We start from the raw sequence: 41,513 nt of genomic DNA, 5'->3' as shown, positions 1-41,513 counted from the left end.
ACAGTTTTACCTCTGTGAAAAACCCTCTTAGAAAGCCCTGGCCAAAATTATGGCCAGGGCTTCTCTTTATTTCGTGTATATCTGCTTTACTATGGCTTCGATATCCATGTCCTGGACTGAGAAATCAAGGACGTTGAAGCCGTGGAGCACGAAGTTCATTATGCTCGAGATGCTAATCTCGTTCCTGTTGAAATTGATGATTGCCTGGTTGTCCTGAACGATGAAACGCAGGTTTTTCTGCGTGCTGTTGTCTATGTTCTGATAAATGGAGGAGAGGCTTTCCTTGACCTCATCTTCGCTATCGTACCTGAGGTCGAAGGTTATCTTCCTTTCAAAGCCATAGTCCTTTCTTATCTTGTCTATCCCGCCGTCGTAGAGAAGGGTACCCTTGTCTATTATGATTATCCTGTGGCAGAGCTCTTCGATGTCGCTCATGTCATGGGTCGTAAGTACGATAGTAGTACCGTATTTCTCATTCATGTCCTTGATGGCTTTCCTGATCCTCTCTTTTACAACGACATCGAGGCCTATCGTCGGCTCATCCAGGAACAGGACCTGGGGATTGTGCAGCATGGATGCGGCAAGGTCTGCCCTCATCCTCTGGCCAAGTGACAGTGTCCTTACTGTCTTGTCCATGAAGGTGGAAAGCTCGAAGACCTGGTCGAAGTATTTCATCTGCTCCTCATAGAAGTCATCCGGTACCTCATAGATCTCCTTAAGGATCGAATATGTCTCACCTAGTGGAAGGTCCCACCAAAGCTGGGTCTTCTGTCCGAAGACGACGCCTATGTGCCTGGCATTCTCAGTCCTCTCCTCGTAGGGGATCCTCCCGTCCACATTTACATAGCCTTCCGTAGGGGTGAGGATACCGGTCATCATCTTAATTGTTGTAGACTTTCCTGCGCCATTGGCGCCGATATACCCGATTATCTCTCCTCGTTTTATGTTGAAGGAGACATCCTTCACGGCATCTATGCTGGTGTACTCGCGGCTTACAAGGGACTTGAGGGTTCCCTTTATTCCCTTTTCCTTTTTGAACGACTTGAAGCTTTTCGTTAGTCCTGATACTTCTATCATTGTTCCACTAGTATCCATTATTTGTCTCACCTCCCTAAGTCCGTCTAGTTCCCGACGCTCTCATATCGTTTCATCCCGCGCTTGAATGTGGTATAGCCAAGTGTAAGTGCAAGGAAGCATATCATTGAAACCTTAAGGAGCGTGGGGATAAGGTCTGCCGCACCCAGAAAGTACGAGGCCGGTATATATGCTGTCAGTGCAAATGGCACAATGTAGGTAATGAAGGTCTTTATGAACTTGTGGTATATCTCAAGAGGGTACTTTGCGAAATCGCTCATGGAGTAGAACATGAACAGTATGGACTGGCTTCGCTGTATCCAGAATGCAAGTGCAGCGAAGAACAGTTTTATGCTCGTGTATATGAGTGTCGCAAGAAGCACCAGCAGTATGAAGATCATTACCTTGAACGGTGTGAACCGTATCCCTCCGTTGATTGAAGAATATGAGACCAGGATGATTCCAATTATGACTTCACCTATGCCGTCAGGCTGGAACTTCTGCGCGATAATCTGGAACAGTGGATTAAGCGGCCTCAGGAGATATCTGTCGAATTCTCCGTTGACAACTGAATTGCCTGCGAACAACCACAGGTAGTCGGTGAACATGTGGTCAAGCCCTCTCGGGATGTTTGCGAATCCATAGATGAAGAGGAGCTCGTGGAAGCTCCAGCCTAGAAGGTCAGGTATCTGCAGGAACACAAGGGCGATGAAGGCGATCCCTCCGAACTGCGTAAGGAAGAAGGCCAGAACGCCTACAAAGAAGTCAGTCCTTGACTGCATGAGCGTCTTCATGTACTGGGCGAGGAACATTCCGTATAGCCTGTAGTATCGTCTGAATGTCTTCATGTCATCCTCCCAGAATGGTCAGGCGCCTTATGGCGCTTTTCCAGACAAGCTGAGTCAGTGCGGCAAGGATAAATACCCAGACCGCCTGGACACCCATGTTCCTGAGAAGCTCGAATCCTGTGTATTTTCCAAGGTAAACCATGACCGGTGTGAATATCAGTCCTGCAAAGGGTAAGAATGCGAACACTGACCTGAAAGCCTGCGGAAAGAAGGTCAGGGGTATGATGCTCCCTGACAAAAGCCTTACTACAGCCTCCTTGGCGAACACGAATCCGAAGACGTACTCGACGAAGAAGGCAGCCAGTCCGAAGATGTAGTTGATATAGAAAAGGATGAGTGAGCTTAAAAATGCACTCAGGAAATAGACCGCTATGCGAAACGGCGATGGCAGCATTCCCAGTGCAAAGAAGTTGTATGCGGAATAGGCAGTCCAAAGAGGAAGGAATATGAACAGGAAGTTTGCAGCAAGGCCTCCGATGCTCGCGAAATACTGCCTCAGCTGGTAGCTTACAGGCTTAATGAGGTTCATTGCGATGTTCCCGGTCCTTACGTCCTCTCCGATTGCCCAGTGCACATCATTGTTAATGAGCATGCCTGTGACTGTCGACATAACGACATATCCTGTCATCTCCCTGAAGGTGAAGCCCTGGATCACTGATTGTGTCGAGCTCTGGAATATGGCATACCAGATATACAGCAGCACCATGGTCTGGAACATGTCGCCGAGTATCCAGACATAGAAGTTCATCCTGTAGGCTGCAAAGGCCTGGATTACTCCTCTGGTGAACGGGAGGTAGGTTTTAAGAAGTCTCTTCATATAAAGCCCTCCTTTACAGCAAAATTATATCACTAACATCATTTAGGCGGTATAGCCGAATGACTTCTATGGATATATTTTATGTGGATATGAGTACCGTCATTTTTGCGAGTGCTGCAAGCCGCTCGGTATGACCAGCAGTATTCAGGTTGAGGTAGAGGAAAAGGCATGCCGCGGCCAGGCTGCAAATACGACCCGCACACGACATGCCATAATTCATTTCAGGCTTGCTCCGTTAGTACTGATTACTTCCTTGTACCAATTGAAGCTCTTTTTCTTGTAGCGTTCAAGGGTTCCAGTCCCGTCATTATTCCGGTCGACGTAGATGAAGCCATATCTTTTGCTGAGCTCTGCTGTTGAAGCGCTGACAAGGTCAATGCAGCCCCAGCTGGTATAGCCCAATACCTCCACGCCATCTTCTATAGCTTTACCAAGTTCGATAAGGTGGTCATTAAGATATTTTATCCTGTAATCATCGTTGACAGTAATGGTCCCATTCTCCTCAACCAGAACATCAACTACGCCAAGGCCATTCTCAACTACGAACAGCGGCTTCTGGTATCTGTCGTAGTAATAATTGCATAGATATCTGAGCCCCTGCGGATCTATCTGCCATCCCCATTCGGTTTCAGGGAGATAAGGATTCCGCACACCTGATGTTAGGTTTCCGCGACCCTTCTCATACCTGGTTATGTCACTCGCTGTGCACTTGCTCATGTAGTAGCTGAAGGATATGAAATCGACAGTATTTTCAAGTAGCTCACTGTCACCATCCTCCATGACTATCTTTACTCCAAGGTCCCTGAAAAGCTTCTTTGAATATGTCGGATACTTGCCTCTTACCTGGACATCGGTGAATAACATTAGTTCGCTGTTGCGCTCCATTGAGGCGATCATGTCGTCTGGAGCAGGGGTCATGGGATAGTTCACCACACCAAGAACCATGCAGCCCACCCTGGCATCCGGCATGATTTCATGTGCAAGCTTCACTGCCTTAGCGCTGGCAATGAACTCGTGATGCGCAGCCTGATATATGTCCTGCTTTGAGAGCTCTTCCTTTGGCGTAAGTATTCCACCACCCATGAGAGGAAAATGCACTATCGCGTTGATCTCATTGAAGGTAAGCCAGTAGCGTACCTTGCCCTTATACCTCTCGAAGACAGTCCTGCAGTAGTTTTCGAAGAAGCCTACCATTTTTCTGGATCTCCATCCGTCATATTTTCTAGCAAGATGAAGAGGAGTCTCATAGTGGGAAAGGGTGACAAGGGGTTCGATTCCATGGCTCAGGCACTCGTCTATCACTCTATCGTAGTATTCCAAACCTGCTTCATTTGGTTCGGATTCATCGCCATTTGGAAAAATCCTTGACCAGGCTATTGAGAACCTGAGAGTCTTGAATCCCATCTCAGCGAACAACCTGATATCCTCAGCATATCTGTGATAGAAATCTATACCCACGAGCTTCAGGTTGGAATCAAGCGGCTCGTCAGATATGCTTCCGACTACGCCCTCCGGCATGATGTCCTGTATTGACAGCCCTTTGCCACCCTCAAGGTAGGCTCCTTCGCACTGGTTAGCCGCAATGGCTCCTCCCCACAGGAAGTTATCTGGAAAACTCGTAAGCAACACATACACCTCCCTTTATGGTATGACTCTCATAAGAGTATCGTTCTGCCAGATGAATGATTTTTCTGTTGGCAGAACGTCCAGGTAGCTCCCTGAATTTGTCACGATAACCGGAGTTACGATGTCGTAGCCTTCCTTTCTTATCAAGTCTATGTCGAACTCAAGCAGAAGGTCTCCTTCATTAACTGAACTTCCCTGCTCTACCCTTGCGGTGAAGTGCTTGCCGTCAAGTTCAACGGTATCCATTCCAACATGGATGAGGATCTCAACGCCGTCTGTGCTCTTGATTCCTATGGCATGCTTTGTCTTGAAGAGAGCTTCTATCGTACCCTTGACCGGTGAATAGACCTTTCCAACTGATGGCAGGATCGCAATGCCTTTTCCCATTATCTCCTTGGAGAATACATCATCCTTGACATCGGAAAGGGGGATTACCTCTCCTGGGATAGGGCTCTTTATCGAAAGCTCCCCGACAAGTGAAGTGCCTTTTGTATTCTGTGAGTTGATTTCCTGCAGGGATTCTTCAGCAACAGAATCCCTGAATCCTATTACAATGGAGGCTATCACCGTTGCAACAATTGATATTGCTATCGTTATGACAGCATTCCTCACATTTGACAGGTCATCGGAGATATAGACCGGGATTGCTGCAAGTCCGGCAGTCGCTGAAGCATAGGTCCTTATTCCTGAAAGTCCGGCATAAAGACCTGCGAAGCCTCCGCCGATCATCGCTGCGTATAGGGGCTTTTTTAGCTTAAGGTTTATTCCGTAGAGTGCAGGTTCAGTGATTCCCATGAAGGCTGTCATGCTGCTTGAAAGTCCAAGCTGTCTGAGGTCCTTGTTCTTTGTCCTCAGTGCCACCATTAGGGCAGAGGTCGCCTGAGCGATATTTGATGAAAGCATTCCAGGCCCGAGGATTGTTCCGTAACCAAGAGTCGCATACTGTATCTGCTGAATAGGTGCAAAGGTGTAGTGCATTCCTGTCATTACGAAGAACGGGGTGAAGGTTCCCATGATGACTGGTATGAGCCAGCCGGCCCTATCATTTATGAAGTTCATTCCGACAGCAAGTCCTCTTCCAATAAGGTTACCCATTGGCCCGAGGAGTGAGAAACCAATAAGCGAAGTGAAAAGTATGGTTATAAGGGGTACGAGGAAGACCTTGACAGAGTCAGGCGAGATCTTCTTTGCGAACCTCTCAATGTAGGACTGAGCAAGTATGATGAGTAGAATAGGAACGACGCTTGAAGCGTAGGATATCATTGTTATGGGTATACCGAAGAAGCTAACTGGCGCCCCGCCCTGGTTCAGCGCTGAAAAGCTCGGATGGAGCAGTGCGGCACCAAGGACGGCAGCAAGGTATGGGCTGCACTTGAACCTTTTTGCTGCTGAAAAGGCAATGATCACAGGCAGGAAGTAGAACACTGTATCGCTCACGAAAGTCAGGTATACAAAGGTCTGTGATCCGACGTTAACGAGTCCTGATACCTTCAGCAGTGCAAGCACAGCCTTGATCATACCCGAGCCTGCAAGAGCGGGAATTATTGGTGTGAAAATGGCGGTTATGGCTCCGAGCACCTTGTTGATAAGCCCAGTTTCGTTGTCCGACGTATCAGATGATTCGTTGTCGCCGAAGCTTCCCAGCTTATGAAGTTCATCGCAGACCTTGCTGACATCTGTTCCGATTATGACCTGGAACTGACCATTTTTGTTGACGACCCCCTGGACTCCTTCAAGCTTCCTTATTGCATCAGCATCAACCTTCCTGACATCATTTAGGTTGAACCTGAGTCTTGTCATGCAATTGGTGACGCTGGCTACATTGCCTTCTCCGCCAACAAGTTTCAAGAGATCTTCTGCAAGTTTCTTATAGTTCATGTTTTACTCTCCTCCATAGTTTCAATAAATTGAAAGACCCGGAATCCGACAAAATGATGGCATGGCCTCCATTCGTAGGATTCCAGGTCTTGCCTGCTGGTTCAGTAACAATCCTGGTAATTCATTCATAGTTTCTGGTCGATTGTGATCCGCTTTATGTGTACTGTCAGATAAACAAGTTCATCTGCAGTAAGTATACGTTCATATTTGTTCCGTATGAAATCAGCAATCCTTAAACTGCAGTCATACTCTTCAGGATACCGGATCTTCACGATCTCTTCAAAATCAGTATCGGAATTCCCGGTCTCGCTGCTGCCGCTGAGTATCCTGTAGCCGAAGAACTTCAAGTGCGTTATGAACCTGTTGTAATGGAAGTCCTCTTCGTCAAAGTCGACCTTGTACCGGTACCTAACGATATTCAGGACATTCTGTATGAGTTCGGTGACTTTGACAACATCCCTGTTGGATTCTGATCCAAGCTCTGAGTTCACAATGTGCATGGCGATTGCCGCTGCTTCATCCTCCGGGAGGTCGATTCCAAGCTCGTTCTTGATCATATCAAGACCTGCAAGTGCAACCTTGAACTCCTCAGGGTAGAATCTCTTGACCTCCCAGAGGAATGCATTATTGAATGACAGGCCAGCCTCGTACCTTGAGATGGCAAAACTGATGTGATCCGTAAGGACGATATAGATGTTTTCGTTGAAATCATGATTCAGAGCGTCCCGGGCATGCTTTATTATATTCTCAGTGACGCTCAGATGCTCCATTGGGATCTGTGCAAGCAGAGAATAAAGCTTGCCGGCAACGTTCCTCGATTTCAGGAAGAATTCCTTTTCGATTTTGTTCCTGTCTGCTTCTTCACCTTTTTTCTTCTGGAATCCAATGCCAGCTCCCAGGAGGATCCTTTCCTGGTTTCGTTCATTGATTGCGCAGACGACGTTATTATTTATAATACGCGTGATCCTCATGAATACCTCCGATGAAGCAAGATGAATGTACATAAATAATGTGGATTTGCCTGGAATAAAAAAGACCTAAATACCGGATGATCCCGATATTTAGGTCTTGCCTGCTTTCCAGTAACAATCCTAAACAATACATGTATTGGCCTTTTCATAATTTACCATGCGGACCGGTCGATGTCAATGGCCCGCGAATGGCATATGCGGTTAAATGAGGGGATTTTCAGATTTTGAAAACTATACGCAGCAGAGCTTTTCTAGATGACCCAGTTCCCGTTCCTGAAAATGTCAATTGTATTGCCTTCGTGGTCTGTTGCTGTTATGTCGAGGGAAGGTCCTCCGACCATGAAATCCACATGGATCAGGCTGTAGTTTGCACCCTTTTCAGCAAGCTCATCCAATGTCATGGTGCTTCCGTTCCTTATGGAATAGCCATATGCCCTTCCAAGTGCGAAATGCACTGAGGCGTTTTCGTCAAACAGCGTGTTATTGAAGAGTATTCCGGTATTTGAGATCGGTGAATCATCCTGTACCAGTGCAACCTCGCCGAGATACCTGGCGCCGTCGTCGTTCTTGAGAAGCGCTTCAAGCACCTCGGCTCCCTTGGCGGCGTAGAAGTCAGTGACTGCACCATCCTTGAAGGTGAAGCCGAAGTCTTCAACAATCTTGCCGTTGTAGCTTAGTGGCTTTGTCGACCTTAATGTTCCATTGACCTTAAGCTTGTGCGGTGCGGTGAAGACTTCTTCAGTAGGCATGTTCGCCATGTAGGGGACACCCTTTGAACTGTCGCTTGAGCCTCCGATCCACCAGTGCTCATTTGCCAGGTATACCTCAAGGTCAGTTCCCGGACCCTTGAAGTTTAACTTCTCGAAGTTCCTTGTGTTAAGGTACTCCATCCGCTTCTTGAGATTGGCGTCATGATCCCTCCAGGCAGTGACAGGGTCCTCCACGTCAAGCCTTGAAGCCTTTTCTATCTCATCCCAGAGAGCCTCGACTGCCTCATCTCCCTTCAGTTCAGGGAACACTGATTCAGCCCAGGGAATAGATGGCACTGCAACAATCGCCCACTTTGTCACTCCTGTCATCCTGTATCGCATTACCGGTGCCATGGCAGCAGAGGATACCTTCTGATAGGCGCCTACCTTCACTGGGTCGGCGTCCTTGAGGAGCTCTGGATCCGGGGAGATTATGAACAGGTGATGGTAGTTGTCCTTGTACATGCCCTCGAACATGGCGGTCTTCCATGAAGGGAATTCCTCGAATGCTATCTCCTTTCCGTTAATGTATCTCGAGAGTGTGACCTTGTCGTCATTTATGATAAGCTCCACATTCTTTGCGCCCATTGAATACGCTTCCTCAGCCGCAAGGCGTGCAAGGGGAAGTCCGTCAGGACCTGTTGTTATGACCAGACCTTCCTTCTCTTCAAGGTTGATACCGACCCTTACTGCAAGGGCAGCATATTTTCTCAGCATTTCGCTTCTGTCTTTCATATTGTCCTCCTAAAAACATCTATGCATAAAAGTATAGCATAAAGCTTTGTTTATGCATACAAAAGCCGCCCTTCAAGGCGGCTAGTTTTGTCATTATATTGGATGGTATTATGAGAATTGCCTTATCAGCTTTTGAAAAGCTCCATCTGTGAAATCCTGTCAAAGGCTTCCTCGAGCTTATCGACAGGGACCGTCAGTGCAAGTCTAAGGTAGCCTTCACCAGATTCTCCGAAGGCGTTGCCTGGAACGACCAGAACATGGGCCTCCTCAAGAAGCCTCCTTGTGACTTCGGCAGAGGACAGGCCTGTGCCCTTGATGTTGACGAAAAGGTAAAGGCTTCCTCTTGGAGGAAGTACTGTCATGTTGGTAAGCTTTCCGATCCTTTCGCAGGCATAGTAGGTCCTCTTCCTGTATTCCTCAATGATCGGCGGCTGTACCTCGCTTCTCATCCTGAGTGCGTGTATGGCCGCCCTCTGGGATATGGAAGGTGCGGTGAAGACATTGTTCTCATTTACGTTCTTTACAGTCTTCACTATATATTCAGGTGCAAGGATGTACCCGATCCTCCAGCCTGTCATGCAGAAATCCTTTGAAAAACTTCCGATGGTTATGGTCCTGTCCCTCATCCCTTCTATTGTGGTCATGGGAATGAAGGGCTCAGCGTAGCTGAAGGCAGTATATATGTCGTCAGACACGATGAGTATGTCATGTTCCCTGGCAACATCTGCTATGGCTTCAAGGGTCTCCCTTGAGAAGCATGTGCCTGTGGGGTTGTTGGGAGTGTTGATTATGATTGCCTTTGTCCGTTCAGTAATCGCCTTTTCAAGGTCAGCTACATCAAGCTGGAAGGCGTTCTCTTCCCTGGTCACGACCGGCACGGGAATACCTCCGGCAAGCCTTATCTGCTGGACATATGGGGTGAAGTACGGCTCGTGGATGATGACTTCGTCTCCGTCGTCTAGTATCGTTTCCATGACCAGCCACATGGCATGGCAGGCGCTTGTTGTTACCATGCATTCAGCAAGCTCCACATCATATCCATACTTCTCGGTGTAGAAGTCCATGATCGCCGAACGCAGCTCGAGGTCTCCGAAGCTGTCGGTATAGTGGGTATGGCCATCAATTGCGTCACTGAAGGCCGCTTTGATTATCCTCTCATCAGTAGTCAGGTCAGGATCCCCGATGCTGAGGTTGATGAGGTCAGGATAGCTTCTTGCAAGGCCTACGCTGTCTCCAAGTGGCGTGGAATTGTCCTTCCAGTATCTTTTGGCTAAAAACCTGTGCTTCAATTTCAAGTTCCCCTCTCTTCTCTGTTACATTGAATGATACCATAATTCTTACTTTGAGTTAACACCGGAAGTTATCGATAGAATACAGAAGGTCGGTTGAAGTGTTTAGAGAATGTAAAATGTGCGTTAATTTTGCGGTAATATGGCACAGCTTTTTCGGGGATTGGTGAATACATTCCCGGTATCATGTAACCAAGGGAAGGGGATGACGACCTTAAAGGCGATTGCCCCCTGACGCAAAAGAAAGACTGGAAGGAATGATTTTAATGTTGAATATCAGAAAGAAAGTATATCAGGGTCTCGTAGCTGCTGCTCTGTCAGGGATGATACTAACCGGATGCGGTACAGGCACCACTACACCGTCGAGTGTTACCGCAGGAACAAATGGTACGGCTGCCACTGCAGCTACAGGACAGAACACTTCGGAAGCCACAGTCTCCTATACAGGTAACATAACGGTGGAGTTCGGAACGAACGATTCAGATGACTCATATGATGCAACAGTAGCGACAGCCATAAAGCTTGAGGGTGCGTCAGCCACGGTCACAGGCCAGGGTGCCGCCGCATCATCAGGAAAGGTCACCATAAGCGCAGCAGGCACATACATCCTGTCTGGCTCGTTCGAAGGGCAGGTTCTTGTTGAGGCTGGAGATGAGGATATTGTAAGGCTTGTCCTTGATGGCGCTGACCTGGTCAATGAAACAGGAGCGGTGATCAACGTAGTGAATGCGGACAAGGTGGTCCTGATACTTGCTGATGGAACTGAAAACACCGTCACTGACGGATCGGATTATTCTTTCTCAGGAACAGACACAGAGCCGGATGCTGCAATCTTCAGCAAGGACGACCTGACTATCAACGGTACGGGATCTCTGACAGTGAATGCAAACTACAGCCACGGCATAGTCAGCAAGGATGACCTTAAGATTGCATCGGGAAACATAACCATAACTTCGGTGGGTGACGGGCTCAAGGGCAGCGACTCGGTTGCGGTTAAGAGCGGTACGGTAACCATAAGCGCAGGCGGAGATGGTATACAGGCGACAAACGATAAGGAGACTGACAAGGGCTATGTCTGGATAGAGAGCGGGATAATAGCCATAACTGCGGAGCTTGATGGCATACAGGCAGTTTCAGCTGTAATAGTGAAGAATGGAACAATTGATGTCACAACCGGCGGCGGAAGCAAAAATTCAAGCACGAGCGCATCATGGGGAACATGGGGGAAGAGCGGAACAGCTTCGGCATCTGCCAGCGCGAAGGGTCTGAAGGCCGGAGCTGATGTGACCATCGACGGCGGCACGGTAACAATTGACTCTTCTGATGATTCAATTCATTCAAATGACAGCGTAACCATAAACGGCGGAAAAATCAGTATGTCATCAGGGGACGACGGGATCCATGGTGACAAAACGGTGACACTGAATGGCGGCGACATCAACATCGCAAAGGCCTATGAGGGAATAGAAAGCTCGAAGATAACTATAAATGACGGGAATGTAAGGCTTACCACATCCGATGACGGATTTAACGCTGCAGGAGGAGCCGATGGCTCCTCCCTTAACAACAGGCCTGGACAGAATAGTTTCAGCAGCGCTTCCGGAGTAGCGCTAGTCATCAACGGAGGTAATGTATATGTCAACGCCAGCGGAGACGGCTTAGATTCAAACGGCAACATTGAGATGAACGGCGGGACCGTGATAGTAAGCGGGCCAACAGCAAACAATAACGGTGCTTTGGATTATAACGGAGAATTCACCCTTAACGGCGGGTTTCTCATAGCTGCAGGAAGCTCAGGCATGGCAGAGGCTCCGGGTACTGGGTCTTCCCAGAACAGTGCGGCTGTATTCCTTACGTCGCAGACTGCCGGGACACTTGTCAGGATTGAGGATTCAGAGGGAAACGTCATAGCTGCATTCAAGCCCGCAAAAGCTTATTCTTCAGTAGTCGTATCCTCAGCTGAGCTTGAGAAGGGCGAGGAGTATACTGTGATACTTGGCGGAACCGCTGCAGGTACTGAAGCTGACGGCTACTACGCAGCCGGCACATTCTCAGGAGGAACCGAGGCTTTAAGCTTCACGGTTTCAGGAGCTGTTACCCAGGCTTCACAGTCAGGAGCTCAGACCGGCGGCATGGGCGGCCCTGGTGGCGGAAGGAAATAGAAGTTCAATAATGAAAAAGAAAAGGCCTCCGGCGAGGGATTGAAAATCCTTCACCGGAGGTTTCTCTGATTGGGGGTTATCTTATGTTCATCGCCTGTCTGATAAGTTTCGCGATCTCCGTGTTGTCTAAGTAGCTTCCCCTTACAGGATCCGATTCGTCAGCATAGGACTTGAGGAGCCTTGCAGCATCTCCCTTGGCGTAAAGCGGGATAATGCTGTTTGTGTGGTTTCCGCTGTTCCACTCCATTCCCGGAAGGACGCCAGCGCCGTTGTTGACAATTGAAGTCCACATTGGATAAGATTCTGGTCCTGAGGCAGGTCCTGTAAGGTATCCTGTCTCATGGTCGCCTGTCACTATGAGGAGAGTCTCCCCCCAGTTGCTGTTCTCCCTTACCCATGTGCATACGGCTTCGACCGCCTTGTTGAAATCCATCTGCTCTTCGATGAGTCTTCCGCTCTGGTTTGCGTGTCCTGCCCAGTCGATCGCTCCGCCTTCTACCATGAGGAAGAACCCGTCTTCATCATTATCGAGGACATTGAGTGCAACATTTGTCATGGTCGCAAGGTCAGGGACGTTGTCGTTAAGTGGAACAGCATACGGGTCAGCCTTTCCATCTCCACCTCTTGACTGCTGCAGCGTTGTCGCTACCTGAGGCACACCTACAAGCCTTGAAGGGGCATCTCCTGTCTGAAGTGCTTCAAACTCTGATTTTTCCTGAATGAGAGTCCACTTGTCCAGCTCATTCACAGTTCCATCGCCGTTGGCGTCTGAAACCGCAAGGGTTCCGTCTGCAAGTGCATTCCAGGTATCAGCACCGCCTACATATTTGTAGCTTGGCACAGCCTTCAGATTTCCATTGTCATCATAGAAAGGGTTTCCTGCTCCGATAATGACATCTGTGGCACTGTCCATGAGCATCTCGTTAGCAATATCAGAATAGTTGTTCCTGCTTGCGTTGTGGGCTACAAAGCCAGCTGGGGTAGCGTGGCTGAACTGTACCGAGGAAACAACTCCGGTAGCCTTTCCTGCTGCTTCAAGGTCCTCTGAAATATGTCTCAGGACAGATCCGTCATCATCCACTCCGATTGCTGCATCGTAGGTCTTTTCTCCGGTCGACATCGCTGTGGCAGCGGCTGCGGAATCTGTAGGACTGCCCTTTAAGTAGTCGAAGGAATCCCAGGCAGAAGCGGGGTCATAAGATCCAACGGAGTAAGTGCTCATTCCCATCTTGAAAGGGAAGCTCTCATACACCTGTGTTCCAAGCTTTCCATACTGGTAGTAGTCAGTCGCTGCAATCTGGCTGTAGCCCCAGCCGTCGCTTATCATCACTATGACGTTCTTTGCCATTGGCTTATTGGTCTTGTTCTCAAGCGCTGCTGCGTTCAGCTGTGAACCAGCTGCAAGTACCATGACTGAAGCAAGGGCTGCTGCGGTAGCTTTCTTTGCGATTCTTCTCATTCTTTTCCCTCCGTGTGCTTTTGTTGTTTATGGTCAAGGTCACAAGGAAATGATAACAGGAGGAGGTAAAGTCAGTTTGAAGTCCGGGTTAAGGGACGTTAAGCTTTGGGTCAGATAAATTAACAATATGATCCTTTAATTGACAGGAATATGAATAGGTCTTCGTATGAGGGGCAGTGAAATTTTTCTTAAGTCAGACATGACAACAAGGCATTCGTGTATTATGATGTAGAAAATACAGGATTAAATGAAGGATGTGTATGTGATGATCTATGACAGGCTGGAAAACATAGGGAACTATCCGTTTGAACACCCGAACCTGAAGAAGGCAGTGAAGTACCTTATTGAGGAGGACATACTGAACCACAAGGAGGAGAGGTTCGTTATAGAGGAGGGTGAGCTGTTCGTGAACCTTATCGAGAACATGCAGGGGAGACCTGAGGAGAAGAAGTACGAATGCCACCATGACTTCGTTGATATCCACATCACCCTTGAAGGCCTTGACTACATAAGGTCCACAGATGAGTCAAACCTTGTTGTGACCACTCCCTATGATAGGGAGGGTGATTATCTTCTGGGAGACTGTCCGGGAGATGAATATGCTGAAGCATATATTCCGAGGGGCTGCTTTGCTCTGTACCTCCCGAAGGACGCCCATATGGTGAACGGTACCCCTAAGGAGCCGGGCAGGGTCAGAAAGTTCGTAATGAAGGTGAAAGTGAAGTAAATAGTCTGAATTTGCCTGCGGCTTTATCGATTTCTCAGCTGCAGGCATTCTTTTTCTCACTTTCGGAAGAAAGTTCCAACCAAGAAAAGTTTTTGGAAGAAATTTCGATTTTCATATTGAGTTTCATAAATTCATGTGTTATGGTAAGTGTAATAGTTTACAGGTTGGGCTTGGGAAACGAGAGTGACCTGGAAAACATTTTTAAGGGGGAGAAAAATGAAAAAACGTATCAGTGCGCTTATTGCCACCATGATGCTTGCAGCGGTTCTTGCCGGCTGCTCAGGAAAGGCTGAACCTACAACTCCTGGAACAACTACACCGTCTGAAACATCAGGAAAGGCAAGTGTTCTCTATTCAAACGGAGGACCGGTTGAATTCTTCGAGCATCCATGGCTGAACCCAGCATCGTACATGCACCAGAAGGCAATGTATGACCATCTGCTTGTTGCTGATGAGAACCTTAATCCTGTTGCAGGTGCCCTTGCGAAATCGTACACGATGGCTGCAGACGGAACAAAGCTTGAATTCGAACTTCGAGACGACATATACTGGCACGACGGAGAAAAGATAACTTCAGCTGACGTAAAGTGGTCAATAGAGTACGCTCTTAAGATCACCGGACTCAATGCGGTATTCGCTTCAACTTTCAAGGCTATAAAGGGCGCGCCTGAATTCATTGCAAAGACAGCAACTGAGATTTCAGGAATAAAGGTTGACGGAGCTAAGATAACCATCGAGTTCGCTAAGGTTGCTCCTGATGCGCTCCTTGCGTTCACACAGTTCGCACCGCTTCCTCAGAAGCACTTCAAGGACGCTGACCCTCTCAAGTTCCAGCAGGCTCCATTCTTCCAGGCTCCTGTAGGAAGCGGACCGTTCATGGTTGATGAGGTCAAGCTCAACGAGTACACGACCCTGAAGCCATTCGACAAGTATTACGGCGGAGCTCCAAAGTATTCCATATACCTTTCACCAAGCCCTGGAGATTCAGACCCGAACCTTGTCACAAACGCACAGTCAGGAATGCTTGACTACGCATACACCAAGAGCGTTGATGCGGCAAGCGCACTGAAGGATGTGCCAGGACTTAAGGTCACCCAGGTAAACATCAGGTACACAAGGCTGTTCTACCTCAACAAGTTCGACAAGAAGGACGGGAAAAAGTCACCTCTTGCAGATGCCAGGGTAAGACAGGCAATAAGGTACGCCATAGACATGGATTCAATCGCAAAGAACCTCTTCAAGGGAGCAGCTGTTCCTGCGAACAGCCTTACACCTAATGAGGCTACAAAGGCAACTGGCCTTAACGACTACAAGTACGATCCTGAGAAGGCTAAGGCCCTCCTTGCTGAAGCTGGATGGGATCCAAAGACAGTCCTTGACGTCGTATACTACTACACTGACCAGCAGACAGTTGACTTCATGGCAAGCGTTCAGTCATATCTTAAGGCTGTTGGCATAGAGATGAAGTTCAGACTCCTTGAAGGAGACCTCGGTACCCTTCTCTGGACACCACCTGCTGACCAGAAGAACGGACCAAGCGCAGTTGACTGGGATATAGCATATGCGGCAAACGCGGCGCTTTCACTCCATGAGTACTACGACAGGTACAGGACAGGATCGTCATCCAACTCACACACTCCTGAAGACGCAAAGCTCAACGAGCTCATCGATGCTACCAACTCAACTTTCGACACTACAGAAATGACTAAGGCGTTCAACGAACTCCAGAAGTACGAGAATGAGTCAATGTTCACAATGGCGCTTTACTACCAGCCGGTTTTCGTAATCGAAAGCGACAAGATAACAAAGGGAGCCGCAAAATACGGCAATCCTCAGTTCTCATACAATTGGAACGTACAAAATTGGGAAGTAGCAGCGAAGTAACATATATTTAGTGCTTAAGGTATAGCTGTGGTTTTCTCCACAGCTATATTTCTTAAGAAGGAGGAAAAATGGTTTCATATATTATCAGAAGGCTGTTGTCCATGCTGCCGATGATTCTCGTAATAACATTCCTGATATATCTCGGCCTTGAGCTGACACCTGGCGATGCAGTATCCCATCTCATCCCGCCAGACGCCATGGCCAACATATCTCCGGAGCAGCTGGCTGCGCTGAGGGATGCATACGGACTGAACGATCCGTTCCTGCTCAGATATTTCAGGTGGCTTTTCGAGATGCTGAAGGGCAATTTTGGATTCAGCATAACATCGGGTGTCAAGATCTCCGATATCGTCGCAAGGAACCTTTCTTCAACCGTAGAGCTTTCCGTAGCAGCACTTCTGATATCTACAGTGTTTGGAAGCATCCTTGGACTTGTAAGCGCCCTCAAGAAGGGGACCCTTGCTGACAACGTACTGACAATAGGAGGAATGATCGGTGTATCGATACCGCAGTTCTTCTTCGGGCTTGTCGTCATAATGGTATTCGTTCTCAAGCTCAGGCTGTTCCCGATAAAGCTTCTGCCTAACCAGACCTCTTTCATGGACGAACTGAGGGTCCTTTTCCTTCCAGCCATGGTGCTGGGAGTGTCACTGACCGCAGGCGTCATGAGATATGCCAGGGCATCGATGCTTGACGCAATGAACAAGGAGTACATCAAGACAGCAAGGAGCAAAGGCCTTCCAGAGTGGAGGGTTAACCTTGTCCACGGCTTCAGGGTTGCTCTCACTCCGGTAATGGTCCTCATAGGTTTCAGGCTTCCAATGCTTATAGGCGGATCGGTTGTCATAGAGACCATATTCCAGAGACAGGGGATAGGAAGCACCTTCGTCACAGCCGTCAGGGGACAGAATTATCCTCTTGTCATGATGATTGCGCTGTTCTCAGTGGTTGCGGTGCTTGCATCAAGCTTCCTTGTAGACATACTCACAGCCGTGCTTGACCCGAGAGTCAAGCTGGATTAGGAGGAGACATGGCAGTAAACAAGAGACTAAACAAAAAATTCGATAAGATAAAGGCCATGGAAGAAGCTGGAAAAGGCGGCGGCAAGACCATGAACAGGAGCTTAAGGAAGCTCCTGAAGAACAAGCTTGCGCTCCTCGGTATGGTAATATTCGTCATCATCATACTGGCATCACTCCTTGCTCCTCTCCTCACAAGCTATGACCCGCTTGGAGTCAACATGGAGAGCGTGCTTCAGCCGCCAAGCGCTGAACATATCCTTGGAACTGACAAGATAGGAAGGGACATCTTCTCAAGGGTCCTTTACGGCGGAAGGATATCCATACTGGTAGGCTTAGGAAGTGCTCTCGGAGCGGCAGCCATAGGAGTGATCCTCGGAGCTTACGCAGGCTACAAGGGTGGAGTCATAGACAGGACGATATTAAGGATCTCCGAGATATTCATGTCGTTCCCTCAGATCGTACTTGTGCTCCTTCTCGTTACTATCCTCGGACAGAGCCTTCGTAACCTCCTCATCATATTCATTGCCACCGGATGGGGCAGCGTGTACAGGATGACGAGGGCGAGGATGCTGTCGATAAGGGAGGAAGAGTATGTGCAGGCGCTCAAGGCCTTCGGCCTCAGCGACGTGATAGTATGCTACAAGCACATGCTGCCCAATGCCATAGGACCGATACTTGTAAACATCACGCTAAGCACCGCCATGTTCATACTTGAGGAGGCGTCACTGTCATTCCTCGGACTCGGTGTTCCGCTTGAAATTGCCACATGGGGCAACATTCTAAATGCAGCCCAGGACCAGACAGTCCTTCTTCGGAACTGGTGGATCTGGCTTCCAGTAGGTATCGTAATATCCCTGTTCGTAATGAGCGTCAACTTCATGGGTGACGGTCTCAGGGATTCTGCGGACCCAACGCAGCAGGGTTAAGGAGGCAGCGATGGAACACGACAAGATAATAAGCGTAAATAACCTGAAGACATATTTCTATACAAACGAGAGGTGCAACAGGGCCCTTAACGGGGTGTCGTTCGACATCAGGAAGGGAAGGACACTTTGCGTAGTCGGAGAATCAGGCTGCGGAAAGAGCGTTACTGCAGCATCAATAATGCAGCTCCTTCCTGACCTTTCAAGGATAGAGGAAGGCTCCATAACCTACCATTCCGATGGAGAGGATATAAGGATAGATAAGCTTCCGAAGAACGGAAAGAAGATGAGGTCAATAAGGGGCGGGGATATCGCCATGATATTCCAGGACCCGATGACAGCCCTGAATCCTGTGTATACCGTAGGCTTCCAGATCTCAGAGAACCTTAAGGCCCACACCAAAATGACTACAAAGGAAGCCCATGCAAGGTCGATCGAGCTCCTTACATTGATGGGGATCCCCAATCCTGAGCAGAGGGTGAATGAATATCCCCATCAGTTCTCAGGCGGAATGAGGCAGAGGGCAATGATAGCCATGGCAATGAGCTGCAACCCGAAGGTCCTTATAGCTGATGAGCCGACTACAGCACTTGACGTAACCATACAGGCCCAGATATTCGAGCTCATGATGAAGCTGAAGAAGGAATTCAACACTGCGATCCTCCTCATCACCCACGACATGGGTGTCGTGAATGAGGTTTCTGACGAGGTTGCAGTCATGTACATGGGAAACATCGTGGAAAGCGGGATAACCAAGGAAGTCCTGACGAAGCCTGCCCATCCATATACCAAGGCGCTGCTGCAGTCCATACCAATACTCGGAAAGGGCAGGAACCAGGACCTGAAGCCAATAAGGGGTTCAACACCGGACCCTTACAACAGGCCGGTTGGCTGCCAGTTCAAGGACAGATGCGATTTTGCTACAGACAAGTGCATGGAGATGCCTGGCGAGGAGATCGTCGAAGGCAATCACATGGTTCGATGCTGGCACTACAAGGAGGTGCTTTCAAATGGAAAATAAGGAAGTTCTCCTGAGCCTTAAGAACGTAAAGACCTACTTCCCTGTGAAGAAGGGAGTGCTGAAGAAGACCGTTGGTCATGTCAAGGCTGTTGATGACATATCAATTGACGTATACAAGGGTGAGACTTTAGGGCTTGTCGGAGAATCAGGCTGCGGAAAGACGACGCTCGGCAAATCCATACTGCAGCTCGTGAAGGCTACGGACGGGACAATGGAATACAAGTTCGAGGATGGTATGAAGGACCTGAGGAAGCTGCCTGGAAGCGAGCTTGACAACGCAAGGAAGAAGCTGCAGATAGTTTTCCAGGACCCGCATTCCTCGCTTAATCCGGCATTTACGATCTTCCAGTCACTTGAGGACCCGCTGAAGAAATTCGGGGTGAAGGACAGGGAAGAAAGAAGGAAGATAATCGGGGACCTTCTCGAGGCAGTCAACATGAGAAGGGAATACATGGACAGGTATCCACATGAGTTCTCCGGAGGACAGAGGCAGAGGATAGGAATCGCAAGGGCTCTTTCGGTAAACCCGGAGCTAATAGTATGCGATGAGGCTGTAAGCGCACTGGACGTGTCCATACAGGCTCAGGTGCTTAACCTTCTCAAGAAGCTCAAGGAAGAGAGGCAGCTCACATACATATTCATTACCCACGACCTGAGTGTCGTTGAGTACATAAGCGACAGGATCGCTGTCATGTATCTTGGGAGGATAGTGGAGCTTGCTGACGCAGACGAGCTTTACAGGAACAAGCTCCATCCGTACACACAGGCGCTGCTCTCAGCGATATTCGTCGCTGAACCGGACAGGAAGACAAACAGGATAATTCTCGAGGGAGATGTCCCAAGTCCTTCAAAACCACCTTCAGGCTGTACCTTCCACCCAAGATGCTCATATTGCATGGAGAGGTGCAAGACTGAAAAGCCTGAGCTCAAGGAATACGATATTGACGGAAGCAAACACCATGTCGCCTGCCACTACGTAGATGAACAAATAGAAAGGAATGTGAAGAATGGCTAATTTCAACATATCAGAGATCAAGGGAGTAATACCTGCACTTTTAACACCGTTTACCGCAGAGGAGGAACTGGATGAAAAGGGCCTCAGGGCTCTCATATCCCACCTGATAGGCGAGGGCGTCCACGGACTGTACCTTGTCGGATCAACAGGAGAAGGCTTCCTCATGTCGCAGGACGAGAGGAAGAAGGCAGTTGAGATCGCAATGGACGAGGTTAAGGGAAGGATCCCTGTGATAGTCCATGTAGGAGCGATATCCACAAGGCTTTCAAAGGAGCTTACCGTCCATGCCTACGAGTCAGGTGCGGATGCCGTATCTTCAGTACCTCCTTTCTACTACAAGTTCTCAGAGGAACAGATCATAGGCTACTACAGGGACCTTGCTGAGGCCAGCCCGCTCCCTATGATAATATACAACATTCCTCTTGCGGGGATCATGGGATACGGAACACTTGTAAAGCTTGCGAAGATCCCTGGAGTAAAGGGAATAAAGTACACATCGACAACTCACTTCGAGATAACCCAGCTGAAGTCTGACATCGGAGCCGATTTCATGGTATATTCCGGTGCTGACGAGATGGCACTTTCAGGTCTCCTTGCGGGCTCTGACGGCATAATCGGTTCGACCTACAATGCGATACCTGATACCTTCCTTGCAATATACGATGCATTCGTCAAGGGCGACATCGAGAGGGCAAACAACGTCATGAAGCAGGGTGTCGAGGTTATAATGCAGATGCTGAAGTATGGAAGCCTGATGTCGCTGCTCAAGGCGATAAACAGGTGGGCAGGAGTTCCAGCAGGCTATGCCAGGAAGCCATTCTCGAACTTCACTGAGGCTGAAGAGGCGTCGATCAGGAAGGATTTCGTGGCTCTCAAGAAGAGGCTTTCGCTGACTGATGTAAAGTTCATTGATACCATAGAGAAGAATGAAGCTTAAGAAAAGAATTGAGACCGACATCCTGGTGATAGGTTCTGGAATTGCCGGAGTCTGTGCGGCGGTTTCCGCTGCAAGGGAGGGCAGGAGTGTGCTCCTGACCTCCTCGGCAAATACGTTCTCAGGCTCGACCTTCTATCCAGGCACCTGGGGTTTCGGGCTTGTGGGACCGGATGGAGAGGAAGATACGGAAGAGCTCCTGGAAACCATCCGGACAGTGGGCTCCGGGATGATAAACGAGAAGGTCGCAAGAGCCTTTGCAGAAGGACTCAACAGCTCCGTGGATGAACTTGAGGCATTGGGTGTAGAGCTCATGAAGCCTTCAGGGGATGCAAGCGGCGAGAAGGAATACATACCCTGCTTCGACCACAAGCACAGGAGATGGAGAGGGCTCACCAAGAAGAACCTTCTCAGGAGCCTTCCTTCAATACTTGAGGAATCAGGCGTGAAGGAGCTCCCCTTCTTCCAGATGACTGAGATCGTCATGAATGATGGAAGGGCCAGCGGTGCTGTCGGGGTCCTTAACAGGAAGGATACCCTGTATATCGCAGCAAAGGCTGTGGTGCTTGCCTCAGGAGGACTTGGTGGACTTTACAGGAGAAGGCTCACAACAGATGATGTGGATGCAACTGGAACCGCCGCTGCAATGAGGGCGGGTGCAGAGGCTGTAAACCTTGAGTTCATGCAGATAATGCTGGGATTCGTAAGGCCGGCGTTCAAGACCATATACAATGAGAAGACCTTCTTCGCTTCAAGGTTCACTGACAGGGAGGGAAATCCATTCATAGGAAGATACCTTCCGTTCGGCCTGAAAGAGCAGGAGGTCCTGGATGCAAGGAGCCTGCACGGCCCGTTCTCGTCAGAGACTGTATCAAGGTACCTGGACATAGCCTTTTCAAAGGAGATGGCTAAAGGGAACACAGATGGCATGGTACTTAGGTACGACCTTGAAAGGCTCAATTCAGGAAGCGAGTTCGTTAAGGAATACTTCAGGTGGCTGAAGGATGAGAAGGGCGTATCCGCTGAAGAGGAGATCATACTTGCACCGTTCATGCATGCATCGAATGGCGGGATCGAGATCGATGAGAATGCAAAAACCTCGGTTCCCGGGCTTTTCGCCTGCGGAGAATGCACAGGCGGGATGCATGGAGCTGACAGGATAGGTGGACTATCAACAGCAAACGGCATAGTGTTCGGCATGAAGGCCGGAAGGTCAGCAGCAGGATATGCAGAGGATAAGGAATTGGTTGAAGAGGCTGAGCTTGAAGCATTCAATATTGCGGATTCAAAAGAAAAGCTGGAGGCACTGAGAGAAACCATGTACCGGGATGCATTCATAGCAAGGAGCAGTGAAAGCATTGAAAAGGTCAGGGATTTCATTGGCAGGATGGAACTTGCAAAGGGCAGGGGTACCTCGGATTCTGACTACCTTGATTCGAACAGGCTCCTTTCGTCAGTCGAAATGGCCAGGGCCTGCATTGAAGCAATGGACCTGAGGAAGGAAAGCAGGGGCTCCCATTACAGGGAGGATCATCCATATAAGGATGAAAGCCTGGGAAAGATGATAAGGGTAAGGCTGAAAAAGGTAAGGCTGAAAAAGGGAGAACCGATAGCTGCATTCACGGGAGGAACGAAATGATAAGGATCGGGATAGCAGGGATAGGCCAGGTAGCAGGTGACTACATGTCCATCTTCGCTGATGGCTTGGTAAATGGGGCAAACATAGCCGCCCTGTCCTCGAGAAATACCGCCAGGGCGGAGGACACAGCTGAGAAGTGCGGGCTTGCCGGTGCCAAAATATTCGGCAGCTATACCGACATGCTTGATTCAGGCTTAGTCGATGGGGTGATAATAACCACTCCGCATACCCTGCATGCGGAGATGGCTGAAGAGGCAATATCGAGAGGCATAAGCGTTCTTGTGGACAAGCCCCTTGGAGTAAGCACGATTGAGGTGGAAAGGCTTGTCGCATTGGCTGATGGCAGACCTGAACTTGCTTCCGGGGTAATGGTGAACAGGCGGGCAAACAGCCTCTACAGGAAGGTCAGGGATATCGTACACTCCGGAAGCCTCGGTGAGATGAGGCGCTCATCCTGGCAGATAACCAACCTGTACAGGACCTATGCCTATTACAGGTCAGGCTCCTGGAGAGGAAGCTGGAAGACTGAGGCCGGCGGAGTGCTGATGAATCAGGCGATCCACCAGTTCGACCTCCTGCTGTGGATAGCAGGGATGCCTGAAAGGATCTCCGCATACACAAAAGAAGGGCTGCACAGGCCGGTTAACACTGAAAATGATGCGACGCTGGTGCTATTCTACGGGAGCGGCGCAACAGGGACATTCACCGCGTCAACCCATGAGTGCCCTGGAACGAACAGGCTGGAGCTGTCCTTCGAAAGAGGACAGATAATAGTGGAGGACGATTCAAGGCTAACTGTAAGAACGCTGTCGATGCCTGAGGAGGAGTTCGCAAAGTCAGAAACAGGGTATTTTACAAAGGTGCCCTGGACTGAAACCTTCGAGGAGATAAAGGCAGTGCCCAACAAGGTGGAGCAGGCAGCGACAATACAGAATTTCGTGGACGCTATCGGAGGCAGCAAGGAGATCCAGTGCTCTTTCCATGGAGGAAGGGACACAGTGAGGGCGGTGAACGCCGCATATCTGTCAGCCTGGACTGGAAGGACAGTGGGACTCGACTTTGATCCTCTGGAATATGAGGAGGCGTACAGGAAGAAGGTATCTGAGGAAGAGGGGAAGAAAGCATGGACAGGAAAAGGATAGTATGCTTCGGTGACTCGAACACATGGGGCTATGATGCAGGGACCGGAGGAAGGTTTCCATATGAAGAGAGGTGGACGACCATGCTCCAGGAGAAGCTTGGACAGGAGTGGGAAGTCATATCCGAAGGCCTCTCCGGACGGAACGCGGTCTGCGAAGATCCTCTGTTTGAAGGACTGAAGGGAATAGACTACATACATCCATGCCTGCTCAGCCACAGTCCTGTTGAGCTCGCCATAATAATGCTGGGCACCAACGACACCAAAGAGAGGTTTTCAATGACCTCAAGGAACATAGCAATGGGGATAACAAGGCTTGCAGTCAAGGCGAGGTCCGTCAAGGCAGGTCCTGATGGAACGGGGACAACGGTACTTGTGGTCTGCCCTCCTCCGATTCAGGCAGAATACGCTGAAACAGAGATTGGCGATGCAATGGGCAGGGACTGCGACATCAAGTCAATTGGTCTTGCCGGCAACCTATCTGAACTGCTGAAGATCGAGGGTATACCATTCTTCGACTCCGGAAAGCTGATCGAGATGAGGAGTGTCGACCACATGCATCTGGATGCAGATGGGCACCGGAAGATGGCTCACCTTATGGAGGAGCTCGTAAGGAAGATGGCAGCAGGTAAAAATCTTAACGATAAGGAGGATGGCAGGCAACTGTCAGGAAATATGAGGACAAAACAGGAAGTACATGAGGCAATAAGGAACAAGGTCGTAGTATCATGCCAGGCACTGGCGGATGAACCTCTGCACAGTGCGTTCATAATGGGGAGGATGGCCTATGCAGCCTTTCTTGGCGGGGCCAGCGGAATAAGGGCCAACAGCGTCGTAGACATCAGGGAGATCAAGAAGACAGTGGACCTTCCGATAATCGGCATCATAAAGCAGGATTACGAGGGTTCTGATGTGTACATAACCCCAACCATGAAGGAAGTTGACGCCCTTTGCGAAGAGGGTGTGGACATCATAGCCATTGATGCTACAATCAGAGTGAGGCCTGATGGTATGACCATAAAGGAGGCATTTCCGCTGATAAGGGCGAAATATCCGGACCAGCTCTTCATGGCTGACTGCTCGGACTTCGAGGAGGCGAAGCTTGCAGCCGAGCTCGGGTTCGACTATATCGGAAGCACCATGGCAGGATATACCCCTTATACTGAGGGGAGGGAGCTTCCAGCACTGGACCTTATCGAAAGGATGGTCAGGGAGCTTGACAAGCCGGTAATCGCTGAAGGCGGAATATCGACTCCTGAGGAGCTCAGGGCCGTGCTTGACCTTGGCGTCCATAGTGCAGTAGTAGGTTCTGCTATAACAAGGCCTATGGAGATCACCAAGAGGTTCATCGCGGCAGCTTACAAATAGGAGGCAGTGAAATGAGGATACTTTGTGCTGATGTAGGAGGCACATCTATAAAGCTTGGGATGGTTACGGGTGATGGTGAGATCTCCGGTCTCACCGAGGTTCCGACCGAGGGGAAAAAGGGCGGAGCCCGCGTCATGGAGAACCTGATCTCAGGGCTGGAGGCCTTCGAAGGCTATGATGCCATCGGCATAAGCACCGCAGGGCAGGTAGACAGGGAAAAAGGCAGCATAATCTATGCCAATGACAACATTCCAGGCTATACCGGAACTAAGGTAAAGGATATACTGGAGAAGAGATTCAAAAGACCTGTTGAAGTCGAGAACGACGTAAACTGCGCAGCACTCGGCGAGGGGTGGCTTGGAGCAGGCAAGGGAATGACCGACTACCTGTGCCTCACATATGGCACCGGCATAGGCGGAGCCATAGTCCTTGGCGGAAGGCTTTACAGGGGAGTCGGAGGATCCGCCGGAGAATTCGGGCATATGATCCTTCATCCTGGAGGAAGGGAATGCTCCTGCGGCAAGAAAGGCTGCTATGAGGCATATGCTTCAGCAAGACTTCTGGTTGAGCTGGCAAGGGAAAAGGACCCATCCGTTTCAAACGGAAGGGAACTGTTCGCAAGGATCGCTGAAGGCGATGAAAAGATGGCTGCAGCCCTTGACGAATGGTCAGGTGAGGCGGCGACGGGACTTGCGAGCCTTGTGCATATATTCAATCCTCAGGCACTGATACTTGGCGGCGGCATACTTGAACAGGATGCGGCAGCAGAATCTCTGGAGAAAAATGCAAGGGAGCTCATAATGGACAGCTTCCAGAACGTTAGGTTTTTGAAGGCTGCACTCGGGAATACGGCAGGTCTTTTCGGGGCAGCGACACTCCATATCAAATAGGGGAGGGCATAAAATGCAGAACAGCGATATTTTCACCACCATACACACCACGTACAACTCCTTCACGAACACTGAGAAGAAGGTTGCCGATCAGATAATCAAGAACAGGACAGAGGTCATATACATGTCCATAACAGACCTGGCGGACAGGTGCGGTGTAGGTGAATCAAGCATTTTCAGGTTCTGCAAGACTCTGGGCTTCAAGGGCTATCAGGAATTCAAGATAGCGATGGCACACAGCCTGAACTCAGAGGAAGAGGCACCCCAGATCGACAAGGAGATACTAAGGAACGACAGTCTGGAAGACCTTACTGCAAAGGTGAAGAACACCAATATAAGCGCACTTGACGAGACACACAGCCTTATTAACTATGCGAACCTTGACAAGGCTGTGAGCCTTCTTGTGGCAGCTGAAAGGATAAGGTTCTTTGGAGTTGGTGCATCGCTTATCACTGCAATGGAAGGCTACAACAAGTTCCTGAGGATCACAGGCAAGTCAGAATTTACCGTTGACCAGCATCTTCAGGCCATGACCGCATCCCTGATGACTGAGAGGGATGTAGCCGTCATAATATCATATTCCGGATCCACCAAGGATACCATAGAGGTGGCGCGAGCCGTCAAAGAGGCGGGAGCGAAGACTATCTGCATAACAAGGTTCGTGAAATCACCGCTTACCGCATATTCGGACATTACGCTGCTTTGCGGAGCGAATGAAGGTCCGCTTCAGGGAGGTTCGCTGTCTGCGAAGATCGCACAGCTCTATCTTCTTGATGTGCTGTATTTCGAGTATTTCAAGAGGACCTTCGATATATCCGCGGCAAACAAGGAGAAGACGGCAAAGGCTGTCGTCGAGAAACTGCTTTAGGAGGAACAGATGAAGATAATAAAGGCAAAAGACTATAAGGACATGAGCAGGAAAGCTGCAAACATAATATCAGCTCAGGTCATCCTGTATCCGAACAGCGTGCTGGGACTCGCTACCGGTTCATCACCTATAGGAACCTACGAGCAGCTTGTTGAATGGTTCAACAAGGGTGACGTTGATTTCTCAGGTGTAAGGACAGTGAACCTTGATGAGTACAGGGGGCTTGACGGCTCAAATGAACAGAGCTACAGGCATTTCATGGACGAGCACCTCTTTGACCTGGTGAACATAGACAAGTCGAAGACCTTCGTACCCAACGGTCTCGCTGAAGACCCGGAAGCCGAGTGCAAAAGGTATGACGCACTCATCGAGTCACTTGGTGGCATAGACCTCCAGCTCCTTGGAATAGGACACAACGGGCACATAGGCTTCAATGAGCCAAGCGAAGCGTTTGACAAGACGACCCACCTTGTAGACCTGAAGCCCGAGACGATAGAGGCAAACACAAGGTTCTTCGGAAATGCCGAAGATGTTCCGAAGCAGGCGTATACCATGGGAATAAAGAGCATAATGCAGGCGAAGAAGATAGTGCTTATCGTAAGCAGTGAAGATAAGGCTGAGATACTTAAGAAGGCACTTTACGGACCGGTCACCCCTGAGGTACCGGGATCGATACTTCAGCTTCACCCGGACCTTACCGTGGTGACCTGCACAACATAAAAAACATGTATTTAGTAAAGAGGTGAGTGACCCATTTGGGTTGTTTGCCTCTTTTTGTCCGTACGGGAGAATGGAATTAATCCCATACTTACATAAATATGCCTTCTTTCTAAGTAAGGAAGGGGGATATATAATCAGGGGAAAGGGATTTGGGAGGTAGTCAAAATGCTTGGAGAACAAAGGCTAATAAGGTTCACAGAAGAGAATTATGGGAAACAGATCACGAAGGTGAACGACAGGATATATCATTTCCTCGGCTTTGACCACAGCAATGCTGTTGCCATAATTGGGGATACTTCCGTAATACTTGTGGATACCCTCGACAGCGATGGATGCGCTGAAGAAATGAAGGCAGAGCTCCTTAAGATAACTGACAAGCCCGTCAGGACTATAATATACACCCATGGCCATCCGGACCACAGGGGTGGAGCTGGCGCGTTCCGTGAGACAGCTGAGGAGATCATTGCGTTCCTGCCCCAGAAGCCGATCCTTAAGCATTACGACAGGCTGAACGGCATACTTGCGAAAAGAGGCACCTATCAGCATGGCTACGGACTTACCGATGAAGAGGCCATCTGCCAGGGGATCGGAATACGTGAAGGGAAGGAGACAGGAAAGGGCAGGTATGACTTCATAAATCCTACAACATCATATAGCGATAAGGTCGTTGAACGGATTATTGATGGTGTCAGAATTAGGCTGGTCAGTGCCATAGGTGAATCAGATGACCAGATTTACATATGGCTTGAGGACGACAGGGTGATCTGCACAGGTGACAATTACTACGGCTGCTGGCCGAACCTATATGCGATAAGGGGGACCCAGTACAGGGACATAGCGACGTGGATCGATTCGCTGGATGAGATCTTGTCCTATGATTCGGCTGCACTATTGCCTGGCCACACGAAGCCGCTGATTGGGAATGAACTCATAAGGGAGCAGGTGGGGACTTTCAGAGATGCTATCGAATTTGTCCTTCTTACGACTCTGGGTTGCATGAACAGGGGAATGACCATGAGTGAAGCCGTGGAACATGTGAAGCTGCCTATGAGGTTCGCTGATAAGGATTATCTCGGTGAATACTATGGAACTGTAGAATGGTCGGTCAGGAGCATATTTACTGGCTATCTTGGCTGGTTCGACGGGAATCCAGCTAAGCTTATGCCTGTAAGTGACAGGGAAATCAATAAGGTGTTGCTTGAAATGATAGGTGAGGAAAAACTGCTGGTAAAGATCAGGGAATGCATGGAAAAGGAAGAGTATCAGCTGGCATTGCAGCTGTTGGAGCTTACTGAAAATAACGACCTGAATAAAGAAGCCCTTCTCATGCGTGCGAAGCAGATGACCTCCGCCAATGCCAGGCACTACCTGATTGCAAGCGCAAAGGAAATTTAGTCTGAATGTATAAAATCAAGTAAGTCATTGAATAGGTTATAATGCAGAAAGCCATGAACGCGATATCATGACTTTCTGCTTTTTGCGAGTATAATTATTGAAAAATATGATCGAGTAGAACTGTATTGAGTCCATTGGAAGGCAGTTGATATCCTAGACCACAGAGGTATTGATTTAGTATGATTTGTACACTACAATTTGGGTGTAACATTAAGAATGAATGCAACATTCAATTGATGGGGGTATGGATATGATCAAGAAAGAAGAGCTTCCGGTATGTCCGGTGGCAGCTACGGTAAATCTCATCGGCAGCAAGTGGAAGCTTCTGATAATGAGGAATCTTCTTGGAAGACCTTGGCGCTTCAACGAGCTTCACAAATCACTTGAGGGAATAAGCCAGAAGGTACTCACAGACAGCCTTCGTTCCATGGAATCAGATGGAATCATTACGCGTACTGTTTATCCTGAGGTTCCACCCAGGGTCGAATATTCACTTTCAGAGCTTGGGGAAACCATGCAACCGATAATCAGTTCGATGGAACAATGGGGAAAGGGGTATCAGGAGCTTGTGAACAAGCAGGTTTGATTCTCTATCTAAGAAATCAGATCTGGCTTAATAGATCGGAATGATATGGGCTGTATAATAGTATTTCTATCTCTAACTATTTTGCTGATATGGAGGAAGGAATGAAATTTTTAATAGGGAACTCACATGGGAGCAGAGTGCTGGCTTCAAATCCTGTAAGAAGCTCTTGCCCGGTTTGTGGCAATGAAGGCACTTCTGTCGGTGTAATGACTGTGGAACATCTTGTAACAGATAGAGATTTGGTTCGGGGAGAGAAGTACAGGACCTGCATGAATGAGGATTGTGACGTCGTTTATTTCGATTCGGATAATGGAAGTACATTAACTAAGAATCAGGTTATAGTGCCAATATGGTTCAAAAGAGGCGCGGATCCTAAGTATGCCTGCTACTGCAGCCAGGTGACGGAAGCTCAGGTAATTGAAGCTGTTGAACATGGTGCGAGAACAGTCTCTGAGGTGAACGCTGCAACAGGAGCGATGAAAAATTCTAATTGCAAAAAGAACAATCCGCTTGGAGTATGCTGCCACAAGATTATTCAGGAAGTTTTAGATAGACAAGAATTAACGAAAAGTCCAATTAATCCTTTCACAAAGCAATAGGTTGGCAATCATGCTAACAAACCCGTAGTCCGGCATAATATATGAAGCGGCTACGGGTTTTTTGCTGTGTTACCTGATTGTTTCTACCGCCCATAATGGGAGATTCAATAACCAGTCATCTCTCCTGTAATCTGCCATAGAGGTGCGGATTGACATGTTCGGTTTGTACTTGTCACGGTAAACCTTCATGCTTTTTGACTGGAGATTTTCAGCTGCCTTTACCTCCAGAGGGGTTATATAAGTTCCATTGTCGATGACAAAATCGACCTCTGATGTTCCTCGTTCAGCTGACCAATAATATGTATCGATCCCGTCAAGGGTCTTCAGTTGCTGGAGAACGTACTGCTCAGTCAATGCTCCTTTGAATTCCCTGAACAGATTGTTGCCTTCAAGCAGAACAACCTGCCGGAGGCCTGTCATGCACGAAAGCAATCCTACATCAAGCAAGTATAGCTTGAATGCCTTTAAGTCTTCGTAAGCCTTTAGTGGCAGACTTGGTGTAACAACTCGCTGTATCTTGTGGACAAGCCCGCAATCCGTGAGCCAAAGCATGGCGATCTCGTATTCCTTTGCTCTTGCTCCTTCTTTGATCAGACCATAAATGAATTTCTTGTTTTCTTTGGCAAGTTGCGCAGGGATGCTGTTCCAAAGCATCCTTATACTTGGAACCACATTATTCGGAGCATGTTTCGAAAAGTCCTGTTCATAAGCATCCAGGATGTGTTTCTGGATTTCACGAGCCATGTTGAAATCCCTGTTCCTGGAAAAATCATGTACTACCTCTGGCATACCACCTATGAAGTAGTACTGCTTCAGGAGATCAATAAAATCCTGATTGAATGTATTCGCCATTTCAAAATCTCCTTTTTCAAGGAGTGCTGCATGCTGGTCTTTACCCATTGCATGTATAAACTCAAGGAATGACATTGGATACATGTCAAGAAACTCAACTTTACCAACTGGAAAGGATGTTCCATGATGAAGCGCAATACCTAAAAGACTGCCGGCACAGATAATATTATACTGAGGGGCATTCTCATGAAAATACTTGAGGCTGGTAAGTGCCTTAGGAACCTCCTGGATCTCATCAAAAATAAGCAATGTATCCTGTGGATCAATTTTGTGTCCAGAATACAATTCCAGGCCTGTAACCAGTCGCTCAACTTCGAGACTACCTTCGAAAAGATTGCTCATTCTTTCGTTATTATCAAAGTTTATATATACTACATTTTCATATTCGTTAGCCCCAAATTCCTTCATAAGCCAGGTTTTCCCTACCTGACGCGCTCCGCGGATAATAAGTGGCTTTCGATTGACTTTAGCTTTCCATGCCTTTAGTTTTTTCATCGCAGAACGGTACATTCAATCACATCCCATTAATTCTAAAGACATCATAGCACATTGGCACAAAAATACAAAGGACTTTTTGAGATATATTACAAAAATACAAAGGACTTTTTGTGATTATTACTGCATTTTACAAATGACTTTTTGTGGTATTGCTGCTGGGAGCGATAAACAAGGGATCTGAACAAATTCAAATCCCTTGTTTGGGAACAGTAATTGGACTATGCCTGATACGGCTTCCTGTATAGGTCGGCTTTCTTCAATCCGTTTTTTTTGGCCATTGGCAACCATGTCCTTCCACCCATGAAAAGATACAGACGTCTCGGGAAGCTGATGGGGATGATGAAATTATCGATATTTTGAAGAACATCTCTTCCGATATCTTCGGATATTGCTGAAAATGCTTCCTTCAGGCTGTTCAGGGGCTTTTTTGTGGCGGATGAATTTTCCATGCTTAGCAGAAGAGGACCGCCTCCTACAAGCACTCCGAATCGGAACTGCGCATTAATGTGCCTGCAGAAGCTTTGGATCACTCTGACAGCCTCAAGGTTGACTTCAGGCTCAGGATATCCGCTGTTGACAATGGCGTAAACCCTGGGACCTCTTTCAGGTATGCCACTCTGCATGCAGAAAGTGTAGAGATCCTCCAGGTATCGGATAAGCATACCGGGAAGACCGAACATGTAGAGTGGGGAAGAGATTATGACTGCATCAGAATTCATGATGACTTCAAAGTCCTTCTGGCTACTATGGTTCACCATGCTCTTTTGGACATCGATGATTATCCTGTTTGCATCGTTGAAGTGATTCGAGGCAATGTCAATCAGGTGTCTTGAAGTCGATGGTTCACCTATCTTTGGACTGCCGTTTATAAACACTATGTTTTTCATAACTCTCCACCAGCCTTCCCAAGCCTTATTCTGCCCAAAGCTTCGGTAATGTCACGATCGGCTCCCTGATAAACCATGACGTCAAAGCTTTTTCGATGCTTCATTGTGACATCCTTGAAAAGCTGGACATCCTCTTCTGACACCTGATTTCCATAACCCAAAATGATCTGCTTTGGATGTTCATCATATCTCAACGCATTACCTGTAGAACCGTCAGCTCTGGTAATCATAAAGGGAAGCTCGTTCTGGAGCAGCCTGTCGAGGATATTCTTTATATTCGAACTGTAGTGTCCAAAATAACCGGACTCAGATAAACGACAACATCACTTGCTGCAAAGCTCTTGCTGATTTTTGGCATCAGGTCGCTGATTACGCAGTCGCCAGGACTTTTTGTCCAGCAGTCAAAACACCCGCTGCAGTATTCAAGGTCATCGCTTCCTACTTCAATCATATTCGTCTCAAGCCCTTTACCACTGAGAAACGCAACAGTAAGTTCACTAAGTTTCTGGTATTGTTCATTCTTATGCTCTTTGTCGGAAATAACCGTCGCTTTCATGAGGCTCCCTTCTTTACGCAATGCGTAAAACCTTTGGTGCGAATGACTACGCTGAGGCAAATTTAGCATTTAAAAACATGTCATTTTGTACAGTTAAGCTGGTTACAAGATTTGTCTAATAACAGGAATGTTAAGAGAAGTGCATTAGTAGTGACAATGCTATAACTGTGTACAAGCTCCAACAATAGTATAGCACTATGAGTTTTTTGAGTATGAAAATTTTGGGAATTTTCTGACAATCAATTATTACATTGTTCAATTATTTGGATGAATTTGGTTTTGAACAATCGAAATAGCACATAATATTTCTGCGGGAGCATGTGGTCTTATTGTTGCAGTAGAATATAAAGCTTTAATTCTAAACTGAAATAGGTAGTTTAACTTAGGAAAACAATGGTACTCTGAATAAAACAAGTTATAGGGAGGTAGAAAATGAAGCTTGGAGTAATCATCGAAACGAAGGAATTCGAGAAAGCGTGGAATGCAATGAGGTTTGCAGTTACAGCTAAGAAGAAAGGAAATGAGGTCAAGGTCTTTCTAATGGGTGAGGGTGTGGAGATCGAGTATCTTACCCATGAGAAGTATGATGTGGCTGCGCAGGTAAAGGCCTTCGATGAGCTTGAAGGCGAGATACTGGCATGCGGGACCTGCCTGAAGTCAAGGGGAATGAATGGTACTGATGTATGTCCGATAAATACCATGATCGACTGTGTTGAGATGGTAGAGTGGGCCGACAAGGTGGTCACATTCTAGGAAATGCAGTCCGATAGTCAGGTAGGATGGGATATGGATACTGAGTCAGATGATATTGGTTGAGTTTAGTGCTGATTTAGGTAGAATAATTCAGTGCGTTAGGACAATACCATGTTTTTTAATGAAATTTCAAAAATCTGAAAATTATGTTGACAATATGGGAACATCCTGCAATAATATGTGTTAATTCAATATCATAAACCTAAGACGTGGGGATAAAAACAGACCGTGCACTTACAGAGAACCGGGTAAGCTGAGATTCCGGCAGAACGCAGACTGTTAAATGGGCCACCGAGGGCGCAGCGAAAGGAGAGATCCAAGTATCCTGTGACGTAGGGCATACGTGAGTTGCCGGGGATATGTCAGTATCCCGCAAAGATTGCACAGGCTTATTTCTCATACCTGTGTGAAGCAAGGTGGTACCGTGGGTTATGCCCGCCCTTGACAGTGATTGTCAAGGGCGGGCTTTTATATTTTGGAGGTGGAAAGATGTACAGACCAGGAATTGAAGAAGCAATAAGACTTACTGGAGAATATAGAAGAATACCTGTGAGCCGGGAGATACTGTCTGATATTCGGACTCCGATGGAGGTCCTGTCAGCGCTGATGGCTAAAAGCAGGCACTGCTTCATACTCGAAAGCATGGAGAACCCTGAGAACTGGGGCAGATACACATTCCTGGGATTTGATCCAAGGCTCGAGATCTCATGTACTGATGGAAACCTCAATGTAACAGGTGATGACGGATACGAGACATTCACGATGGAGCCTGGTAAGCATATCAGGAGAATACTACAGGAGAATGAAAGCCCAAGGCTTCCATACCTGCCGCCATTCTCAGGCGGCCTTGTAGGATACTTCTCCTATGATTACCTGAAGTACCAGGAGAGAAGCCTCAGCCTGGATGCCAGGGATGAGGAGGGTCTGAAGGATGTTGACCTCATGCTTTTTGACAAGGTCATAGCTTTCGACAACCTGAGGCAGAAGATATCGGTGATAGTGAGCTTTGACAGTAAGGACCGTGAAGAGGGTTATGCAAAAGCATGCAGAGAGATCGAGGACATCATCGAGATCGTCAGAAGCGGTGAGAAGGCTGTAAGACCAAAGCTGAGGCTAAGGTCTGATTTTCACCAGATGCATGACAGGGACGAATTCTGCAGGATGGTTGAAAAGGCGAAGGACCATATCAGGGAAGGGGACATTTTCCAGGTGGTGCTTTCAAACAGGATGCATGCAGAGGCTGAAGGAAGCCTGCTTGATACCTACAGGATGCTTCGTACCACAAACCCTTCGCCATACATGTTCTACCTTGGAAGCGACGATATGGAGATAGCAGGAGCCTCTCCTGAGACACTTGTTACCTTGAGGGACGGGGTTCTTAAGACATTCCCGCTGGCCGGTACAAGGCCGAGGGGGAAGGAGGCGGCTGAGGATGAAAGGCTGAAGAAGGAGCTCCTATCAGACAAGAAGGAGCTCTCCGAGCATAACATGCTGGTGGACCTTGGAAGGAACGACCTTGGGAGGATCAGTGAATTCGGTTCCGTTGTGGTTGAAGAATACCTGGAAGTACTTAAGTTCTCACACGTCATGCACATAGGGTCAACGGTGAAGGGAACCATAAGGAAGGAACTGGGGGCAATGGATGCAATTGAAGCTGTGCTTCCGGCAGGTACTCTGTCAGGTGCACCTAAGATCAGGGCGTGCGAGATAATAAACGGGCTTGAGGACTGCAAGAGGGGACTTTACGGAGGGGCCATAGGCTACCTGGACTTTTCCGGGAACATGGATACATGCATCGCTATAAGGACCGCCTTCAAGAAGAACGGCAGGGTTTTCGTAAGGTCAGGTGCAGGGATAGTGGCGGACAGCGTGCCGGAATCGGAATTCTTGGAATGTGCGAACAAGGCGAGGGCAGTGATTGAAGCAATCAAAGGCTCACAGGAGGTTTGAGATGATACTACTTATTGACAACTATGACAGCTTTTCATACAACCTGTTCCAGCTGACTGGTTCAATAGATCCGGACGTTATGGTCGTGAGGAATGATGAAGTGACAGTAGAGGATATTGAAAGGCTTGAGCCAAGGGCTATCATAATATCGCCGGGTCCGGGAAAACCGTCTGATGCAGGAATATGCATCGAAGCGGTAAGGCATTTTGCCGGCAGGGTACCGATACTTGGTGTCTGTCTTGGACATCAGGCTATATGCGAGGCATTCGGGGCCACCGTGTCCTATGCCAAAGAGCTCATGCATGGAAAGCAGTCGGAGATCACTGTCGATAACAGCTGCTTACTTTTCAGGGGTCTGCCTGGAAAGATAGATGCAGCGAGGTACCATTCGCTGGCTGCACTGGGAGACACGATCCCTGATGAGCTTATAGTGACTGCAAGGACAGAGGATGGAGAGGTAATGGCAATAAGGCACAGGAACTTCAGCGTATACGGAGTCCAGTTCCATCCCGAATCGATACTTACACCGATGGGAAGGACAATTCTTGAGAATTTTCTTGGAGGGACAGACAAATGATAAAAGAAGCGATAGGAATGCTGATGGACGGTAAGGACCTGGACGACGAAACGGCAAGGTCAGCCATGGAAGAGATCATGGATGGGATCGCAACCCCGTCACAGATAGGGAGCTTCCTTACCGCCATAAGGCTTAAAGGCGAAAGCGTAGAGGAGATAACCTCGTTTGCAGAGGTCATGAGGGAAAAGGCACTGAAGGTAAGGTCGGACCTTAAAGCCATGGACATAGTCGGAACAGGAGGGGACCTTGCAGGCACGTTCAACATATCGACTACGACTGCGTTTGTGGTGGCGGCCGCAGGTGTCAGGGTTGCAAAGCATGGAAACAGGGGAGTCTCAAGCAGGAGCGGAGCGGCGGACGTGCTTGAATGCCTTGGTGTCAACATTGCCACCGGCAATGAGAGAGCGGCGGAGATACTCGACGAGCACGGGATATGCTTCATGTTCGCACCAAGCTACCATTCATCGATGAAGCATGCGGCACCTGTCAGAAGGGAGCTTGGGATAAGGACAGTATTCAACATCCTGGGACCTCTTGCTAACCCTGCAGGAGCAAAGCTCCAGCTGATGGGGGTCTACCATGAGGACCTTGTGGAACCTCTGGCAAAGGTGCTTTCAAACCTTGGTGTGGAAAGGGGGATGGTCATCTGCGGCGGAGACGGGCTTGATGAGGCGACACTCACAACCACAACAAAATTCTGTGAGATAAGGGATGGGAAGCTGACTTCAGGAACCATTGACCCTCGTGAGCTTGGCCTCAGGCTTTGCATGCCGGAGGACCTTGTTGGAGGAAATCCTGAAGAGAACGCTGTGATAACCGAAAGGATCCTTTCAGGTCTGGAGAGAGGCCCGAAAAGGGATGTGGTGCTGCTCAATGCGGCGCTCTGCCTGTACATCGCAGGAGTCGCAGATACGGTCAGGGAAGGTATCCTGATCGCTGGGGAAACAATAGACAAAGGAGATGCGATTGGGAAGCTCAAGGCGCTCATATCAGCATCACAGGAGGTAACCGCATGATTCTTCAGGAGATAGCGGACAGCACCAGGGAAAGGGTTGGGGAACTGATGAAGGTCAGGCCTTTTGAGGTGGTCAAGGCTGAGGCGATGGCTTTGGAACCGGATACGGGTTTTCCTTTCGAGGAGGCTTTAAGGGCGAAAGGACTCTCCTACATATGTGAGGTGAAGAAGGCGTCGCCGTCAAAGGGCTTGATAGCCAAAGATTTCGACCATCTTGCCATAGCAATTGAATACGAGAAGGCAGGGGCTGCCGCAATTTCAGTGCTGACAGAGCCGACCTGGTTTCTGGGAAGTGACGAATACCTTAAGGATATCGCAGGGAATGTCAGTATTCCGGTCCTAAGGAAGGACTTCACTGTAAGCAGCTACCAGATCTACGAGGCCAAGGTTATTGGAGCATCAGCGGCTCTCCTCATCTGTTCATTGCTTGACGACAGTACGCTTGCGGAATACATAGGGATTGCCCACTCCTTAGGCCTCTCCGCTCTTGTGGAGGTCCATGACGAGGAGGAGGCAAGGTCAGCTGTTCGGGCCGGTGCAAGGATAATAGGAGTAAACAACAGGGACCTGAAGACATTTGAGGTAGACCTTGGAACAAGCGCGAGGCTCAGGAGTCTGATACCTGAAGGGACGTTATTCGTTTCTGAAAGCGGCATCAGGACAAGGGAGGACATTGAAGTGCTCGAGAAAATCGGTACAGACGCCGTGCTGATCGGAGAGACACTTATGAGGAGTCAGGATAAGAATGAAGAGCTCCTGAAGCTCAAGGGGATGATTTGATGACAAGGCTCAAGATATGCGGACTTTTCAGGGAAGAGGACATTGGCTATGCAAATGAAGTGCATCCGGAATATGCGGGCTTCGTGTTTGCGAAAAGCAGAAGGCAGGTAACACGTGATAAGGCAACGGAGCTGAGGAAGCTGCTGGATCCTTCGATATTGACAGTTGGTGTCTTCGTGGATGAGCAAATCGAGAGGATCCTTGAGATACTTGATGACGGGACCATTTCAATCGTACAGCTGCATGGAAATGAAGATGAGGAATATATAGCAAGGCTAAGGGAAAGGACCAGTGCACAGATAATCAAGGCTGTAAGGCCTGACAGCAGAGAAGATGTGAAAAGGGCTGAATCGAGCATGGCTGACTACATACTTTTCGACAGCGGAGCCGGAACCGGGAAGACCTTTGACTGGAGCCTTCTTGAAGGCTTCAGCAGAGAATATTTCTTAGCCGGAGGACTGAATCAGGGAAACATGGCAGATGCCATAGAATTGCTGGATCCATTCGCTGTGGACCTATCAAGCGGAGTGGAGACAGAAGGGTTCAAGGACCTTGAAAAGATGAAGGAGATAAGGAGGATGGTCAGGAATGGGTGACGGAAGATTTGGAATACACGGCGGCCAGTATGTACCTGAAACGCTCATGAACGAGATAATAAATCTGGAGAAGGCATACAGGGATGCAATGGCTGACCCGGAATTCACAGGCGAGCTGGATGCGCTCCTGAAGGAATATGCAGGAAGGCCATCGCTTCTATATTTCGCGAAAAGGATGACAGAAGACCTTGGAGGGGCGAAGATATATCTGAAGAGGGAGGACCTCAACCATACAGGCTCCCACAAGATCAACAATGTGCTTGGACAGGTGCTCCTTGCAAAGAGGATGGGAAAGACCAGGGTCATAGCCGAGACAGGTGCCGGACAGCATGGAGTTGCTACAGCCACTGCAGCTGCCCTACTGGGACTTGAATGCGAGATATTCATGGGCAGGGAGGATACTGAGAGGCAGGCTCTCAACGTATACAGGATGAAGCTCCTTGGAGCAGCGGTGCATGAGGTGACAAGCGGAACCATGACTCTGAAGGATGCTGTCAACGAGACGATGAGGGAGTGGACGAGAAGGGTCCATGACACTCACTATGTCATCGGATCCGTAATGGGTCCTCACCCGTTCCCGGAGATGGTAGGGGATTTCCAGAGTGTAATAAGCAAAGAGGCAAGGGAGCAGCTCCTGGCGGTTGAGGGAAGGCTTCCTGATACGGTTGTCGCATGCGTTGGAGGCGGCAGCAATGCCATGGGGATGTTCAGGAACTTCATCGGTGATGAAGGTGTGGAGCTTGTTGGCTGCGAGGCTGCAGGAAGAGGCATTTCGAGCGGGATGCATGCAGCGACCCTGTCAACCGGGACTGTAGGCGTATTCCATGGCATGAAGTCCTACTTCTGCCAGGATGACGAAGGACAGATCGCACCTGTATATTCGATCTCTGCAGGCCTTGACTATCCCGGCATAGGACCGGAGCATGCGGACCTTTTTGACAGGGGACGCGCGAAATACGTTCCGGTAACTGACGATGAGGCTGTCAATGCCTTCGAATATCTCGCAAGGACTGAGGGGATAATATGCGCCATCGAGAGTGCCCATGCAGTGGCATACGCAATGAAGGCGGCACCTGATATGCCAAAGGACTCGATAATGATAGTGTGCCTTTCAGGAAGAGGGGACAAGGATGTTGCTGCGATAGCCAGGTACAAGGGGGTGGACCTACATGACGAGGATTGATAAGGCCTTTGAAAACGGAAAGGCATTCATAGGTTTCCTTACCGCAGGTGATCCAGGCATTGAGAAGAGCCTGGAATTCATACTTGAGATGGAGAAGGCAGGAGCCGACCTTGTGGAGATAGGGATACCTTTTTCAGACCCGATGGCCGAGGGACCGGTGATCCAGGAGGCGAACATCAGGGCGTTGAAGGCAGGAACAGACCTCAGCAAGGTATTCCAGCTGGTAGAGGAGGTAAGGAAGGTATCAGAGATACCGCTTGTATTCCTTACCTACCTTAATCCGGTTTTCAAGACTGGATACAGTGAGTTCTTTGGAAGGTGCAGGAAATCAGGAATTGACGGTATCATAATACCGGACCTGCCATTCGAGGAGAAGGGGGAGGTCGCAGGAATAGCAAAAGAGAACGGCATAGACATCATCTCACTAATTGCCCCCACATCGGAAAAAAGGATAAGGATGATCGCTGAGAAATCATCAGGCTTCCTGTACATTGTCTCATCAATGGGAGTTACAGGAGTTAGGAGCGAGATAAGGACTGATTTGAGATCAATAGTCGAAGCGGCAAGGGAGGCAACAGATACAAAGATCGCAGTGGGATTCGGGATAAGCAGCCCTGAACAGGCGAAGGGGATATCTGAATATGCTGACGGCGTGATAGTAGGCAGTGCGATTGTGAAGATCATTGCGGAGCATGGGGATGCTGCGGGCAGATACATATATGAATACGTGAAGTCGATGAAGGAAGCGTTAAGGTGAAGAGATGATCGTCAATGTGAATGGCATGGACATATTCTATGAGAAGACCGGTGAAGGAAGTCCCGTTGTACTTCTTCACGGGAATGGGGAGGACCACGGCATATTCGATGTGCTTTCGGACGAACTGTCGATTGACCATGCAGTGTATGCCATGGACAGCAGAGGACATGGCAGGAGTGGGAAGGCTAGGGAGCTTTCGTATGAGAGCATGATGGAGGATACTGCGCGACTGATAAGGCACCTTGGCCTTAACAGGCCTTTTGTCTATGGCTTCAGCGATGGAGGGATAATCGCGCTGCTTCTTGCATCCAGGTATCCTGACCTTGTCAGAGGGATCGCAGCAAGCGGTGCGAACCTTGATCCACAGGGAGTCAGGGCTAAGTATATCAGGATACTCAGGGTCATCCATTTCTTTACAAGAAGCAGGAAGGTCAGGATGATGCTCACCCAGCCGGACATCAGCGATGAGGAGCTTGAAAGGATCGATGTGCCCACGCTTATCATCGCAGGAAGCCAGGATATCATAAGGGAAGAGCATACGAGGCATATTGCAGGCTGCATAAGGAACAGCGAGCTGGTGATACTGGAAGGGGAGGGGCATGCAAGCTATGTCGTTCACAGCAGGAAGCTATACGGCATACTGAAGCCTTTTCTGGATAGAATAGAAGGGTAAGGATGATATTGAAAGGGAAGAACCGGAAATGTGCGCATTTCCGGTTCTTCGTATCTTAAGTGAACTTTAGTTTCAGTCCGGTAGTGTATTTTAATTTGT

At 48.7% G+C, this 41,513-nt stretch carries 39 protein-coding genes and 1 pseudogene; 27 read left to right on the top strand and 13 right to left on the bottom strand.

Annotated elements, in window-relative coordinates:
• Positions 1–66 precede the first annotated feature (66 nt).
• From T472_RS17180 to T472_RS17145, 8 genes are all read right to left on the bottom strand, one after another.
• Positions 67–1,077 (bottom strand): ABC transporter ATP-binding protein, encoded by a 1,011-nt coding sequence (locus T472_RS17180; RefSeq protein WP_023387674.1) that lies wholly within the window; start codon positions 1,075–1,077, stop codon positions 67–69.
• 44 nt (positions 1,078–1,121) lie between these two features.
• A complete protein-coding gene (locus T472_RS17175) occupies positions 1,122–1,922 on the bottom strand; it encodes an ABC transporter permease (protein ID WP_023387675.1) in 801 nt (266 codons plus the stop codon).
• Between the two features lies 1 nt (position 1,923).
• On the bottom strand, positions 1,924–2,739 hold the full coding sequence (locus T472_RS17170) for an ABC transporter permease (protein ID WP_023387676.1): 816 nt from the start codon (positions 2,737–2,739) through the stop codon (positions 1,924–1,926).
• Positions 2,740–2,955: 216 nt separating this feature from the next.
• A complete protein-coding gene (locus tag T472_RS17165; protein WP_023863749.1) occupies positions 2,956–4,365 on the bottom strand; it encodes a glycoside hydrolase family 1 protein in 1,410 nt (469 codons plus the stop codon).
• A gap of 15 nt (positions 4,366–4,380) precedes the next feature.
• Entirely contained in the window at positions 4,381–6,243 is a 1,863-nt protein-coding gene (locus T472_RS17160) for a beta-glucoside-specific PTS transporter subunit IIABC (RefSeq protein ID WP_023388663.1), read from the bottom strand.
• A 125-nt stretch (positions 6,244–6,368) separates the two neighbouring features.
• On the bottom strand, positions 6,369–7,214 hold the full coding sequence (gene licT, locus T472_RS17155) for a BglG family transcription antiterminator LicT (protein WP_023388664.1): 846 nt from the start codon (positions 7,212–7,214) through the stop codon (positions 6,369–6,371).
• Positions 7,215–7,465: 251 nt separating this feature from the next.
• A complete protein-coding gene (locus T472_RS17150; protein ID WP_023388665.1) occupies positions 7,466–8,698 on the bottom strand; it encodes an aminopeptidase in 1,233 nt (410 codons plus the stop codon).
• A gap of 125 nt (positions 8,699–8,823) precedes the next feature.
• Positions 8,824–9,987, bottom strand: a complete 1,164-nt coding sequence (locus tag T472_RS17145) for a pyridoxal phosphate-dependent aminotransferase (protein ID WP_023388666.1) — start codon at positions 9,985–9,987, stop codon at positions 8,824–8,826.
• Positions 9,988–10,253: 266 nt separating this feature from the next.
• On the opposite strand from T472_RS17145, the gene T472_RS17140 reads away from it, so the two are divergent.
• Positions 10,254–12,149, top strand: a complete 1,896-nt coding sequence (locus tag T472_RS17140) for a carbohydrate-binding domain-containing protein (RefSeq protein ID WP_023388667.1) — start codon at positions 10,254–10,256, stop codon at positions 12,147–12,149.
• 76 nt (positions 12,150–12,225) lie between these two features.
• Here T472_RS17140 and T472_RS17135 read toward each other — a convergent pair whose 3' ends face one another.
• Entirely contained in the window at positions 12,226–13,608 is a 1,383-nt protein-coding gene (locus T472_RS17135; protein WP_023388668.1) for an alkaline phosphatase, read from the bottom strand.
• Positions 13,609–13,855: 247 nt separating this feature from the next.
• Between T472_RS17135 and T472_RS17130 the strand changes: the two genes are divergently transcribed.
• The 17 genes and pseudogenes from T472_RS17130 to T472_RS17055 all read left to right on the top strand — a co-directional run bounded on the left by T472_RS17130 (position 13,856) and on the right by T472_RS17055 (position 30,337).
• Positions 13,856–14,335: a NanQ anomerase/TabA/YiaL family protein gene (locus T472_RS17130; protein ID WP_082447761.1), complete on the top strand. Its 480-nt coding sequence runs from the start codon at positions 13,856–13,858 to the stop codon at positions 14,333–14,335.
• 216 nt (positions 14,336–14,551) lie between these two features.
• Positions 14,552–16,219, top strand: a complete 1,668-nt coding sequence (locus T472_RS17125; RefSeq protein ID WP_023388670.1) for an ABC transporter substrate-binding protein — start codon at positions 14,552–14,554, stop codon at positions 16,217–16,219.
• Between the two features lie 68 nt (positions 16,220–16,287).
• On the top strand, positions 16,288–17,241 hold the full coding sequence (locus T472_RS17120; RefSeq protein WP_023388671.1) for an ABC transporter permease: 954 nt from the start codon (positions 16,288–16,290) through the stop codon (positions 17,239–17,241).
• 8 nt (positions 17,242–17,249) lie between these two features.
• Positions 17,250–18,167: an ABC transporter permease gene (locus T472_RS17115; protein ID WP_023863747.1), complete on the top strand. Its 918-nt coding sequence runs from the start codon at positions 17,250–17,252 to the stop codon at positions 18,165–18,167.
• A gap of 10 nt (positions 18,168–18,177) precedes the next feature.
• Entirely contained in the window at positions 18,178–19,185 is a 1,008-nt protein-coding gene (locus T472_RS17110; protein ID WP_023863746.1) for an ABC transporter ATP-binding protein, read from the top strand.
• On the top strand, positions 19,175–20,200 hold the full coding sequence (locus tag T472_RS17105; protein ID WP_023863745.1) for an ABC transporter ATP-binding protein: 1,026 nt from the start codon (positions 19,175–19,177) through the stop codon (positions 20,198–20,200). Before T472_RS17110 ends, T472_RS17105 begins: the two co-directional genes overlap by 11 nt.
• Positions 20,193–21,137, top strand: a complete 945-nt coding sequence (locus T472_RS17100) for a dihydrodipicolinate synthase family protein (RefSeq protein ID WP_023384072.1) — start codon at positions 20,193–20,195, stop codon at positions 21,135–21,137. The genes T472_RS17105 and T472_RS17100 overlap by 8 nt, the downstream gene beginning before the upstream one ends.
• The gene (locus T472_RS17095) at positions 21,127–22,773 is read left to right on the top strand and encodes an FAD-binding protein (RefSeq protein ID WP_023384074.1); all 1,647 of its coding nucleotides are present in this window, start codon (positions 21,127–21,129) and stop codon (positions 22,771–22,773) included. The genes T472_RS17100 and T472_RS17095 overlap by 11 nt, the downstream gene beginning before the upstream one ends.
• Positions 22,770–23,915 (top strand): Gfo/Idh/MocA family protein, encoded by a 1,146-nt coding sequence (locus T472_RS17090; RefSeq protein ID WP_023384076.1) that lies wholly within the window; start codon positions 22,770–22,772, stop codon positions 23,913–23,915. Before T472_RS17095 ends, T472_RS17090 begins: the two co-directional genes overlap by 4 nt.
• Positions 23,897–24,481 (top strand): annotated as a pseudogene (locus tag T472_RS20700) (GDSL-type esterase/lipase family protein); the annotation flags it as partial. The gene T472_RS17090 and the pseudogene T472_RS20700, both read left to right, overlap by 19 nt.
• A 105-nt stretch (positions 24,482–24,586) precedes the next feature.
• Positions 24,587–25,279, top strand: coding sequence for an N-acetylmannosamine-6-phosphate 2-epimerase (locus tag T472_RS20695; protein WP_040908090.1), 693 nt, complete (start codon positions 24,587–24,589; stop codon positions 25,277–25,279).
• Between the two features lie 11 nt (positions 25,280–25,290).
• Positions 25,291–26,169, top strand: coding sequence for an ROK family protein (locus tag T472_RS17080; RefSeq protein ID WP_023384081.1), 879 nt, complete (start codon positions 25,291–25,293; stop codon positions 26,167–26,169).
• A gap of 13 nt (positions 26,170–26,182) precedes the next feature.
• Positions 26,183–27,037: a MurR/RpiR family transcriptional regulator gene (locus tag T472_RS17075; RefSeq protein ID WP_023384084.1), complete on the top strand. Its 855-nt coding sequence runs from the start codon at positions 26,183–26,185 to the stop codon at positions 27,035–27,037.
• Between the two features lie 9 nt (positions 27,038–27,046).
• A complete protein-coding gene (gene nagB, locus T472_RS17070) occupies positions 27,047–27,757 on the top strand; it encodes a glucosamine-6-phosphate deaminase (protein ID WP_023384086.1) in 711 nt (236 codons plus the stop codon).
• A 165-nt stretch (positions 27,758–27,922) separates the two neighbouring features.
• Positions 27,923–29,152: an alkyl/aryl-sulfatase gene (locus tag T472_RS17065; RefSeq protein WP_023384089.1), complete on the top strand. Its 1,230-nt coding sequence runs from the start codon at positions 27,923–27,925 to the stop codon at positions 29,150–29,152.
• A 250-nt stretch (positions 29,153–29,402) separates the two neighbouring features.
• Positions 29,403–29,738 (top strand): winged helix-turn-helix transcriptional regulator, encoded by a 336-nt coding sequence (locus T472_RS17060; RefSeq protein WP_023384091.1) that lies wholly within the window; start codon positions 29,403–29,405, stop codon positions 29,736–29,738.
• Positions 29,739–29,839: 101 nt separating this feature from the next.
• On the top strand, positions 29,840–30,337 hold the full coding sequence (locus tag T472_RS17055) for a (2Fe-2S)-binding protein (protein WP_023384094.1): 498 nt from the start codon (positions 29,840–29,842) through the stop codon (positions 30,335–30,337).
• 69 nt (positions 30,338–30,406) lie between these two features.
• Here the strand turns inward: T472_RS17055 and T472_RS17050 are convergent, their stop codons facing one another.
• The 4 genes from T472_RS17050 to T472_RS20420 form a co-directional block, all read right to left on the bottom strand.
• Positions 30,407–31,699 carry an ATP-binding protein gene (locus T472_RS17050; protein WP_023384096.1) on the bottom strand — a complete coding sequence of 431 codons (1,293 nt, stop codon included), beginning with the start codon at positions 31,697–31,699 and terminating at the stop codon, positions 30,407–30,409.
• A gap of 206 nt (positions 31,700–31,905) precedes the next feature.
• Entirely contained in the window at positions 31,906–32,574 is a 669-nt protein-coding gene (locus T472_RS17045) for an NAD(P)H-dependent oxidoreductase (RefSeq protein WP_023386372.1), read from the bottom strand.
• A complete protein-coding gene (locus T472_RS20425) occupies positions 32,571–32,804 on the bottom strand; it encodes a hypothetical protein (RefSeq protein WP_242864829.1) in 234 nt (77 codons plus the stop codon). Before T472_RS20425 ends, T472_RS17045 begins: the two co-directional genes overlap by 4 nt.
• A gap of 41 nt (positions 32,805–32,845) precedes the next feature.
• Entirely contained in the window at positions 32,846–33,130 is a 285-nt protein-coding gene (locus T472_RS20420; RefSeq protein WP_242864828.1) for a flavodoxin family protein, read from the bottom strand.
• 432 nt (positions 33,131–33,562) lie between these two features.
• Between T472_RS20420 and T472_RS17035 the strand changes: the two genes are divergently transcribed.
• The 9 genes from T472_RS17035 to T472_RS16995 all read left to right on the top strand — a co-directional run bounded on the left by T472_RS17035 (position 33,563) and on the right by T472_RS16995 (position 41,414).
• The gene (locus T472_RS17035; RefSeq protein ID WP_023386371.1) at positions 33,563–33,883 is read left to right on the top strand and encodes a DsrE family protein; all 321 of its coding nucleotides are present in this window, start codon (positions 33,563–33,565) and stop codon (positions 33,881–33,883) included.
• Positions 33,884–34,372: 489 nt separating this feature from the next.
• Positions 34,373–35,833: an anthranilate synthase component I family protein gene (locus tag T472_RS17030; RefSeq protein WP_023386370.1), complete on the top strand. Its 1,461-nt coding sequence runs from the start codon at positions 34,373–34,375 to the stop codon at positions 35,831–35,833.
• Position 35,834: 1 nt separating this feature from the next.
• Positions 35,835–36,410 carry an anthranilate synthase component II gene (locus T472_RS17025; protein WP_023386369.1) on the top strand — a complete coding sequence of 192 codons (576 nt, stop codon included), beginning with the start codon at positions 35,835–35,837 and terminating at the stop codon, positions 36,408–36,410.
• Positions 36,407–37,426, top strand: coding sequence for an anthranilate phosphoribosyltransferase (gene trpD / locus T472_RS17020; protein ID WP_023386368.1), 1,020 nt, complete (start codon positions 36,407–36,409; stop codon positions 37,424–37,426). The genes T472_RS17025 and trpD overlap by 4 nt, the downstream gene beginning before the upstream one ends.
• Complete coding sequence (gene trpC / locus T472_RS17015) at positions 37,423–38,205, top strand: indole-3-glycerol phosphate synthase TrpC (protein WP_023386367.1); 783 nt, start codon at positions 37,423–37,425, stop codon at positions 38,203–38,205. Before trpD ends, trpC begins: the two co-directional genes overlap by 4 nt.
• On the top strand, positions 38,205–38,801 hold the full coding sequence (locus T472_RS17010) for a phosphoribosylanthranilate isomerase (RefSeq protein WP_023863744.1): 597 nt from the start codon (positions 38,205–38,207) through the stop codon (positions 38,799–38,801). Before trpC ends, T472_RS17010 begins: the two co-directional genes overlap by 1 nt.
• Positions 38,794–39,984 (top strand): tryptophan synthase subunit beta, encoded by a 1,191-nt coding sequence (gene trpB, locus T472_RS17005; protein WP_023386532.1) that lies wholly within the window; start codon positions 38,794–38,796, stop codon positions 39,982–39,984. Before T472_RS17010 ends, trpB begins: the two co-directional genes overlap by 8 nt.
• On the top strand, positions 39,971–40,741 hold the full coding sequence (trpA, locus tag T472_RS17000) for a tryptophan synthase subunit alpha (protein WP_023386531.1): 771 nt from the start codon (positions 39,971–39,973) through the stop codon (positions 40,739–40,741). Before trpB ends, trpA begins: the two co-directional genes overlap by 14 nt.
• 4 nt (positions 40,742–40,745) lie before the next feature.
• Entirely contained in the window at positions 40,746–41,414 is a 669-nt protein-coding gene (locus tag T472_RS16995; protein WP_023386529.1) for an alpha/beta fold hydrolase, read from the top strand.
• Positions 41,415–41,513 lie beyond the last annotated feature (99 nt).

It is taken from the genome of Youngiibacter fragilis 232.1, assembly GCF_000495435.3.
Lineage (GTDB): Bacteria > Bacillota > Clostridia > Clostridiales > Clostridiaceae > Youngiibacter > Youngiibacter fragilis.
This window is presented reverse-complemented; position numbering and strand designations above follow the sequence as displayed.

What these genes read in the sequence shown, in the direction of transcription:
- T472_RS17180 (WP_023387674.1), bottom strand. Translation starts at nt 1,077, where the DNA reads ATGATAGAAGTATCAGGACTAACGAAAAGCTTCAAGTCGTTCAAAAAG.
- T472_RS17175 (WP_023387675.1), bottom strand. Translation starts at nt 1,922, where the DNA reads ATGAAGACATTCAGACGATACTACAGGCTATACGGAATGTTCCTCGCC.
- T472_RS17170 (WP_023387676.1), bottom strand. Translation starts at nt 2,739, where the DNA reads ATGAAGAGACTTCTTAAAACCTACCTCCCGTTCACCAGAGGAGTAATC.
- T472_RS17160 (WP_023388663.1), bottom strand. Translation starts at nt 6,243, where the DNA reads ATGAACTATAAGAAACTTGCAGAAGATCTCTTGAAACTTGTTGGCGGA.
- licT (WP_023388664.1), bottom strand. Translation starts at nt 7,214, where the DNA reads ATGAGGATCACGCGTATTATAAATAATAACGTCGTCTGCGCAATCAAT.
- T472_RS17150 (WP_023388665.1), bottom strand. Translation starts at nt 8,698, where the DNA reads ATGAAAGACAGAAGCGAAATGCTGAGAAAATATGCTGCCCTTGCAGTA.
- T472_RS17140 (WP_023388667.1), top strand. Translation starts at nt 10,254, where the DNA reads ATGTTGAATATCAGAAAGAAAGTATATCAGGGTCTCGTAGCTGCTGCT.
- T472_RS17135 (WP_023388668.1), bottom strand. Translation starts at nt 13,608, where the DNA reads ATGAGAAGAATCGCAAAGAAAGCTACCGCAGCAGCCCTTGCTTCAGTC.
- T472_RS17130 (WP_082447761.1), top strand. Translation starts at nt 13,856, where the DNA reads ATGAAGGATGTGTATGTGATGATCTATGACAGGCTGGAAAACATAGGG.
- T472_RS17125 (WP_023388670.1), top strand. Translation starts at nt 14,552, where the DNA reads ATGAAAAAACGTATCAGTGCGCTTATTGCCACCATGATGCTTGCAGCG.
- T472_RS17120 (WP_023388671.1), top strand. Translation starts at nt 16,288, where the DNA reads ATGGTTTCATATATTATCAGAAGGCTGTTGTCCATGCTGCCGATGATT.
- T472_RS17115 (WP_023863747.1), top strand. Translation starts at nt 17,250, where the DNA reads ATGGCAGTAAACAAGAGACTAAACAAAAAATTCGATAAGATAAAGGCC.
- T472_RS17110 (WP_023863746.1), top strand. Translation starts at nt 18,178, where the DNA reads ATGGAACACGACAAGATAATAAGCGTAAATAACCTGAAGACATATTTC.
- T472_RS17105 (WP_023863745.1), top strand. Translation starts at nt 19,175, where the DNA reads ATGGAAAATAAGGAAGTTCTCCTGAGCCTTAAGAACGTAAAGACCTAC.
- T472_RS17100 (WP_023384072.1), top strand. Translation starts at nt 20,193, where the DNA reads ATGGCTAATTTCAACATATCAGAGATCAAGGGAGTAATACCTGCACTT.
- T472_RS17095 (WP_023384074.1), top strand. Translation starts at nt 21,127, where the DNA reads ATGAAGCTTAAGAAAAGAATTGAGACCGACATCCTGGTGATAGGTTCT.
- T472_RS17090 (WP_023384076.1), top strand. Translation starts at nt 22,770, where the DNA reads ATGATAAGGATCGGGATAGCAGGGATAGGCCAGGTAGCAGGTGACTAC.
- T472_RS20695 (WP_040908090.1), top strand. Translation starts at nt 24,587, where the DNA reads ATGAGGACAAAACAGGAAGTACATGAGGCAATAAGGAACAAGGTCGTA.
- T472_RS17080 (WP_023384081.1), top strand. Translation starts at nt 25,291, where the DNA reads ATGAGGATACTTTGTGCTGATGTAGGAGGCACATCTATAAAGCTTGGG.
- T472_RS17075 (WP_023384084.1), top strand. Translation starts at nt 26,183, where the DNA reads ATGCAGAACAGCGATATTTTCACCACCATACACACCACGTACAACTCC.
- nagB (WP_023384086.1), top strand. Translation starts at nt 27,047, where the DNA reads ATGAAGATAATAAAGGCAAAAGACTATAAGGACATGAGCAGGAAAGCT.
- T472_RS17065 (WP_023384089.1), top strand. Translation starts at nt 27,923, where the DNA reads ATGCTTGGAGAACAAAGGCTAATAAGGTTCACAGAAGAGAATTATGGG.
- T472_RS17060 (WP_023384091.1), top strand. Translation starts at nt 29,403, where the DNA reads ATGATCAAGAAAGAAGAGCTTCCGGTATGTCCGGTGGCAGCTACGGTA.
- T472_RS17055 (WP_023384094.1), top strand. Translation starts at nt 29,840, where the DNA reads ATGAAATTTTTAATAGGGAACTCACATGGGAGCAGAGTGCTGGCTTCA.
- T472_RS17050 (WP_023384096.1), bottom strand. Translation starts at nt 31,699, where the DNA reads ATGTACCGTTCTGCGATGAAAAAACTAAAGGCATGGAAAGCTAAAGTC.
- T472_RS17045 (WP_023386372.1), bottom strand. Translation starts at nt 32,574, where the DNA reads ATGAAAAACATAGTGTTTATAAACGGCAGTCCAAAGATAGGTGAACCA.
- T472_RS20425 (WP_242864829.1), bottom strand. Translation starts at nt 32,804, where the DNA reads ATGATTACCAGAGCTGACGGTTCTACAGGTAATGCGTTGAGATATGAT.
- T472_RS20420 (WP_242864828.1), bottom strand. Translation starts at nt 33,130, where the DNA reads ATGAAAGCGACGGTTATTTCCGACAAAGAGCATAAGAATGAACAATAC.
- T472_RS17035 (WP_023386371.1), top strand. Translation starts at nt 33,563, where the DNA reads ATGAAGCTTGGAGTAATCATCGAAACGAAGGAATTCGAGAAAGCGTGG.
- T472_RS17030 (WP_023386370.1), top strand. Translation starts at nt 34,373, where the DNA reads ATGTACAGACCAGGAATTGAAGAAGCAATAAGACTTACTGGAGAATAT.
- T472_RS17025 (WP_023386369.1), top strand. Translation starts at nt 35,835, where the DNA reads ATGATACTACTTATTGACAACTATGACAGCTTTTCATACAACCTGTTC.
- trpD (WP_023386368.1), top strand. Translation starts at nt 36,407, where the DNA reads ATGATAAAAGAAGCGATAGGAATGCTGATGGACGGTAAGGACCTGGAC.
- trpC (WP_023386367.1), top strand. Translation starts at nt 37,423, where the DNA reads ATGATTCTTCAGGAGATAGCGGACAGCACCAGGGAAAGGGTTGGGGAA.
- T472_RS17010 (WP_023863744.1), top strand. Translation starts at nt 38,205, where the DNA reads ATGACAAGGCTCAAGATATGCGGACTTTTCAGGGAAGAGGACATTGGC.
- trpB (WP_023386532.1), top strand. Translation starts at nt 38,794, where the DNA reads ATGGGTGACGGAAGATTTGGAATACACGGCGGCCAGTATGTACCTGAA.
- trpA (WP_023386531.1), top strand. Translation starts at nt 39,971, where the DNA reads ATGACGAGGATTGATAAGGCCTTTGAAAACGGAAAGGCATTCATAGGT.
- T472_RS16995 (WP_023386529.1), top strand. Translation starts at nt 40,746, where the DNA reads ATGATCGTCAATGTGAATGGCATGGACATATTCTATGAGAAGACCGGT.